The sequence below is a fragment of the Desulfocurvus vexinensis DSM 17965 genome (assembly GCF_000519125.1).
In the GTDB taxonomy this organism is placed as follows: Bacteria; Desulfobacterota; Desulfovibrionia; order Desulfovibrionales; family Desulfovibrionaceae; genus Desulfocurvus; species Desulfocurvus vexinensis.
The window spans coordinates 1-55,943 of record NZ_JAEX01000010.1; the positions used below are offsets into that span (position 1 = coordinate 1).

Annotated in this window: 49 protein-coding genes and 1 tRNA gene; 19 read left to right on the plus strand and 31 right to left on the minus strand. The window is 70.4% G+C overall.

Annotated elements, in window-relative coordinates; genetic code table 11:
* Positions 1 to 92: 92 nt before the first annotated feature.
* The 5 genes from G495_RS0108575 to G495_RS0108595 form a co-directional block, all read right to left on the minus strand.
* Entirely contained in the window at positions 93 to 1,430 is a 1,338-nt protein-coding gene (locus G495_RS0108575) for a deoxyribodipyrimidine photo-lyase (protein ID WP_028587473.1), read from the minus strand.
* Positions 1,431 to 1,475: 45 nt separating this feature from the next.
* A complete protein-coding gene (locus G495_RS18365; RefSeq protein ID WP_084458048.1) occupies positions 1,476 to 3,122 on the minus strand; it encodes an SDR family oxidoreductase in 1,647 nt (548 codons plus the stop codon).
* Positions 3,115 to 4,071, minus strand: coding sequence for a YbgA family protein (locus tag G495_RS0108585; RefSeq protein WP_028587474.1), 957 nt, complete (start codon positions 4,069 to 4,071; stop codon positions 3,115 to 3,117). The genes G495_RS18365 and G495_RS0108585 overlap by 8 nt, the downstream gene beginning before the upstream one ends.
* Before the next feature lie 182 nt (positions 4,072 to 4,253).
* Complete coding sequence (locus G495_RS0108590) at positions 4,254 to 4,658, minus strand: OsmC family protein (protein ID WP_035251498.1); 405 nt, start codon at positions 4,656 to 4,658, stop codon at positions 4,254 to 4,256.
* A gap of 14 nt (positions 4,659 to 4,672) precedes the next feature.
* A complete protein-coding gene (locus tag G495_RS0108595; protein WP_028587476.1) occupies positions 4,673 to 5,440 on the minus strand; it encodes a class I fructose-bisphosphate aldolase in 768 nt (255 codons plus the stop codon).
* Positions 5,441 to 5,617: 177 nt separating this feature from the next.
* Here G495_RS0108595 and G495_RS0108600 point away from each other — a divergent pair, with 177 nt between their 5' ends.
* A complete protein-coding gene (locus G495_RS0108600; protein WP_028587477.1) occupies positions 5,618 to 6,814 on the plus strand; it encodes a THUMP domain-containing class I SAM-dependent RNA methyltransferase in 1,197 nt (398 codons plus the stop codon).
* Positions 6,815 to 7,194: 380 nt separating this feature from the next.
* Here G495_RS0108600 and G495_RS0108605 read toward each other — a convergent pair whose 3' ends face one another.
* Entirely contained in the window at positions 7,195 to 8,277 is a 1,083-nt protein-coding gene (locus tag G495_RS0108605) for a TOBE domain-containing protein (RefSeq protein ID WP_051445211.1), read from the minus strand.
* 156 nt (positions 8,278 to 8,433) lie between these two features.
* On the opposite strand from G495_RS0108605, the gene modA reads away from it, so the two are divergent.
* The 3 genes from modA to G495_RS18370 are packed head-to-tail and all read left to right on the plus strand — an operon-like array spanning position 8,434 to position 10,557.
* Positions 8,434 to 9,165, plus strand: a complete 732-nt coding sequence (gene modA / locus G495_RS0108610) for a molybdate ABC transporter substrate-binding protein (protein ID WP_028587479.1) — start codon at positions 8,434 to 8,436, stop codon at positions 9,163 to 9,165.
* The gene (gene modB, locus G495_RS0108615; RefSeq protein ID WP_028587480.1) at positions 9,166 to 9,816 is read left to right on the plus strand and encodes a molybdate ABC transporter permease subunit; all 651 of its coding nucleotides are present in this window, start codon (positions 9,166 to 9,168) and stop codon (positions 9,814 to 9,816) included. It abuts the gene before it with no gap.
* The gene (locus G495_RS18370; RefSeq protein ID WP_084458052.1) at positions 9,817 to 10,557 is read left to right on the plus strand and encodes an ATP-binding cassette domain-containing protein; all 741 of its coding nucleotides are present in this window, start codon (positions 9,817 to 9,819) and stop codon (positions 10,555 to 10,557) included. It begins immediately after the preceding gene.
* A 292-nt stretch (positions 10,558 to 10,849) separates the two neighbouring features.
* Here the strand turns inward: G495_RS18370 and G495_RS0108625 are convergent, their stop codons facing one another.
* Complete coding sequence (locus G495_RS0108625; protein ID WP_028587481.1) at positions 10,850 to 11,647, minus strand: MogA/MoaB family molybdenum cofactor biosynthesis protein; 798 nt, start codon at positions 11,645 to 11,647, stop codon at positions 10,850 to 10,852.
* A 21-nt stretch (positions 11,648 to 11,668) separates the two neighbouring features.
* A complete protein-coding gene (locus G495_RS0108630) occupies positions 11,669 to 12,358 on the minus strand; it encodes a DUF1614 domain-containing protein (RefSeq protein ID WP_245588398.1) in 690 nt (229 codons plus the stop codon).
* 155 nt (positions 12,359 to 12,513) lie between these two features.
* Here G495_RS0108630 and rfbA point away from each other — a divergent pair, with 155 nt between their 5' ends.
* Positions 12,514 to 13,386, plus strand: a complete 873-nt coding sequence (gene rfbA / locus G495_RS0108635; protein ID WP_028587483.1) for a glucose-1-phosphate thymidylyltransferase RfbA — start codon at positions 12,514 to 12,516, stop codon at positions 13,384 to 13,386.
* Between the two features lie 198 nt (positions 13,387 to 13,584).
* Here the strand turns inward: rfbA and G495_RS18375 are convergent, their stop codons facing one another.
* Both G495_RS18375 and G495_RS0108645 read right to left on the minus strand, forming a co-directional pair.
* Positions 13,585 to 14,421, minus strand: coding sequence for a DNA polymerase III subunit delta' (locus G495_RS18375; RefSeq protein ID WP_051445212.1), 837 nt, complete (start codon positions 14,419 to 14,421; stop codon positions 13,585 to 13,587).
* Positions 14,422 to 14,638: 217 nt separating this feature from the next.
* Entirely contained in the window at positions 14,639 to 15,079 is a 441-nt protein-coding gene (locus G495_RS0108645; RefSeq protein WP_028587484.1) for a universal stress protein, read from the minus strand.
* A 310-nt stretch (positions 15,080 to 15,389) separates the two neighbouring features.
* On the opposite strand from G495_RS0108645, the gene G495_RS0108650 reads away from it, so the two are divergent.
* Positions 15,390 to 15,878 (plus strand): hypothetical protein, encoded by a 489-nt coding sequence (locus tag G495_RS0108650; RefSeq protein ID WP_028587485.1) that lies wholly within the window; start codon positions 15,390 to 15,392, stop codon positions 15,876 to 15,878.
* Here the strand turns inward: G495_RS0108650 and thpR are convergent.
* Genes thpR through G495_RS20355 form a run of 3 tightly spaced genes read right to left on the minus strand, consistent with a single transcriptional unit; the run spans position 15,866 to position 19,556 of the window.
* Positions 15,866 to 16,504: an RNA 2',3'-cyclic phosphodiesterase gene (thpR, locus tag G495_RS18380; protein WP_245588399.1), complete on the minus strand. Its 639-nt coding sequence runs from the start codon at positions 16,502 to 16,504 to the stop codon at positions 15,866 to 15,868. The genes G495_RS0108650 and thpR overlap by 13 nt on opposite strands.
* 4 nt (positions 16,505 to 16,508) lie before the next feature.
* Complete coding sequence (locus G495_RS18385; protein WP_084458053.1) at positions 16,509 to 17,063, minus strand: CinA family protein; 555 nt, start codon at positions 17,061 to 17,063, stop codon at positions 16,509 to 16,511.
* Positions 17,064 to 17,123: 60 nt separating this feature from the next.
* Entirely contained in the window at positions 17,124 to 19,556 is a 2,433-nt protein-coding gene (locus G495_RS20355) for a PAS domain S-box protein (RefSeq protein WP_051445213.1), read from the minus strand.
* A 419-nt stretch (positions 19,557 to 19,975) separates the two neighbouring features.
* Between G495_RS20355 and G495_RS18395 the strand changes: the two genes are divergently transcribed.
* Both G495_RS18395 and G495_RS0108680 read left to right on the plus strand, forming a co-directional pair.
* Complete coding sequence (locus G495_RS18395; protein WP_051445214.1) at positions 19,976 to 20,860, plus strand: metallophosphoesterase; 885 nt, start codon at positions 19,976 to 19,978, stop codon at positions 20,858 to 20,860.
* Positions 20,861 to 21,040: 180 nt separating this feature from the next.
* On the plus strand, positions 21,041 to 22,726 hold the full coding sequence (locus G495_RS0108680; RefSeq protein WP_028587486.1) for a hydantoinase/oxoprolinase family protein: 1,686 nt from the start codon (positions 21,041 to 21,043) through the stop codon (positions 22,724 to 22,726).
* Between the two features lie 141 nt (positions 22,727 to 22,867).
* On the opposite strand, the gene G495_RS0108685 is transcribed toward G495_RS0108680, so the two are convergent.
* Both G495_RS0108685 and G495_RS0108690 read right to left on the minus strand, forming a co-directional pair.
* Positions 22,868 to 24,670, minus strand: coding sequence for a chloride channel protein (locus G495_RS0108685; protein ID WP_028587487.1), 1,803 nt, complete (start codon positions 24,668 to 24,670; stop codon positions 22,868 to 22,870).
* A 7-nt stretch (positions 24,671 to 24,677) separates the two neighbouring features.
* Positions 24,678 to 25,619, minus strand: coding sequence for a bifunctional riboflavin kinase/FAD synthetase (locus G495_RS0108690; protein ID WP_028587488.1), 942 nt, complete (start codon positions 25,617 to 25,619; stop codon positions 24,678 to 24,680).
* Positions 25,620 to 25,810: 191 nt separating this feature from the next.
* Here G495_RS0108690 and G495_RS0108695 point away from each other — a divergent pair.
* Positions 25,811 to 25,897 (plus strand) — tRNA-Leu (locus tag G495_RS0108695).
* 139 nt (positions 25,898 to 26,036) lie between these two features.
* On the opposite strand, the gene G495_RS0108700 is transcribed toward G495_RS0108695, so the two are convergent.
* The 3 genes from G495_RS0108700 to G495_RS0108710 are packed head-to-tail and all read right to left on the minus strand — an operon-like array spanning position 26,037 to position 27,941.
* On the minus strand, positions 26,037 to 26,270 hold the full coding sequence (locus G495_RS0108700) for a thioredoxin family protein (protein WP_028587489.1): 234 nt from the start codon (positions 26,268 to 26,270) through the stop codon (positions 26,037 to 26,039).
* A gap of 10 nt (positions 26,271 to 26,280) precedes the next feature.
* Entirely contained in the window at positions 26,281 to 27,582 is a 1,302-nt protein-coding gene (locus G495_RS0108705; protein WP_028587490.1) for a permease, read from the minus strand.
* A gap of 56 nt (positions 27,583 to 27,638) precedes the next feature.
* A complete protein-coding gene (locus G495_RS0108710) occupies positions 27,639 to 27,941 on the minus strand; it encodes an ArsR/SmtB family transcription factor (RefSeq protein WP_028587491.1) in 303 nt (100 codons plus the stop codon).
* Positions 27,942 to 28,071: 130 nt separating this feature from the next.
* On the opposite strand from G495_RS0108710, the gene G495_RS0108715 reads away from it, so the two are divergent.
* From G495_RS0108715 to G495_RS0108725, 3 genes are read left to right on the plus strand one after another with little or no spacing between them, the layout of a single operon-like run.
* The gene (locus tag G495_RS0108715) at positions 28,072 to 28,416 is read left to right on the plus strand and encodes an ArsR/SmtB family transcription factor (protein ID WP_028587492.1); all 345 of its coding nucleotides are present in this window, start codon (positions 28,072 to 28,074) and stop codon (positions 28,414 to 28,416) included.
* Positions 28,417 to 28,440: 24 nt separating this feature from the next.
* The gene (arsB, locus tag G495_RS0108720) at positions 28,441 to 29,538 is read left to right on the plus strand and encodes an ACR3 family arsenite efflux transporter (protein WP_028587493.1); all 1,098 of its coding nucleotides are present in this window, start codon (positions 28,441 to 28,443) and stop codon (positions 29,536 to 29,538) included.
* A gap of 17 nt (positions 29,539 to 29,555) precedes the next feature.
* Positions 29,556 to 29,984 carry an arsenate reductase ArsC gene (locus G495_RS0108725; RefSeq protein WP_028587494.1) on the plus strand — a complete coding sequence of 143 codons (429 nt, stop codon included), beginning with the start codon at positions 29,556 to 29,558 and terminating at the stop codon, positions 29,982 to 29,984.
* A gap of 102 nt (positions 29,985 to 30,086) precedes the next feature.
* Here the strand turns inward: G495_RS0108725 and G495_RS18400 are convergent, their stop codons facing one another.
* The 7 genes from G495_RS18400 to flgB are packed head-to-tail and all read right to left on the minus strand — an operon-like array spanning position 30,087 to position 36,094.
* On the minus strand, positions 30,087 to 31,415 hold the full coding sequence (locus G495_RS18400) for a FliI/YscN family ATPase (protein WP_156939652.1): 1,329 nt from the start codon (positions 31,413 to 31,415) through the stop codon (positions 30,087 to 30,089).
* Positions 31,416 to 31,435: 20 nt separating this feature from the next.
* Positions 31,436 to 32,242 (minus strand): FliH/SctL family protein, encoded by an 807-nt coding sequence (locus G495_RS18405; RefSeq protein ID WP_084458057.1) that lies wholly within the window; start codon positions 32,240 to 32,242, stop codon positions 31,436 to 31,438.
* Positions 32,229 to 33,227, minus strand: coding sequence for a flagellar motor switch protein FliG (gene fliG, locus G495_RS0108740; protein ID WP_028587495.1), 999 nt, complete (start codon positions 33,225 to 33,227; stop codon positions 32,229 to 32,231). The genes G495_RS18405 and fliG overlap by 14 nt, the downstream gene beginning before the upstream one ends.
* The gene (gene fliF / locus G495_RS0108745) at positions 33,227 to 34,843 is read right to left on the minus strand and encodes a flagellar basal-body MS-ring/collar protein FliF (RefSeq protein WP_028587496.1); all 1,617 of its coding nucleotides are present in this window, start codon (positions 34,841 to 34,843) and stop codon (positions 33,227 to 33,229) included. The genes fliG and fliF overlap by 1 nt, the downstream gene beginning before the upstream one ends.
* 42 nt (positions 34,844 to 34,885) lie before the next feature.
* Positions 34,886 to 35,224 carry a flagellar hook-basal body complex protein FliE gene (gene fliE, locus G495_RS0108750; protein ID WP_028587497.1) on the minus strand — a complete coding sequence of 113 codons (339 nt, stop codon included), beginning with the start codon at positions 35,222 to 35,224 and terminating at the stop codon, positions 34,886 to 34,888.
* A gap of 21 nt (positions 35,225 to 35,245) precedes the next feature.
* Positions 35,246 to 35,683: a flagellar basal body rod protein FlgC gene (flgC, locus tag G495_RS0108755; protein ID WP_028587498.1), complete on the minus strand. Its 438-nt coding sequence runs from the start codon at positions 35,681 to 35,683 to the stop codon at positions 35,246 to 35,248.
* Entirely contained in the window at positions 35,684 to 36,094 is a 411-nt protein-coding gene (flgB, locus tag G495_RS0108760) for a flagellar basal body rod protein FlgB (RefSeq protein ID WP_028587499.1), read from the minus strand.
* A 510-nt stretch (positions 36,095 to 36,604) separates the two neighbouring features.
* Between flgB and G495_RS0108765 the strand changes: the two genes are divergently transcribed.
* The 5 genes from G495_RS0108765 to hflX all read left to right on the plus strand — a co-directional run bounded on the left by G495_RS0108765 (position 36,605) and on the right by hflX (position 41,601).
* The gene (locus G495_RS0108765) at positions 36,605 to 37,168 is read left to right on the plus strand and encodes a tetratricopeptide repeat protein (RefSeq protein ID WP_028587500.1); all 564 of its coding nucleotides are present in this window, start codon (positions 36,605 to 36,607) and stop codon (positions 37,166 to 37,168) included.
* Positions 37,169 to 37,383: 215 nt separating this feature from the next.
* Positions 37,384 to 37,983 (plus strand): IMP cyclohydrolase, encoded by a 600-nt coding sequence (locus tag G495_RS0108770; RefSeq protein ID WP_028587501.1) that lies wholly within the window; start codon positions 37,384 to 37,386, stop codon positions 37,981 to 37,983.
* A 108-nt stretch (positions 37,984 to 38,091) separates the two neighbouring features.
* Entirely contained in the window at positions 38,092 to 39,171 is a 1,080-nt protein-coding gene (gene tcmP, locus G495_RS21040; RefSeq protein WP_169734371.1) for a three-Cys-motif partner protein TcmP, read from the plus strand.
* Positions 39,171 to 39,902 (plus strand): DUF5131 family protein, encoded by a 732-nt coding sequence (locus tag G495_RS21045; protein ID WP_084458061.1) that lies wholly within the window; start codon positions 39,171 to 39,173, stop codon positions 39,900 to 39,902. Before tcmP ends, G495_RS21045 begins: the two co-directional genes overlap by 1 nt.
* The gene (gene hflX, locus G495_RS18410) at positions 39,859 to 41,601 is read left to right on the plus strand and encodes a GTPase HflX (RefSeq protein ID WP_084458063.1); all 1,743 of its coding nucleotides are present in this window, start codon (positions 39,859 to 39,861) and stop codon (positions 41,599 to 41,601) included. The genes G495_RS21045 and hflX overlap by 44 nt, the downstream gene beginning before the upstream one ends.
* 229 nt (positions 41,602 to 41,830) lie before the next feature.
* On the opposite strand, the gene G495_RS0108780 is transcribed toward hflX, so the two are convergent.
* On the minus strand, positions 41,831 to 44,242 hold the full coding sequence (locus G495_RS0108780) for a Lon protease family protein (protein WP_028587502.1): 2,412 nt from the start codon (positions 44,240 to 44,242) through the stop codon (positions 41,831 to 41,833).
* 193 nt (positions 44,243 to 44,435) lie between these two features.
* Here G495_RS0108780 and G495_RS0108785 point away from each other — a divergent pair, with 193 nt between their 5' ends.
* The gene (locus tag G495_RS0108785) at positions 44,436 to 46,892 is read left to right on the plus strand and encodes a glycosyltransferase (protein ID WP_028587503.1); all 2,457 of its coding nucleotides are present in this window, start codon (positions 44,436 to 44,438) and stop codon (positions 46,890 to 46,892) included.
* A gap of 142 nt (positions 46,893 to 47,034) precedes the next feature.
* Positions 47,035 to 48,867, plus strand: a complete 1,833-nt coding sequence (locus G495_RS0108790; RefSeq protein ID WP_028587504.1) for a bifunctional lysophospholipid acyltransferase family protein/GNAT family N-acetyltransferase — start codon at positions 47,035 to 47,037, stop codon at positions 48,865 to 48,867.
* A gap of 147 nt (positions 48,868 to 49,014) precedes the next feature.
* Here the strand turns inward: G495_RS0108790 and G495_RS0108795 are convergent, their stop codons facing one another.
* The 5 genes from G495_RS0108795 to G495_RS0108815 form a co-directional block, all read right to left on the minus strand.
* Positions 49,015 to 50,175 (minus strand): HD domain-containing phosphohydrolase, encoded by a 1,161-nt coding sequence (locus G495_RS0108795; RefSeq protein WP_028587505.1) that lies wholly within the window; start codon positions 50,173 to 50,175, stop codon positions 49,015 to 49,017.
* A gap of 20 nt (positions 50,176 to 50,195) precedes the next feature.
* Positions 50,196 to 51,818, minus strand: a complete 1,623-nt coding sequence (locus G495_RS0108800) for a flagellar assembly protein A (RefSeq protein ID WP_028587506.1) — start codon at positions 51,816 to 51,818, stop codon at positions 50,196 to 50,198.
* 102 nt (positions 51,819 to 51,920) lie between these two features.
* Positions 51,921 to 53,285, minus strand: a complete 1,365-nt coding sequence (locus tag G495_RS0108805) for a sigma-54-dependent transcriptional regulator (RefSeq protein ID WP_028587507.1) — start codon at positions 53,283 to 53,285, stop codon at positions 51,921 to 51,923.
* Complete coding sequence (locus tag G495_RS0108810) at positions 53,275 to 54,732, minus strand: ATP-binding protein (RefSeq protein WP_028587508.1); 1,458 nt, start codon at positions 54,730 to 54,732, stop codon at positions 53,275 to 53,277. The genes G495_RS0108805 and G495_RS0108810 overlap by 11 nt, the downstream gene beginning before the upstream one ends.
* Positions 54,733 to 54,756: 24 nt before the next feature.
* Positions 54,757 to 55,929: a pyridoxal phosphate-dependent aminotransferase gene (locus G495_RS0108815; protein WP_028587509.1), complete on the minus strand. Its 1,173-nt coding sequence runs from the start codon at positions 55,927 to 55,929 to the stop codon at positions 54,757 to 54,759.
* Positions 55,930 to 55,943: the final 14 nt, after the last annotated feature.

Consider the following 55,943-nt stretch of genomic DNA (forward strand, 5'->3'; position numbering starts at 1 on the left):
GGGGGTGTGGGTCCGGGAGAGGGGGGAGCGGGGGAATTTTGGCGCCAGAAAAATTCCCCCGCTCCCCCCTCTCCCGGTTTGCCCCTCGCCCTTCAGCCCCCCCAGCGCCGGATGTACGCGGTCACGTCGAATTTGCGGCGGCAGCCGGAGTCGGTCATGGCGCGGATGGTGCCGGTGACGGGCCGTCGGCCCCAGGGCCGGTCGTGCAGTCCGGCCACGGACCACAGGATGCCCGTGTAGCCGTTGGGGTCGCGGCCATCGAGCTGGTGGCGGTCGTTGAGGGCGATGGCCGTGGCCAGGGCGCTTTCGGGGGTGGGCGACCATTCCAGGATCTTCTTGGCCCAGTACATGCGCAGGTAGCCGTGCATGGCGCCGCTGGCGCGCATCTGGTTCTGGGCGGCGTTCCACAGGGGGTCGTGGGTGGCGGCGGCCTCGAAGGCCTCGGGGCTGTAGAGGTAAGGGCGCGGGTCGGCGCGGTGTTCGTCCAGGGTCCGGCGGGCCCAGTCGGGCGCGGCGTCCAGGGTGTCGTAGTCCGGGCTGTGCAGGCAGAAGTTGTCGGCCAGCTCGCGGCGCACCACCAGTTCCTCCAGGAAGGCGGCCTGGTTCTCGCCGCTGCCCGTGGCGGCCACGTCCAGGGCCGCGCGCTGGGGCGCGAGCTGCCCGAAGTGCAGGTAGGGCGACAGCCCGGAGGTGGCGCCCGCGTTGGGGTCGTTGCGCTGGGCAGCGTAGCGCGCCAGGGTGTCGGCGGTGAACGCCCCCAGGGCCGCGCGGGCGGCGGCCTCGCCGGGCGGCGTGGCCACCGGGGGCACGCCGGGGTCCGCGCGCAGGGTGCGCCGCGCCCCGGCCCAGTCCGGCGCGGGCAGCTCCGGCGCGGGGGCCTGCTGCGGCGTCAGCGGGGGGAATTCTTCCAGGAATTCCGGGAGCAGTTTGTGGATGCGTGGCCGAATCGTCCGCGCTGCGTATTCCTTTTTGTATGACGCAATACGACACGGAACGACGTTGTGTCCGTCAACTTCCAGCAGGGGCGCGTCCAGGGCCTGGGCCGCGCGGGCCTGCCAGTCGCGCTTGGCGCGCAGGGGGTCGAAGTCCGTGACCACCACGCCCGCGCGCAGCCGGGCCGCCAGGCGCGGCACCTCGCGCCCCGGGTCGCCGTGCAGCAGCACCAGCGGGATGCCCCGCCCGGCCAGGGTCCGGGCCGTCTGCTCCAGGCCCCGGAGCATGAAATCGTACTGGCGCAGGGCCGCCCCGGCAAAGGCGGGCGCGAGGCAGAAGGCCGCCACCAGGGGCCGCGCCGCCCCGGCCAGCTCGCGGGCGTAGAGCAGGCCCCAGTTGTCGCTGGCGCGCTGTTCGCGGCTCATCCAATAGAGCACCGGGCCGCCGCCGTCCGGGGCGGCGCGCAGGGTGTGCACGCGCCGGGGGTTCACGGGCATGGGTCGCCTCCTTGCCGGGCCCGAGGCCCGGGGCGGTTGCGCAGGTCAGGCCCCAGGGCCGGGGGTGCCCGGGGCGGGCGGGTCCTGGGGCTCGGGGGGGATCCGGCAGGCGCCCTGGTCCGGGCCCGGGCACGCGCCGCCCTGTCCGGGCAGGTGGCAGACCGGGGCCCGCCCCGGCACGGCCCGGGGCCCGTCGAGCACGGCGCAGGTGGTGCGGGCCGCCAGGGCCCGGGCCATGCCCTTGAACACCACGGCGTGGAACGGATACACGGCCCACCAGTACAGCAGCCCGCCCACCCCGCGCGGCAGGAAGCGCGCGGTCATGGTCAGGTCCGTGTCGCCGCAGGGCAACTGGTCCAGGGTGAACTCCAGGAGCGCCTCGCCGGGCAGCTTCATCTCCGCCAGCAGCACCAGCCGCTCGGGGGCCTGCATGTCGAGCACGCGCCAGAAGTCCAGGGCGTCGCCCACGCTGATGCGCGTGGGGTGCCTGCGCCCGCGCCGCAGGCCCACCCCGCCCACGAGCTTGTCCAGCAGCCCGCGCAGCTGCCACAACAGATCGTACCCGTACCAGCCCGTGGCGCCGCCGATGGCCGTCACGCGGTCCCACAGTTCCTCGGGGCAGCCCGCCAGGCGGATGCGGTAGGCGTCCTGGAACACGGTGCCCCCCGCGTAGGGCGCGTCGCCGCTGGCGGTCCACTCCGGCACATGCAGCGGCCCGGCGTCGGACCAGCTCGTGTCCACCATGCTGTGCTGGATGCGGTCCAGGGCCAGGCGGATGGCCGTGCGGCAGTCGGTCAGCTCGCGGGGCATGATCTCGCGGATGGTGTGCTCCTTGCACACCACGCGGTTGCGCAACCCAAGGACCAGGGGCCGCGCCAGGGCCGTGGGGATGGGCGACACCAGCCCCAGCCACAGCGACGACAGCCGGGGCGTGAGCAGCGGCACGGGGATGATCAGCCGCCGGGGCAGCCCGGCCTCCTGCTGGTACATGCGGAACAGCCGCTCGTAGGTCTCGATGTACGGCCCGCCGATGTCGAAGGTCCGGCCCGTGGTCTCGGGGTGCTCCAGGCAGCCCGCCAGGTAGAAAAGCACGTCGCGGATGGCGATGGGCTGCGATTCGGTGCGCACCCAGCGCGGGGTGAGCATCACGGGCAGCCGGTCCACGATGTAGCGCATGATCTCGAAGGACGCGCTGCCCGAGCCGATGATGATGCCCGCGCGCAGCACCGTGGCAGGCACCGGGCCGCCCGAGAGGATCGCGCCCACCTCGGCCCGCGAGCGCAGGTGCTTGCTCAGGTGCGGGTCGTCAGGCACCAGCCCGCCCAGGTAGACGAGCCGCTCCACCCCGGCGGCGGCGGCGGCCAGGGCGGTGCACCGGGCGGCCCGGCGGTCCTTCTCGGCGTAGTCCCCGGCCTCGGTTTCCATGGAGTGCACCAGGTAGTAGACCACCCGGCAGCCCGCCAGGGCCCGCTCCAGGGAGGCCTGGTCCAGGGCGTCGGCCTCGGCCAGCTCGCAGCGCGGGTGCCCGGCGAAGGCCCGGCAGCGCAGCTTGTGGGCCGAGCGGCCCACGGCGCGCACCCGCCAGCCCGCCTCCAGCAGCACGGGCACCAGCCGCCCGCCCACGTAGCCCGTGGCGCCCAGCACGCAGACGGTGGTCCGCCCGCGCGCCCCGGAGTCCTGCGGCTCAGACATGGTTCCTCAGCATCAGCTCGGCGGGGTACGGGTGCAGGTAGACCTGCGCGGCCAGATAGGTCTGCCCGTACTTGCGCACATAGTGGTTGAGCAACGTCACCGGCACCACCAGCGGCACCAGCCCCGCGCGGTACTGCCCGATGAGCTCCGTCAGCTCCTGGCGCTCGTCGGCGCTGAGCACGCGCTTGAAGTAGCCCTGCACATGGGAGAGCACGTTGGTGTGCTTGCGCGTGGTCGGCAGGAAGGACAGGGCCTTGCGCAGCAGGGGGAAATAGCGCCCGGCCAGGGCTTCGGCCCCGGGCCCGCCCGCCCCGGCCACCAGCCGCCCCAGCTCGCGGTACAGCTCCACGCTGTGGGCCATGAGCAGCAGCTTGTGGCGGGTGTGGAAGTCCACCAGCGCCCCGGGCGTGGCGCCCCCGGCCATGGCCTGGCGCCAGCGCATCAGGGTGAACACGCGGGTGATGAAATTCTCGCGGATGGCCGGGTCGCGCAGGCGCCCGTCGTCCTCGAAGGGCAGGTCGGGAAAGCGGGCCATGACCATGCCCGCCCACAGGCCCGCGCCGTCGTGGCGCGGGGGGCCGCCGTCCTCGCGGTAGACCTTGACCCGGCTCATGCCGCTGGAGGGCGACCCGTAGCGGAACACATAGCCGCACAACCCCTCGCCCGCCAGGGCCTCCAGGCGCTCCTGGCCCCAGGCGCGCATCTGCGCGGTGAAATCCGTGCCCGAGGCGCGGCCCACCAGCCGGGGCGCCGCCGGATCGCCCACCAGGCGCACGGCCTCGCGCGGCACGGGCATGCCGCATTCCACCTCCGGGCACACCGGCACCCAGTCCACGAATTGCCCCAGCCCGTCGCGCAGGGTGCGGTCGAGCTTGTGCGTGCCGTCGTAGCGCACGGCGTCGCCCAAAAGGCACCGCGCGATGCCCAGGCGGATGCGTCCTTCGTCCATGCCATTCCCTCCCGCGCCCGGAGCGGGCGCCTGGCCCAAGCCTAGCACAGGACGCCGCCGCCGCGCCACCACCGTGTGCCCCACGCTTGCGCGGCCAAAAACGCGCGAACCCCGCGCGGGCCGGGAGTACCAGCCGCGCGCGGGGTTGCGCCGCCCCGCAGGGCGGCACGGTGCCGCAGGCCCTACCCGGCCACGCGCACCGAGAACGCGGGCGGGTCCAGGATATGCTTCTTCACCGTGCACAGCTCCACGGCGCGCACCAGCGCGTCGCGGTACTTGTCGGGAAAGCCCGCAGGCAGGGTCAGGGCGAAGTCCATGGCCCGCACGTGGAAGCCCTTGTCGGCGAAGGTGCAGCTCACCGTCAGCCCCAGGCCCTCGGTGGACAGGGAGCGGCTCTGGCAGAAGCGCAGGGCGTAAAGCCCCGCGCAGGTGGCCAGCGAAGCCAGGAACAGGTCGAAGGGCGAAGGCGCCGCGCCCTGCCCGCCGTCCTCCACGGACTGATCCGTGGCGATGGCCCGGCCCTGCATGTGCGCCGTCACGGCCAGCCCGCCGGTGTACTCGATGTCGATGCTGCGCGTCGTGCCCATGGGTGCCTCCGGGGTCAGGGGTTGGGGTCGCCGTGGACCAGGGCGCACATCTCGGCCAGGGCGACCAGCGGCTCCTTGTGCTGGAAGATGCTGCGCCCGAGCACCGCCCCGGCGGCCCCGGCCCCCAGGCCGTCGGCCACCGCGCGCTTGAAGCCCTCCCAGTTGGACTGCCCGGGCCCGCCCGCCAGCAGCACCGGCACCGGGCAGGCCGCCACGGCCTGGGAAAACCGCTGCGCATCGCCCGAATACGGCGCGCAGACGATGTCCGCCCCCAGCTCGCCGCCCAGGCGGATGCAATGCCCGATGAGCGAGGGGTCCAGCTCGTTGACGATCTGCCCGCCGCGCGCGTAGATCACGGCCATGACCGGGATGCCCAGCCCGTGGGCCTCGTCGGTGACCATGCCGAAGTCCGTGAGCATCCGGTCTTCCAGGTCGTTGCCGATGTTCACGTGCACCGACACCGCGTCGGCCCCCAGGCGCAACGCCTCGGACAGCGAGCAGACCAGGCTCTGGTTGTACGTCGGCACCCCGTGCCTGGTGCCCGCCGAAAGCTGGATCACCACGCGCTTGCCCAGGTCGATGGACGACACGCTGGCCCGGGCCAGGCCCTTGTTGAGCACCACCCCCTGCACGGGCAGCTGCGCGATGCCCGCCAGCAGCGCGGGAAACTCCGCGAGCCCGCTGATCATGCCCTCGCTGGCCCCGTGGTCCAGGGCCAGGATCAGGGATTTCGCGCTCCTGGGGTCGAACAGGCGGCCAAGCCGCCGCATGGTTCCGATCATGGCCGGTCCTTGCTGGTTGTATGTCGTGGCGAAACGCCGGATGGCGCAGGCGTACCCGCCATGATGCCCGGAAACGCCCCGCCAGGCAAGCCGCGCAACCCGCCCTTGCCCCCCGCGCCCGGGCGGGCTATGCACCGCCCAGGGCGCCAGCCCCGCAACCCGCACCCCGGAGCCCCCGTGTTCGATTTCCACCGCAAAAGTTTCGTCTTCGTCACCTGCGCCAGCGGCGTGGAACCCATGCTGGAGCGCGAAATCCGCGCCCTGGGCCTGCGCCCCGAGGCCACGCGCCCCCTGGGCGTGGCCCTGCGCGCCAGCCTGGACGACTGCCTGCGCCTGAACCTGCACCTGCGCACCGCCCACCGCGTACTGTGGGAAGTGCTGCGCACCAAGGCCGAAAACGCCGACCAACTCTACGCCGCCCTGGCCGAAGTGCCCTGGGAGCAGGCCATCCCCGCCGACGGGCACCTCACCGTGGTCTCCAGCGTGGACAACCCCTCCATCCGCGACGCGCGCTTCGCCAACCTGCGCGTCAAGGACGCCGTGGTGGACCGCATGGTCGCCGCCGTGGGCCGACGCCCCGACTCCGGGCCCGAGCGCACCGGCAGCGTGCTTTCCCTGCACTGGCAAGGCCGCTCCGTGTCCCTGAGCCTGGACACCAGCGGCGAGCCCCTCTCCAACCGCGGCTACCGCACCATGCCCCACAGCGCGCCCATGCGCGAAACCCTGGCCGCCGCCTGCCTGCTGGCCGCAGGCTTCAACGGCCTGGGCAACATGGTCAACCCCATGTGCGGCAGCGGCACCCTGGCCCTGGAAGCCGCCCTGATGGCCACGGGCACCGCCCCGGGCCTGCTGCGCGAGCACTTCGCCTTCCAGCACCTGCCCGCCTTCGACCCCGCGCGCTGGCAGGCCCTGCGCGACGAGGCCCGCTCCCGCGCCCGGCCCACCACCCGGGGCCGCATCATCGCCACCGACCACGACCCCCAGGCCATCGCCGCCGCCCGGCACAACGCCGCCGCCGCAGGCCTGGACAGCCTCGTGGAACTGGACACCTGCGACTTCCAGGACACCACCGTGCCCGAACCCCAGCGCCGCGCCGTGAACCTCATCGCCGTGAACCCCGAATACGGCCTGCGCCTGGGCGACGAGGCCGCCCTGGAACCCGTGCACGCCGCCCTGGGCGACTTCCTCAAGCAGCGCTGCCAGGGCTACGTCGGCGCGGTGTTCACCGGCAACCCCCGCCTGGCCGCGAAAATCGGCCTGCGCACCCGCGCCCGCCTGCCGCTCATGAACGGCCCCATCGAATGCCGCCTGCTGCTCTACGACCTCTACGCGGGCAGCCGCAAAACCAAGGACGACACCCCCGGCGAGGACTGACGCGCCGCCGAGGCGCCGCCCCCATCCTTGAGGGGAAAAGCCAGGGGGCGCTGCCCCCTGGACCCCCGCAAGGGGCCAAGGGCCCCTTGACCCCGTACGCCCGGGGCCGCCACGCGGCGAAGCGCCGCATGACGGCCCCGGGGAAGCGCGCTTCAGGTTTTTTGATGCCTCTTTCCCCGTCCTGCCTTGCTCCCAAGGCCGTGTGCCCCTTCACGCGATAGAACCTGAACGCCGGACGCGTCCCGCCCCGGGCCTGCGCGGCGTTTCGCCGTGCGGGCCCGGGGCGGCGGGCGGGGTCAAGGGGGCGTTGCCCCCTTGCAGGGGGGGCGGGGGGACAGCGTCCCCCCGGGCCTGCGGCCCTGCCGGGGTCCGGGGCGGCGCTACAGGGCGCCGAGCACCACGGCCATGGCCTTGAAGCGGAACTGGACCAGATCGCCGGGGGCCAGGGGCGCCTCGCGCAGGGCGGCGGTGCCGACCAGGGCGCACAGGCGCGCGCCGTCGGCGGCCTCGCCGGTGACCTCGGCCACGACCTCCGTGGCGCGCACGGCGCTGACCACTGCGGCCAGGGCGTTGCGCGCGCAGCTCCGGGCCCCGTCGGCCTGCACCACCTCCACCAGCGGGGCCTTGACGGTGGCCATGACCGGCACCCCGGGCTCCAGGCCCAGGTTGCGCGCGCTTTCGGCGGTGATGATGGAATACAGGGGCGTGCCCGAGTAGGTGCGCAGGGCGATTTCGGCCATGACGGCGTCGCGGGTGACGCGCTCCACGCGGCAGGGGAAGCTGTTGCGCGCGCTGGTGCGCAGGGGCTGGTCGTCGGGGGCCAGGCGGCGCACGATGTGCCGCGCGTCCTCGCTGGAGTAGGCCTGATAGACGGCGGTCAGGTCTGCCGACGACTGGCCGAGCACGTCGCGGACCACGGCCAGGGGCACCCCGCTGCGCAACAGCTCCACGGCACGCGAGGCGCGCAGCACGCGCGGGGCGCACAGCTCGCGGGGCAGGCCGCAGGCCTCGGCCCGGGCGTAGAACACCCGGCGCACGTAGCCGGGGTCCACGGCAAAGGCGCTCCCGGCCAGGCCCGCGCCCATGGGCCCGTCGCGGAAGGCGGCCAGCTCGCGGCACAGCAGGCGCGGCAGGGGCACCACGCGCCGGGCGCCGCCCGCGCCCAGGGTGGCGCTGGCCCCGTCAAGGTCCAGGTCGGCGCGGTCGTCCAGGCCGGTGGCCTCGCCCAGGCGGGCCCCGGTGTAGCGCAGCACCAGGAAGAGCAGCAGCAGGCGCAGGCGCGCCCGGCGGGCCTGCGCGCCGCGCCCGGCCTCGGCCCAGGCGCGGAAGGCGGCCTCCAGGCGCGCCAGTTGCCCGGCGTCCAGGTGGCGCACCCCGGGGGGCACGGTGAATATCCGGCTGGGGTCCAGGCGCCCGGGGGCTCGTTCCGCCCCGTTTCCGGCCCGTGCCGTTTCCTCCGTCATCGCCGTTTCCTCCCTGCGGGGCCGGGGCCGGTCACGCGTTTTCCCGCAAGCGTGACCGCGTTGCCCGGTCCGGGCGCCAGCCGTATAGGTGCAGCATCATTTCCCTCCCGGAGCATGGTGGAAATCCGGGACAACCGCAACCATCGGAGTGTCACCATGAAACGTCTCGCGTCCCTGCTTGCCGCCCTGCTGCTGGTCCTGGCGGCGGCCCCGGCCCCGGCGGCGGACCTCTTGCTGGCCCAGGCCGCCAACTTCACCCCGGCCATGGAGGAGATCATCCCCGCCTTCGAGAAGGCCACCGGCCTCAAGGCCGAGGCCACCTACACGTCCACGGGCAAGCTGTACGGCCAGATCGTCAGCGGCGCGCCCTTCGACATCCTGCTGGCCGCCAACGAGGACACCCCGGCCAAGCTGCTGGCCGAAGGCCGCGCCGAGGCGCCCTTTGTCTACGCCACGGGCCGCGTGGTGCTCTGGACGCTCAAGAAGGAGCTGTGCGCCATGTCCTGGCCCGAGGCCGTGCGCGCCAGCGCCAAGGTGGCCATCGCCAACGTGGAGACCGCGCCCTACGGCACGGCGTCCATGAAGGCCATGCAGGCCGTGGGCCTGTGGGACGAGGTGCAGCCTGTGCTGGTCTTCGGGCAGAACATCAGCCAGCCTTTCCAGTTCGCTGCTTCCGGCGCGGCGGACGCGGGCTTCTGCGCCCTGTCGTCCACCTTCACCCCCGAGGGCGCAAAGGGCTGCTTCCTGGAAGTGCCCGAGGCCCCGAAGGTCGTCCAGGCCGCCTGCGTGCTGACCAGCGCGCCCAACCCCGAGGCCGCGCGCCGGTTCGTCGAGTTCCTGGGCACGCCCGAGGTCGCGGCCATCAAGGCCAAGTACGGATACGAATAGATGCTTGAGCCGCTCGTCCTCTCGGCCAAGCTGGCCCTGATCACGACGCTGCTCATCCCGTTGGCGGCGGCGCCGTTGGCCTACGTCCTGGCCTTCCGGCGCTTCCCCGGCAAGAGCCTGCTGGACGCCCTGGTGTCCCTGCCCATGGTGCTGCCGCCAACGGTCCTGGGGTTCGCCCTGCTGCTGGCCATGCGCCCGCAGGGCGCCCTGGGCGGCACCTGGGAGTCGCTCACCGGGCAGCGGCTGGTGTTCAGCTTCACAGGCATCGTGCTGGCCTCGCTGGTCTACAACCTGCCCTTTGCCGTGCAGCCGCTGCGCACGGCCTTCGAAAAGCTCGACCCCCGGCTGCTGGAGGCCAGCGCAGTGCTCGGCCTGTCGCCGCTGCGCACGTTCTTCCGGGTGGTGCTGCCGTGCAGCCTGCCCGGGCTGGCCGCGGCATCGGTGCTGGTGTTCGCCCACAGCCTGGGCGAGTTCGGGGTCATCCTCATGGTCGGCGGCAGCATCCCCGGCAGCACCAAGGTGGCGGCCATCGCCATCTACGAGGCCGTGGAAGCCATGCGCTACAACGACGCGCTCATGATCTGCCTGGCGCTGGTACCCGTGAGCTTCGCGGCGCTGGTGGCCATCAACAGCATGAACGGGAGGCGCTAGATGCCCCTGGCCATGACCGTGCGCAAGCGCCTGCCGCACTTCACCCTCGAAGCGGAGCTGCGCTGCGAGCCGGGCACGCTGACCGCCCTGGTGGGCCCCTCGGGCGCGGGCAAGACGACGCTCATGCGCATCGCCGCCGGGCTGGAACGGCCCGACGAGGGCCGCGTGGCCCTGGGGTCTACCGTGTGGGTGGATACCCGGGCCGGGGTCTTCGTGCCCCCGCGCCAGCGGGGCCTGGGCTTCGTGTTCCAGGACTACCCGCTGTTCCCGCACCTGACCGTGCGGGCCAACGTGGCCATCGCCGCGCGGCGCAAGGAGCGGGTGGACGAGCTGCTTACGCTCTTCGGCATCGCCCGGCTGGCGGGCAAGCGGCCCGGGGCCATCTCGGGCGGCGAGCGCCAGCGGGCCGCCTTCTGCCAGGCCCTGGCCCGCGACCCCGTGCTGCTGCTGCTCGACGAGCCCTTCTCGGCCCTGGACGCCGCCACCCGGCGCGCCCTGCGCACGGAGCTGGCCGGGCTCAAGGCCACGCTGGGCGTGCCCATCCTGCACGTGACCCACGACCTGGGCGAAGCCCGGGAGCTGGGCGACGCCATCGTCGCCGTGGAGGAGGGCCGGCTGTGCCCCGAATGGCTCGAGCGCAACGCGGGCGGCGCGGCGGCGGCCTGCCGGGGCGCTGCCCCGGACCCCGGCAGGGGGACGCCGTCCCCCTGCACCCCCTGCAAGGGGGCAACGCCCCCTTGACCCCGCCCGCCCGGGGCCGCCACGCGGCGAAGCGCCGCATGGCAGCCCCGGGGAAGCACGGGCCAGGGTCTTGCAGGCAGCCCGGGTGCCTCTTTCCCCCGTCCTGTCTTGCTCCCAAGGCCGTGTCACCCTTCACGCGATAGAACCTGAACGCCGGACGCGTCCCGCCCCGGGCCTGCGCGGCGCTTCGCCGTGCGGGCCCGGGGCGGCGGGCGGGGTCAAGGGGCCCCCGGCCCCTTGCGGGGGTCCAGGGGGCGGAGCCCCCTGGCTGCGCCGCGCGGCGCGGGGCGCCTCAGGCCTGGGCGCAGTCCTCGGGGTCGCCCTGGAGCTTCTTCAGGGTATGGGTGATGGTGGGCAGCAGGGGGTCGAGGTTTTCGGCCACGGCCTTGGGCGAGCCGGGCATGTTGACCACCAGGGCGCGGCCCAGGGTTCCGGCCACGGCGCGCGAGATGGCGCCGTGGGGCGTGGCGGCCAGGGAGGCGGCGGTCATGGCGCGCTCGAAGCCGGGCAGGCGGCGGTCGATGACGGCGAGGGTCGCCTCGGGGGTGGTGTCGCGCGGGCCTACGCCCGTGCCGCCGCTGGTGAGCACGAGGTCGAAGCCCTGGGTCAGGCACAGCTCGGTAAGCAGGGCGCGCAGGCGTGCGGGGTCGTCGGGGATGATCCAGGTCCGGGCGTGGGCCAGGGCCAGGGCCGCGCCTGCGCGTTCCAGGATGATGGGCGCGCATTTGTCCTCGCGCAGGCCTGCGGCGCCCTTGTCGGAGAGGATGACCACGGCCAGGGCCAGCCCGGGGCGCGCGGCGGTGCAGGGATGCTCGCCGGGGGCCAGGGTCAGGGCGGCGGTGGCGCGCAGGGCCAGGGCCGGGGCCGGGGCCTGTTCCGGGCCGGGCACGGTCAGGCGCGCCTCGACCACCAGGGCCGCCCCTGCGAGCGCGGGGGTCAGGCGGGTGCCCACGGGCAGGGCGCAGGCGGCGGGGTCGCAGTGCAGGCCGGGCAGCCCGGCGGCGGCGGGGGCGGCCAGCACGGCCTGCCCGGGGGCGAGGTCGAGGGCTGCAGGCGCGGTCAGGACGGTGGCGGGGAAGGTCTCGTTCATGGGGGTGCCTCCGGGTGCGGCTCAGGCCAGCAGCACGGCCACGATGCCGGTGATGAAGATGCCGTCGAAGGTGCCCGCGCCGCCGATGGACAGCACGGGGGCGTCCAGGGCGCGGCGGGTGCGCGGGGTGGCCAGGTGCAGCAGGTCTGCGCCCACCAGGGTGCCCAGGGTGCCCGCCACGTAGGCCACGGGGGCGGTCAGCTCCGGCGGGGCCAGCAGCAGCGCGGCCAGGGCCGTGGCCAGGGGCGGCAGCAGCACGGGGACGGCGATGCCGCGCCCGGGCAGGGGCCGGGCCAGGGCGTAGCACAGCCCCGTCACCGCGCCCGTGGCCAGCAGCAGCCCTGCCGGGGCGCCCATGCGGCTGACCAGGGACAGGCACAGCAGGCAGGGGATCACGCAGCCGCCCAGGTTCACGGCGATGGTCTGGGGCACCAGTTCGGTTTCGGCGGCCATGCGCAGCTGGCCGAAGCTGGTGAAGCCGCGCAGCACCGGGCGCCGGACCAGCAGCCCCGTGCGGACCACGGGGATGTTCACCCCGCTGCCCAGCAGGGTGGCGAAGAGCAGCGCGAAGCCCTGGGCCGGGCTCAGGCCCAGCTTGGCAAAGGCCAGGGTCACCAGGCCGACCTGGACCAGGATGAACAGCAGCGCCAGGGCGGCCATGAAGCCCACGAGGGCAACGAGCATCAGGGGGAACTGCAACTGCGGGCGCACGGGGCCTCCGTTGGCCTTGGCCGGGGGTTTTCCATTGCCGGGAAATGGGATAGCTTGCGCAAAGAACGCGGCGTCCCGCGCGGGCGGTGCCTGCGGGCCGCCTGGAAACACCTATCCCAAGACGGTGGCGAAGTAAAACCACGCACGAGGTCTCCATGAAAGGCATCATCCTCGCGGGCGGCTCGGGCACGCGGCTGTATCCGCTGACCCTCACGGTGAGCAAGCAGCTTTTGCCCATCTACGACAAGCCCATGATCTACTACCCGCTGTCGGTGCTCATGCTGGCGGGCATCCGCGAGATCCTGATCATCTCCACGCCCCAGGACCTGCCGCGCTTCCGCGAGCTGCTGGGCGACGGCTCCCAGCTGGGGCTGACCCTGGAATACAAGGAGCAGCCCAGCCCCGACGGCCTGGCCCAGGCCTTCCTGCTGGGGGCGGAGTTCATTGGCGACGACACGGTCTGCCTGGTGCTTGGCGACAACATCTTCTACGGCCACGGGCTGTCCGTGACCCTGCAGGCCTGCGCCCGGCTGGAGAAGGGCGGCATCATCTTCGGCTACAAGGTGCGCGACCCCGAGCGCTACGGCGTGGTGGAGTTCGACGCGCTGCACAACGTGGTCAGCATCGAGGAGAAGCCCGCGCGGCCCAGGTCGCGCTACGCGGTGACGGGGCTGTACTTCTACGACAACGACGTGGTGGAGATCGCCCGCAAGCTGACGCCCTCGGCGCGCGGGGAGCTGGAGATCACCGACGTGAACAACGCCTACCTGCGCCGGGGCGACCTCAAGGCCGAGTTCTTCGGGCGCGGCCTGGCCTGGCTGGACACGGGCACCCACGAGTCGCTGCTCCAGGCGGGCAATTTCGTGCAGGCCGTGCAGGAGCGCCAGGGCGTGATCATCGCCTGCGTGGAGGAGATCGCCTGGCGCATGGGCTACATCCGCCTGCCCCAGCTCGAAGCCCTGGCCCAACCCCTGGCCAAGACCCACTACGGGCGCTACCTGCTGGAGATCGTGGCCGACAACAGCTAGGGCCCCCCGGCGGACGCGCCGCGCGCCGCCGCAGGGCCCGGGCCCGGGTGGCGGAGGCAGGGCAGCCAGCCCGGATTTTCCCGGCGCCTGCTGAATGTTCCGGGGCTGCCCCCAGCGGGGCGGCCCCGTTTTCTTGCGCATCGGGAAGTGCGGCGCCCTGGGCGCGGAGGCCATCCGCTGGGCGCGCGGGCCGGGCGACTACGCCCGGGCGCGCAGGGCCTTGTGGACGTGGGTCGCCAGCCAGTCCAGCACCAGGGCCGGGTTCACGGGCGTGGGCAGGGACAGAGCGTCCTGGGCGTGGGCCAGGGCGAGATCGACGTGGCGCAGGCGCGCGGGCGTCAGCCTGGCGAAGCCCTGGGCTGCGGGGCTGGCCGTGCGCCCGCACAGGGCCCGGGCGATCTCGCGTTGCAGGGCCAGCACCAGGGCCATGGCCAGGTGCTTGTCCACCGCGCCCTTGACCCCCGTACGCCGGAACCAGCCCTGGCCCGTGCGCCAGAATTCCATGAGCGCGCCCAGCCATTCGGCGATGGCCGGGTCGGCTTCGGGCTCCCCGGGCCAGGCCAGGGTCAGGGTCCAGCTGCGCGAGACCAGGGTCGGCAGCAGCCATTCGCGCTGGGGCGCCAGCAGGGCGAACACCGTGGACCGGCTGGGCTCCTCCAGGGACTTGAGCAGGGCGTTGGCCGCCTGGGGCGTCAGCTCCTGGGCCTCGTGGAAGACGACCACGCGCACGCCGTCGCCGCGCGGGGCCTGGCCCAGCAGGGGCCGCAGCTCGCGCACGTCCTCGATCTTGATCTTGTCCTGCCCGCCGTCGAAGAACACCAGGTCCGGGTGCACCCGCTCCTGGACCTGCACGCAGGAGCGGCACGCCCCGCAGGGCGCCCCGGGCCCGGCGCAGTTGAGCCGCGCGGCCCAGAACAGGCCCAGGGCCTCGCGCTCGGGCGCGTCGCCGCCTTCGAGCAGCAGCACCTGGGGCGGGGCGGCGGCGAGGCGGTGCAGCAGGCTGGCGATGCGGGCTTGGCGTTGGGGGACGTGCATGGGGGCTCCTGGCGGCTGGCGCAGGGCCGATGGTCGCCCATTGGCGGGCCGGGCGCAACCTTTTTCGGCCAGGGGCCGGGAGCCGCCCGGACCGCTGGCGCGGCCCGGGCGGCAAAAGCGGGAAGCGGGGCCCGGGCGGAGGCGGCCCCGGCCCCAGGCCGGGCTTTCGGGCCGGGCGGCCCGGCCTGGGGTCCGAGCGGAAGGCCCGGCCCAAGGCCTACTCGGGCCGGACGGTGAACACGGGGATGGGCGCGCTCTTGACGACCTTCTCGGCCACGGAGCCGAACAGGATGCGGTCGATGCCCTTGCGGCCATGGGTGCCCATGACGATCATGTCCGCGCCGTTCTCCTGGGCCACGGTGAGGATCTCCTCGGCGGCGTAGCCGGTGGTGACCTTGCCTGCGGCCGTCAGGCCCTTGAAATGCTCCTCGATGAACTTCTCCATGGTCTGCTCGGCGCCGTCAACGATGCCGCCCACGAAACTCTCGATGCTGGACGGCGGGACGTGGAAGCCCACGTACTGGGTCAGCGAGGGGGCGACGTAGAGCACCACGACCTCCGCGCCCAGGCTGCGGGCGAGGGTGGCGGCGTATGCGGCGACGATGCGGCTGGAATCGGAGAAGTCCACCGCGCACAGGATCTTCTTGATGTCCGGCATGGTTTCCTCCGTGAGTCTTCCCGGGGGCTGCCCGGGCGTTGGTTCCGCTGTGGCCGGAAGGCCAAAACTGGAACGTTGTGAGGGAATTACATCTATCCTGTAGCCCCTGGGAAGGCATTAGACAAGGGTTTTTTTCTCACGTATTGTCAGGCCCTGGCGCCCGGCCCCGGGGGCGGCCCCGGAGGCGGGCAGCAGGCAAATCCTGCCGCCGCCCCGAAGGGCAGTTCTTTTTATTCCAGCAGGTTGCAGTCGCAAAGGGTTTGGCAGGCTTTTTGCTCCGCTCCGGGAAACTGCAGGATAGGAGTGCAACATGAAGATCCATCCTGATCAAGTCAGGGCCACCGAACAGGAACAGGCCAGGGCCAGGCGCGCCGCCGAGGCGGACGCCGGGTTCGGGGACCTGCTCGCCAGGGAGGTCGGCAAGGCCGAGGAGCAGACTGCGGCGCAGGCCGTGGCCCCGCCTCCGGGGGCGGGTCTGTCCTCCATGGTCCTCGCGGCCCAGGCGGCCGCCGGAACGGGCGAGAACTCTGAGTCGGGGCAAAGCGTCATGGACAGCCTGGAAACCCTCTTGGATGAATGGGAAGAGTACGCGACCCAGCTTCAGGAACCCTCGGCCAGCCTGAACCTGCGCCAGGCCAACGGGGTGCTGGAGAACATCGAGCAGGGCGTGGCTGCGCTCAAGGGCCGCTACCCTGGCCTGGCCTCCAACGACCCCGGCCTGCAGGCCGTGGTGGACGAGATGGAGATCCTGGCCGTGACCGAGCGCATCAAGTTCAACCGCGGGGACTACCTGGCGTAGCCTCCCAAACCGGCGCCGCCCCCTGCGGGGGCGCCGGCGCCGTCGGGCGGACGCCACAGGGACGTGGCCCCGAACCCGGCGAGCGCGGTGTATTTTGGCCCGTCCGGACCAGGGACGCTCCGCCACAGCGTGAATGACTCCACGCCGTGGGCGGGCCAGGGCACCCGCGCCACCTTTTCCATCAGCTCCGCCCACGCGTCGCCCGCGTCGGCCTTGACCCGCAGCAGGGTCAGGTGCGGCCTGAAGGGGCGCTCCCGGGGCCCCAGGCCCAGGGGCTCCAGGGCGGCGTCGATGGCCGCCGCCAGGGCCGCCAGCTCCGCCCCGCCCTCCTCCACCCCGACCCAGACCACACGCACCGGCCCGGCCCCCTCGGCAGGGAAGCGCCCCGCGCCCCCGGCGCGCAGGGTGAAGGGCGCAAAGGCCACCGCCGCCAGGGCCTGGCGCAGGGCGCCCAGCCGCCCCTGGTCCACCGCGCCCAGAAAGCGCAGGGTCAGGTGCCAGTTGCCCGGCCTGGTCCACGCAGTGCGCGAGCGCAGCCCGGGCCGCAGCTCGGCCTCCAGCCGCGCCAGGGCGTCCTGCCAGGCCGGGGGCAGCCCCAGGCCGAGGAACAACCGCAGCCCAGGCACGGCCTCAGCCCCGCCCGGGGCCCGCGCCCGGAGCCGGGGGCCGCGCCCCGGCGCATGGCCCTTCCGCCGCCCCCGGGCCCAGCCGTTCCAGCAGCCCGGCCACGGCGGCGGCCACGGCGGCGGCCTTCACCGCGTGGCGCGAGCCGTCGAACCGATGCAGCCGGGTGCTCAGGGCGCCGTCCACCAGAAAAGCCATCCAGACCATGCCCACGGGCTTGTCCGCGCTGCCGCCCCCGGGCCCGGCGATGCCCGAAACGGCCACGGCGCACTGCGCGCCCAGGGCCCGGGCCGCGCCCAGGGCCATGGCCCGGACCACGGGCTCGCTCACGGCGCCGTGGACGGCCAGCAGCTCCGGGGGCACGCCCAGAAGACCGGCCTTGACCTCGTTGGCGTAGGCCACCACCGCGCCCCGGAACCACAGCGAGCTGCCGGGCACATCGGTCAGGGTGCTGGCGATGAGCCCGCCGGTGCAGGACTCGGCGGTGGCCAGGAACAGGCCTGCGGCGTTCAGGGTGGCGCCCAGGCGGGCGATGGCGTCGTGGACGGCGGACGGTTGCATGGGGCCCTCCTTGCGGGGCCCAGGGTAGCAGCCGGGCCGGGGCCCAGCAAGCCGGGGCCCTCAGCGCACGGCGCGGGCGATGGCGGCGCGCAGCTCCTGCGGCGCCACGGGCTTGGACACATACTCGTCCATGCCCGCGTCCAGGAAGACCTCGCGGTCGCCCTTCATGGCGTGGGCGGTCATGGCGATGACCGGCAGGGCCGGATCGACTCCCGGCACCTCGCCCGCGCGGATGCTGCGCGTGGCCTGCACCCCGTCCAGCCCGGGCATCTGCACGTCCATGAGCACCAGGTCGAAGCCGCCGCCCGCCAGGGCGCGCAGGGCCTCGTGGCCATCGGCCACGGCCACGGCGCTGTGCCCCAGCTCGCGCACCAGCCGTTCGGCGTAGATGCGGTTGACGACGTTGTCCTCGGCCACGAGCACGCGCAGGGCGCGCGGGGCGTCGGCCACGGCGGGCCGGGCCTCGGGCTGCGGCGCGGCGGCCCCGCCCGGGCGCAGGGGCACGGTGAACCAGACCGCCGTGCCCTGGCCGGGCTCGGAGTCCACGTCGATGACCCCGCCCATGAGCCGCACCAGGCGCCGCACGATGCCCAGGCCCAGGCCCGTGCCGGAGTAGCGGCGGGTGAAGGAGCCGTCGGCCTGGGTGAAGGGCTCGAACATCATGTCCAGCAGCTCGGCGGGAATGCCGACCCCGGTGTCGCGCACGCGAAACAGCAGACGCCGGGCGGTGCCCGGGGGCGTGTCCAGCAGCCAGGCCGACACGCGCACGCTCCCGGCGGGAGTGAACTTCAGGGCGTTGCCCACCAGGTTGGACAGCACCTGGCGGATGCGGCCGCCGTCGCCCAGCAGGTCGTCCATGCCCGGCCCGGCCACGTCGAACTCCAGGGCCAGGCCCTTGGCCTCGGCCTGGCGGCGGTAGGTGGCCTCCACCGCGCGCAGCACGTTGCGCAGGGAGAAGCGGCTGGCCTCCAGGGCCATGCGCCCGGCCTCGATGCGCGAGATGTCCAGCAGGTCGTTGAGAATGGCCAGCAGGTTGCGGCCCGACTCGCGGATCATCTCCAGGTTCTCGCGCTGCTCGCCGGTCAGCGTCGTGAGCAGGGTCAGCTCGGCCATGCCCAGGATGCCGTTGAGCGGCGTGCGCACCTCGTGGCTCATGTTGGCCAGAAACTCGTTCTTGATCCGGCTGGCGCGCTCGGCAGACTCCTTGGCCTGGAGCAGGGCCTCCTCGGTGCGCTTGCGCGCGGTGATGTCCACGGCGGAGACGATGGCCGTGCCCGATTCGGGCAGCATACCCACCTGGATGAGCACCGTCACCGGGTGCCCGTCGCGGTGGATCACGTCCAGCTCGTATTCGTCCGGGGCCGTCCCGCCGCGCATGCGCACCGCGCGGTTCGCCAGGACCATGTCGCGCGAGTCCGGGGCCACGAAGTCGATGAACTGCCTGCCCGCGACCTCCTCCCCCGTCCAGCCGACAATGGCGCTGAACTTGCGGTTGATGCGCCCGATGGTCCCGTCGCGGGCGATGGACAGCATGCCCGAGGCCGAGTGCTCGAAGATGACCCTGTACAGGGCGGCGCGCTCGTCGGCCAGCAGCTCCATGCGCTTGCGCTCGGTGATGTCGCGGGCCAGGCCCTGGGTGCCCGCGAAGCTCTCCGGGCCCGGGCCCGGGCCCGGGGCGACATAGATGCCCTCGGCCTGGAAGGAGAACACGGGTGTTTCCGCGCGGATCTCCACGTCCACCGGGCTGCCGGCCCGGGTGAGCAGGCGCAGCTCCAGGTTAGCGGTACGCCGCGTCCCGGTGCGGCGTTCGTCGATCCTGTTGCGGGCCTGCTCGCGGTCGTCGGGATGCACCAGCTCCAGCAGGGGCGTGCCCGTGAGCTCGGCGGGCTCGTAGCCGTAGCGGCGCACGGCGCCGTTGACGAAGACGATGCGCCCCTGCTCGTCCAGGCGGTAGACGATGTCGGGCAGGCTCTCGACGATGGACTCGTACTTGCTTTCGGACTGGCGCAGGGCCTCCTCGGCCAGACGGCGGTCGGTCAGGTCGTGGGAGACCACGGAGACGTGGGTCACCGCGCCGGACTCGTCGCGGTAGGGCGCGAAGATGACCTCCCAGAACCCCCGGCCCAGGTTGGGAAAATCGAACCAGGCCTCGTAGCTCACGGTCCGCCCCGCGAAGGCGGCGTCCAGGCTGGGCTGGATGTGCCGGGCGAAGACCTCCGCCCCCCACAGCTCGGCCACGGAGCGCCCGGCCAGATCGGCGGGGCGCAGGCCCATGGCGGCCAGATAGCAGGCGTTGGCCGCCTCGTAGCGGTAGCCCCGGGCCACCAGGGTCATGAAATCGCGCGAGGAGTCGGCGATGAACTGGTAGTGGCGGACGGCCACGGCCTGCTCCCTGGCGGCGGCCAGCAGGCGCTCGAGCAGTTCCTCGCGGGCGGAGGCCTCTGGCTGGCCTTGGGCGGGCGTGGTCGGGGTGTCTTCCGGGGGCTGGGTCATGGGGGGCCTGCTGCTGGGTCCGTCGGCTGTGGAATCGGGGCTGGCCCATGCTAGCAGAAACGGGCGGACCCGGTAAAGGGTTGCCGGTCTTGCGGGCGCGTCCAGGGTGTGGCATGTTTGAAAATATTTCTTTGCATGCCCATTGACGGCGCCTGAAATCGGGCCCATATCTCGCTTGCCGCCGTTGGTGTGGAGTTTTGCACATGGACGCCAAATTGGTGTTGCAGACCTTGCCGCGCGAGGGGCTTCGCCACCCGGTCCCGGCCCGTTCCAGGGCCAGCCGGGCCTTGCGGCACGCGGCCTGCCCGCAGGGCTTCGCCACCAGCCCCCTTTCCCCGCGCCCGGAGTGCTCCGGGCCCCGCAGCGCCTAACTGGCTGTTCACAATCCTTTTCGCAGACCGCGCAAAGAAGCAAAAGCAATGTCCCTGAACGACATCGAACTCGAACCCGTTTCCTCGCGCATGTCGCGCCGGACCTTTCTGCGCTTCGCGGGCTGCGCCTGCGTGGCCGGGGTGGGCGTGCAGTACGCCTCCCTGGTCGCCCCCAGCCGCATCGTGACCAACTCCACGGCGGTGGTCATCCCGGGGCTGCCCCGCTCGCTGGAGGGGCTGCGCGTGGGCGTGATGTCCGATTTCCATGTAGGCGACTATGTGTCGCCCGAGTTCGTGGCAGGCGCCGTGGCAATCATGAACTCCCTGCGCCCGGACATGGTGCTGCTGCCCGGCGACTTTTTCCAGGACACCCCGGAGCAGGCCGAGGCCTGCGCCGACGCCCTGTCGGACCTCATCGCCAACCTGGGCGTGTTCGCCTGCCCGGGCAACCACGACCACCATCTGGACCTGCGCAAGACCTCCGTGCCCCTGGGCCGCGCGGGGGTGGACCTGCTGGTCAACGAGTCGCGCAGCATCGCCTACGGCGCGGCCTCCCTGCGCCTGGTGGGGCTGGACTCGGTGACCGAGGGCCTGGCCGACCACTACCGCGCCCTGCGCTCCGTGCCCGAGGACGAGATGGCCTTCGTGCTGGTCCACGAGCCGGACCACGCCGACTTCCTGGCCCAGAGCTCGGGCCACCACCTGCCCCTGCAGATCTCCGGGCACAGCCACGGCGGACAGGTTCGCCTGCCCTTCCTGGGCGCGCCCATCCTGCCATCCCTGGCCCACCACTACCCCCGGGGCCTGCGGCGCGTGGAGGGCACCCACCGCCAGGTGTTCACCTCCACCGGCGTGGGCGTGAGCGTGCCCGTGCGCGTGAACTGCCCGCCCGAAGTCGCCCTGCTGACCCTGCACGGCGCCCCCGAGGCCTGATTCCGGCCCCGGGCCGCCCCTGAGCCCCGGCCCTGCCCCCTGCCCGGCCCGTTCGCCGCCCTGCACCGACCGCTGGCCGGAAAGGGGTTTGACTTGCGCCGCGTCTTGGTATGCACTGGCGCGGACGGCCTGGGCTTTTGCCCGCGCCGCCGCATGCTGCACGAGCGCAAGAGAGGGGCCATGCTGCTGGGAATCGACGTCGGCGGGACGCATACGGACGCCGTGGTGCTGGACAAGGGCCGGGTGGTGGCCGAGGCCAAGGTGCCCACGGACCACGACAACCTGCTGCTCTCGGTGCGCGCGGCCCTGGCGGCGGTGCTGCGCGGGGTGGACCCCGGGGCCGTGCGCCGGATGAACCTGTCCACCACCCTGTCCACCAACGCCATCGTCGAGGGCAAGACCGAGGAAGTCGGCGTGCTGGTGGCGGGCGGGCCGGGCATCGACCCCGAGAACCACCGCGTGGGCGGGCATTTCCATGTGCTTGGCGGCTCCGTGGACCATCGCGGCACCGAGGTCGCGCCCCTGGATGAGGCCGGGCTGGCCCGCGCCGTGGCGGCCATGCAGGCGGCGGGGGTGCGCGTCTTCGCGGCGGTGGGCAAGTTCTCCACGCGCAACCCGGCCCACGAGCAGGCCATGGCCCGGACCCTGGCCGCAGGCGGCGGGGCCGACCATGTGACCCTCGGGCACAGCCTGTCCGGGGTGCTCAACTTCCCCCGGCGCATCGCCACGGCCTATTTCAACAGCGCCGTCTGGCGGCTGTACAACGACTTCGCCTGGGCCGTGCAGGAGAGCGTGGCCGACTTCGGGCTGCGGGCGGAGATCAACGTGCTCAAGGCCGACGGCGGCACCATGCCCCTGGAGCTGTCGCGCGCCTGCCCGGTGCAGTCCATCCTTTCGGGCCCGGCGGCCAGCGTCATGGGCATGATCGCCCTGTGCGACATCCGCGACGACTGCGTGATCCTCGACGTGGGCGGCACGACCACGGACATCGCCGTGTTCGCCGACGGCTCGCCGGTCATCGAGGAGCACGGCATGAGCGTGGGCTCCTATCCGACCCTGGTGGGCGCCCTCAAGGTGCGCTCCATCGGCGTGGGCGGCGACTCGGCCCTGCGCGTGGGCCCGGCGGGGATCACCGTGGGCCCCGACCGGCGCGGCCCGGCCCTGGCCACCTGCGGCCAGGGCGCCGCCGGGCGGCCCTGCGCCCCGGCGCTCACCGACGCCCTGAACGTGACCGGCGCCTGCGCCTTCGGCGATGTGGAGGCCTCGCGCCGGGGGCTGGAGGAACTGGGCGCGCCCTGGGGCCTGTCCGCCAGCGAGCTGGCCCGCCGGGCCGTGGACGCGGCGGTGGCCGCCATCCTGACCGCAGCCCGCGACCTGGTGGACGAGATCAACGACAAGCCGGTCTACACCATCCGCGAGCTTTTGGGCGGGCGGCAGGTGCGCCCGGTGCGCCACTACGTCATGGGCGGCCCGGCCCAGGCCCTGGCGCCGCTGCTGGCCCGGGCCTCGGGGCTGGACGTGCGCCTGCCCGCCCACCACGCCGTGGCCAACGCCATCGGCGCGGCGCTCACGCGCACCACCCTTGATGCCGAGCTGTTCGCCGACACGCACAAGGGCCGCATGCTCATCCCCGCCCTGGGGGTGGACCGCGCCGTGCCGCGCACCTACACCCGCGAGCAGGCCGAGGCCGACGCGCGCCAGGCCCTGGCCGCACACATCCGCACCCTGGGCGCGGACCTGGACGGCGCCGAACCCGAGATCATCGAATCGGGCGCGTTCAACATGGTGGAAGGCTCGCGCACCCTGGGCCGGACCATCCGCGTCAAATGCCAGGTGCGCCCGGGCATCACCCGCCGGGCGCGCTAGCAGCCCGCCCCCAGGCGGCCACCGGTCGCGTTGCCCGAAAAAGCCACGCCCGGCGCGCATTGCTGCTGCGCGCCGGGCGTGTTTTTTCCGCGCCGTGTGGCTCGCCGTTTCAGCGGCCTGACGCAAGGGTTTTCCCCGCCGTCAGCCGGAGGCCGGGGCCTCACCGCGCAGCCGGGCCACGGCGGCGTGGTAGGCCTGGAACACGTCCTCGCGGTTGATGAGCCCCAGGATGCGCGTGGCGTCGGTGGGATCGACCACGGGAATCTGGCCGTAGCCCGTGTCCACGAAGCGCAGCAGCGCGGAGTAGAGGTCATCGGCGGGCAGCAGGGTGGCCGGGGGCCCGGCGATGTCGCGGGCCACCACCAGGTCGAACAGCGCCGTCTCGAAGATCACCCGGCGGATGTCCTTGACCCCGAGGATGCCGGTCACGGCGTCGTCCGCCCCGCGCACGGGAAAGTACAGCTCGTTGGAGTTGGCCATGATGTCGGTGATGGCCTTGAGGGTCGTGCCCTCCTCCAGGGTTGTCACCCGGCCCGGGGCGAAGTGGTCCTGCACGCGCAGGGACTCCAGGACGTTGATGGTCATGTCGCCCAGGTGCGCCGGGGACTCGAACTTGTTCTCCACCTGGTGCTCGTACAGCGCGGTGCCCTTGCCCAGCAGGATGCACACCGCGCTGGCCAGCATCAGCGGCGCCAGCAGCCCGTAGCCCTGGGTCAGCTCGCAGACCATGATCAGCGGCCCGATGGGCGCGTTGGCCACCCCGGCGAAGAAGGCCGCCATGCCCACCAGCACGTAGCCCCCGGGCTGGGTCACCGTGTCGGGGAAGAAGCGGTGGGCCAGGGCGCCGACCACCCCGCCGGACATGCCGCCCACGAACAGCGCCGGGGCGAACATGCCCCCGGACATACCCGAGCCGATGGTCACCGAGGTGGCCACGATCTTGCCCAGCAGGATGCCCGCCATGACGCCCACGGCCAGCTCGCCCTTGATGGCCAGCTCCAGCCAGCCGTAGCCGCCCGCCAGCAGCTGGGGGAAGGCCATGCCCATGATGCCCATCAGCGCCCCGCCCAGGCCCATGGCCAGGATGACCCCCGAGCGCGCGGCCAGCCGCTCGAAGACCCGGAACTTCACGAACTCGAAGGTGCGGATGTGCAGCCAGCCCGTGAAGGAGCAGAAGAAGGCCAGGGCGATGTAGAAGGGCAGCTCGGCCACGTTGTCGAAGCGGAACTCGGGGATGCCGAAGATGGGATCGGTGCCGAAGAAGAAGGTGAACAGCGAGTAGGCCACCACCGAGGAGACCACCGAGGGCAGCACGGCCTCGGCCTCGAAATCCTCGCGGTAGATGACCTCCACGGCGGTGAGCGCGCCGCCCAGGGGCGCGCGGAAGATGGCCCCCAGGCCCCCGGCGGCCCCGGCCAGCAGCAGGATGCGCCGCTCCTTGGCCGACAGATGCAGGCTGGTTGCCAGCCACGAGCCCACGGCGGCGCCCACCTGGGAGATGGGCCCCTCGCGGCCCGCGCTGCCGCCGGTGATGATGGTCAGGATGGCCGTGGTGCCCTTGATGAGCGCGGCCAGGGGCCGGATGCGGCCTTCCTTGTTGTGGAAGGAGTCGATCATGGCGTCGGTGCCGTCGGTGCCGCCGCCGATGGTCTCGGGGATGAAGCGCGTGACCAGCCAGCCGGTGCCCAGGCCCACGGCGGTGGTCAAAAGCGGGATGATCCAGGGCCGCAGGGGCCCGGCGGGGGCGTGGAAGAGGTCCTCCCCGGCGGGGGCGGGCAGGGTCAGCCCGGCCAGGCGGTGCAGGATCAGGTGCTGCCCGTACTCCACGGCGGTGAAGAAGGCCACGGCGCACAGCCCCGACACCAGCCCCACGCCCACGGCCAGTCCCAGCCAGCGCATGGAGGCGCTGCGGATGATGGCGTGCAGGTGGTCGTGCAGGCGCATGGCGGCCTCAGGGCTGGGCCTGGGAGCTGGCCAGGATGGTCCGGGCCAGCTCGCAGTCGCGGGTGATCTGGGTGACAAGCTCCTGCGGGCCGTTGAACTTGCGCTCGGAGCGCAGCCGCTGCACGAACTGCACGCGCAGGTCGTCGCCGTAGATGTCCCTGTCGAAGTCCAGGATGTGGACCTCCACCGACAGGGCATGCTCGCCGAAGGTCGGGTTGGTGCCGATGTTGACCACGGCGGGCCTGGTCACCAGCTTGTGGGTCGCCCAGCAGGCGTAGACCCCGCCCGCCGGGTACAGCTCGTCCACCAGCCGCAGGTTGGCCGTGGGGAAGCCCAGCAGCCGCCCGCCGCGCCCCTGGCCGTGCTCCACCGTGCCGCGCACGGTGTAGAAGCGCCCCAGCAGCGGCTGGGCCTCCCACACGCGCCCGGCGCGGACCATGTCGCGGATGCGTGTGGAGCTGACCACGGCTCCGCCGTACATGTAGGGGTTCACGCGCTCGACCTGGAAGCCGTGCTGCGCGCCCAGGGCGGCCAGCAGCTCGTAGTTGCCCCGGCGGCCCTTGCCGAAGGCGTAGTCGTAGCCGATGACCATGTATTTCATGTTCAGCCCGTCCACCAGGTAGCGGCGCACGAACTCCTCGGGCTCCAGGGCGGCCATCTCGCGGGTGAAGCGCAGCAGCACGCAGATGTCCACGCCCTGGCGCTCGATGAGCTCGACCTTCTGCTCGGTGAGGGTGATGAAGGGCGGGGTGCTGCCGCCGGTGAGCACGCGCAGGGGGTGCGGGTCGAAGGTCACGGCCACGGACTCGTGGCCGTTGGCCTCGGCGCGGATGCGCGTGCGGGCCAGGAGCTTCTGGTGGCCCTTGTGGACCCCGTCGAAGTTGCCGATGGTCAGGCAGGAGCCGCGCAGGGTGTCGCGGAGTTCTTCCAGGTCGCGGACGACGATCATCTGTGGTTCCTTGGGTGGCCCGTGTCGGATGAGGCGAGGCCGTAGTGCTACCCCAAAAGGGCCCATGGTTCAAGCCGGGCGGCGCCCCCGGGAAAACGCCGCGTTAACATACTGGAATAGCATGGAATAAAAAATCACGAAAAAAGGCTTGCAAGGCCTCGAACCTTGGGTTTATAAGCGGCCTTCCTGATGCCGAAGTGGTGGAATTGGTAGACACGCTAGGTTCAGGGTCTAGTGGGGGTTTCCCCGTGGGAGTTCGACTCTCCCCTTCGGCACCATCAAGGTGATTAGGGCTCCGGCTGCACAGCCGGGGCCCTTTTCGCGTTTGTGGGGGGGGCAGGAGGGCCAGAGGCAGGGCGCGCGGCCAGCCGCTCCCCGTGGAGGGCCGCCGCGCGCCTGGCGGCGGCGGGAGCTTCCCTATTTCAAGAATTTGGCGATTTCTTCCGGGGCAAGGACCTTGCCCACGGCCTTGACCTCGCCGTCCACCACCAGGGCCGGGGTCAGCATGATGCCGTACTCGGAGATGCGCAGCATGTCCGTGATCTTCTCCACGTTGCAGGGCACGCCCGCCAGGGCCACGGCCTGCTCGGCGTTCTTTTTGAGCTGCTCGCACTTGGGGCACCCGGGGCCCAGCACCTTGATCTCGCGCATCGTATTCTCCTTAAGGGAAAAGGGTTCCGTAGAACATGCCGCTGGCCGTGGCCATGACCACCACCAGGGCGACGAACACCACCGTCTTTTGCGTGCCCATGACGCTGCGGATGACCAGCATGTTGGGCAGGCTGAGGGCCGGGCCCGCCAGGAGCAGGGCCAGGGCCGGGCCGTTGCCCATACCGTTGCCCATGAGCCCCTGGAGGATGGGCACCTCGGTCAGGGTGGCGAAGTACATGAAGGCCCCGGCGAATGCGGCGAAGAAGTTGGCTGCCAGGGAGTTGCCGCCCACGGCCTGGGCCACCCACTGCGAGGGCAGCAGCCCCTCGCCGCCGGGCCGCCCCAGCAGCAGCCCGGCCACCAGCACGCCGAAGAGCAGCAGCGGCAGGATCTGCCTGGCAAAGCCCCAGCTCGACCCGAACCACTGGCCCAGCTCGTCCTGGCGGGTGCTGGTCAGCAGGGTCAGCCCGGCCACACCGGCCACGAAGGCCACGGACGGCTCGTGGGGCAGGGCCAGCCCCAGGGCGGCGCAGACCCCGGCCACGGCCAGCACCTTCCACAGCGCCAGCCCGAACCAGGCCACCAGGCAGGCCCCGAAGCCCGCCGCGAAAAGCGCGGTGATGGGCCACTTGGCGGCGTGGATGGCGTGCCACAGGCCCTGGGGCTGCTCGGTGGCGCCCCAGTTGGCGAAGACCAGCACGCCGACCATGGTGGCGAAATACGTGGCGGTCTGCCACAGGGGGCGCGGCACCTCGGCCTCGGGCATGGCGGCCATGAGCAGGGCCTTCTGCTTTTCCTCGTTGCGGTAGATGAAGTGCATGGCCAGCCCGATGACCACGCTGAAGGCGATGGCGCCGATGGCCCGGGCGGCGCCCATCTGCGGGCCCAGGACGCGCGCGGTGAGCACGATGGCCAGGACGTTGATGGCCGGGCCGGAGTAGAGGAAGGCCGTGGCCGGGCCCAGGCCCGCGCCCATGCGGTAGATGCCCGCGAACAGCGGCAGGATGGTGCAGGAGCACACGGCCAGGATGGTGCCCGAGGTGGAGGCCACGGCGTAGGCCACGGCCTTGTTGGCCTTGGGGCCCAGGTATTTCATGACCGAGGCCTGGCTGACGAAGACCGCGATGGCCCCGGCGATGAAGAAGGCCGGGACCAGGCACAGCAGCACATGCTCGCGGGCGTACCATTTCACCAGCTCCAGGGCCTCGACCACGGCGTTGTCGAAGCGCGGCTGGCCCACGGGCAGGTAGAAGCAGGCCAGGAACACGGCGATGATGGTCAGCAGGGCTTTCCACTCGGATTTCCAGAACATGGGCGGACTCCTGAAAACAATTGGCGAAACGGCCAAATGAAGGTTCCAAAAAAACATCACTGGCCCAGCACGGACTCCACGCAGGTAAAGAAGTTGACCACGCAGGGCACGCGCAGGGTGTAGAAGACCTGCTTGCCGCGCTTGTTGTCGCTGACGATGCCCGCGTTCTTGAGCACCAGCAGGTGCTTGGACACGGTGGACACGTCCAGCCCGACCAGCTGCGTCAGCTCGTTCACGCACCGCTCCTGCCGGGCCAGGGCCTCGACCATGAACAGCCGGGCCGGATGGCCCAGGGCCTTGAGCACGGCAGCGCGCCGGGCGTAGAGGGTCTTGTCGAAGGGCGTATCGAGGGGCTGCATCGTTTTCTCTTTTTGCCAAATGTGCACAGGAGCAATACGCCCGGCCCCGGGGGCTGTCAATGCCCTGCGGAGCCTGCCGCCCCCCTCGGCCCGGCCTTGACAAATCCGCTCATGCGGATATGATGCATGCATGGATGATTTCGCTGCCACCCTCAAGGCCCTGTCGGACGGAACCCGCCTGCGCATCCTCAACCTGCTCGGCACGGGCGAGTTGTGCGTGTGCGACCTCATGGCCGTACTGGACATGCCCCAGTCCTCGGTGTCGCGGCACCTGGCCTACCTGCGGGGCGCGGGCTGGGTCGCGGGGCGGCGCAGCGGCAAGTGGATGTACTACCGCCTGCGCGACGAGCCGGGCGCGGGCCCGGGCGAGCTGCAGGGCACCCTGCTCGGCGCCCTGCGCGCGCAGCCCCGCGCTGCGGACGATCTGGCGCGGCTGGACGCGCACCTGCGCGACAAACAGGGCAGGCCCTGCTAGGGCCCGGCCCAAACGGAGCACCCCATGGCCGACACTGGCGAAAAACGCCTGTCCTTCCTGGACCGCTTCCTGACCCTGTGGATCTTCCTGGCCATGTTCGTCGGCGTGATGACCGGCTCGCTGCTGCCCGGCGTCAAGGACGTGGTCAACTCCTTCCAGGTGGGCACCACCAACATCCCCATCGCCGTGGGGCTGATCCTGATGATGTACCCGCCCCTGGCCAAGGTGCGCTACGAGGAGCTGGGCCAGGTGTTCCGCAACGGCAGGGTGCTGGCTCTGTCGCTGGTCCAGAACTGGATCATCGGCCCGCTGCTCATGTTCGGGCTGGCCCTGGCCTTTCTTTCCGGGCACCACGAGTACATGGTCGGGCTGATCCTCATCGGCCTGGCGCGCTGCATCGCCATGGTCATCGTCTGGAACGACCTGGCCCGGGGCGACACGGAGTACTGCGCGGGGCTGGTGGCCTTCAACTCCGTGTTCCAGGTGCTGTTCTTCCCGCTGTACGCGTGGTTCTTCATCTCGGTGCTGCCGGGGGTCTTCGGGCTGGAGGGCGCGGTGGTGGACATCACCATGGGCCAGATCGCCGAGAGCGTGTTCATCTATCTGGGCATCCCCTTCCTGGGCGGGATGCTTTCGCGCTTCCTGGGGCTGCGGCTCAAGGGCCGCCAGTGGTACGAGGAGCGCTTCATCCCGGCCATCAGCCCCCTGGCCCTGGTCTTCCTGCTGTTCACCATCCTGGTGATGTTCTCCCTCAAGGGCGACTACATCGTGCAGCTGCCGCTGGACGTGCTGCGCGTGGCCGTGCCCCTGTGCATCTATTTCCTGGTGATGTTCCTGGTGTCGTTCTGGCTGTCGTTCAAGGCCCGGGCGACCTACGAGCAGGCCACCACCCTGTCGTTCACCGCCGCGTCCAACAACTTCGAGCTGGCCATTGCCGTGGCCATCGCCGTGTTCGGCATCGACTCCGGCCAGGCCTTTGCGGCGGTCATCGGGCCGCTGGTGGAGGTGCCGGTGCTCATCGGGCTGGTGGGCGTGGCCCTGCGGCTGCGGGCCAGGTATTTCCCCCACGCCGTGAACACCCCGGGCGGGGTGTGCCACGTCAGCTGCAAGCCGGGCGCCTAGCGTCCACGGAGGGCACCATGCTGCGCATCCTGTTCCTGTGTACGGGCAATTCCTGCCGCAGCCAGATGGCCGAGGGCTGGGCCCGGCACCTGCGGGCCGGGGAGATCGAGGCCCACTCCGCCGGTATCGAGCGCCACGGGCTGAACCCCCTGGCCGTGCAGGCCATGGCCGAGGCGGGGGTGGACATCTCGGGCCAGACCTCCAAGACCGTGGACGAGCTGCCCGCTGTGGAGTTCGACGCCATAGTCACCCTGTGCGGCCACGCCAACGAGACCTGCCCGTATTTCCCGGGCCGGGCCCGGCGGGTGCATGTGGGCTTCGACGACCCCCCGGCCCTGGCGCGCGGCGCGGCCAGCCCCGAGGAGGCCATGGCCCCCTACCGCCGCGTACGCGACGAGATCCGCGCCTTCGTGGCCGGGCTGCCCGCCAGCCTGGACCAGCCCTGACCCCGCCCGCGCAGCCCCCGCACGCACAAACGCGACGGGGGGCCAGCCTGGGCTGGCCCCCCGTCGCGTTTGTGCGCCCCCCCGCGCTGAACAGCCCCTCGGCTAGCGCCCCCGGCCCGGGCCCGGCGGAGGCGGGGGCGGCGGCTGCATGACCTCGGCCAGGGTGGCCCAGCTGTCGGCCAGGGAGCAGCCCTGGCCCACGGCCTGCTGGAGATAGCCCCGGGCGGGCCCGTGCATGCGGATGGCGGCGTCGATGTCGGCGTTGGAGCCCTGGGCGTAGGCGCCGATGTTGACCATGTCCTCCACGCGGGCATAGGTGGCCAGGTGGCGGATGAAGCCGCGCCCCAGCTCCTGCTGGGCTTCGGGGGCCACGTCGGCGCGCAGGCGGCTGATGCTTTTGAGCACGTCGATGGCCGGGTAGTGGCCCTGGTCGGCCAGCTCGCGGGTCAGCACGATGTGCCCGTCGAGGATGGAGCGCGCGGCGTCGGCCACGGGCTCGTTGAAGTCGTCGCCGTCCACCAGCACGGTGTAGATGCCGGTGATGGTGCCCGCCGTGGAGCGCCCGGCGCGCTCCAGGAGCTTGGGCAGCTGGGCGAAGACCGAGGGCGTGTAGCCGCGCGTGGCCGGGGGCTCGCCAGCGGCAAGGCCCACCTCGCGGGCGGCCATGGCGAAGCGGGTCACGGAATCCATCATCAGCAGAACGTCGGCGCCCTGGTCGCGGAAATATTCGGCCACGGCGCTGGCCGCGTGGGCCGCGCGCATGCGCACCAGGGGGCTGTGGTCCGAGGTGGCGACCACGAGCACCGAGCGCGCCAGGCCCTCGGGGCCGAGGTCCTTTTCGATGAATTCGAGCACCTCGCGGCCGCGCTCGCCCACCAGGGCGATGACGTTCACGTCGGCGGAGGTGTAGCGGGCCATCATGCCCATGAGGGTGGACTTGCCCACGCCCGACCCGGCCATGATGCCCACGCGCTGGCCCTTGCCCAGGGTCAGCAGGCCGTTGATGGCCCGCACGCCCACGTCCAGGGGCTCGACGATGCGCGGGCGGCGCAGGGGGTTCAGGGGCTCGGCGTAGAGCGGATAGTAGTCCGTGGCGGCCACGGGCCCGGCGTCGTCCAGGGGTGCGCCGAAGGCGTCCACGGTGCGGCCCAGCAGGGCGGGCCCCACGGGGAACAGCGGCGGGCTGGCGGTGTTCTTGATGAGCGAGCCGGGGCGCACGCCGCGCATCTCGCCGTAGGGCATGAGCAGGCAGGCCCCGTCGCGGAAGCCCACGACCTCGGCGTAGAGCCCGCTGTCCTCGCGGCCCTCGGGCAGCAGTTCGCAGACCGAGCCCAGGGGCGCCTTGATGCCCTCGCCCTCGGCGATGAGCCCGACGACCTTGCAGACCTTGCCGAAGGTCTTGCAGGGGTCCAGGCCCCGCAGGATGTTCATGCACCCGCGCGGGTTGAGGCTCACGCGCCGTCTCCGTCGCCGCTGGCGGCCCGGGCGGCGCGCTCCGCGGCCTCGTCCACCTCCGGGCCGATGCCCGAGGCCAGCAGATGGTCGAGGATGGGCTCCACCAGGGCCATGCGGCTGGCCAGGGAATTGTCCACCATGCCCCGGTCGGATTCCAGGACCACCCCGCCCTGCTCCAGGGTCGCGTCGGGGCGCACGGCCCAGCGTTCCAGGCCCGGATGGCGGGCCTTGGCGCGCTCGAGCAGGTCCTGGGCCAGGGCCTGGTCCTGCGGGTGCACGCGCACGGTGAGCCCGCGGCGCGAGTCGATGGCGTCCAGGGCCTGGTCGAGCAGGGCGCCGAGAATTTCGCCGCGCCGCGCGTCCAGCTCCACGCGCAGCAGGCGGTGGACCACCAGGCGCAGCAGTTCCAGCACGTCCTGGCGGTACTGGGCCCACAGCTCGCGGCCCACGCCCTGCACGGCCTCCAGGGTCCGGGCCAGGGCGTCGGCCTGGGCTTGGGCGGCCTCTTCGGCCTGCTCCCGGGCCTGCTGGCGGCCTTCGGCCAGGCCCTCGGCCTGGGCCTGCCCGCGCAGGGTCCGGGCCTCGGCCACGGCGGCGGTGATGATCTCGCGGGCCGTGGCCTCGGCGCGCTCGCGCACCCGGCGGCGGTATTCCTCCACGTCCTTGTCCGTCCAGCCCTGGCGGCGCTCGCCTTGCAGCTCGGCCACGCTCATCTCGCCCAGGCCCTGGGCCTGGACACCGAGAATCACGCGGCCTGTGGCGCGCACGGGGCCCGTTTCCCGCTGGTCCCTAGACAAAGACATCCCCGCCTCCGCGTCCGATCATGATCCGGCCCTCGGCTTCCAGGCGGCGCACGATCTTGACGATATTCTGCTGGGCGGACTCCACCTCGGACAGCCGCACCGGGCCCATGATTTCCAGGTCCTCGCGGATCATGGCCGAGGCGCGCTCCGAGAGGTTCTTGAAGAACTTCTCCTGCAGGTCCTCGGTGCCGCCCTTGAGGGCCTTGGTCAGGTCCTCGTTGGAGACCTCCTTGAGCAGCTCGCGGATGGAGCGGTCGTCCAGGGCCTTGATGTCCTCGAACACGAACATGAGGTTGCGGATGTCCTCGGCCATCTGCGAGGATTCCTCCTCGATCTCGGAGAGGACCTCCTCCTCGGTGGCGCGGTCCACGGCGTTGAGGATCTCGGCCACGGCCTGCACGCCGCCGACCTTCTTGCCCTCCTTGCCGCCCATGGCGATGAGCTGGCTTTGCAGCACCTTGTCCACCTCCATGAGCATCTCCTCGGCCACGGCCTCCAGGCGCGCCAGGCGCATGAGGATCTCGGGGCGCACCCCGGCGGGCAGCTGCTGAAGCAGCTCGGCGGCCTGCTCGGGATGCAGGTGGCCCAGGATGAGCGCCAGGGTCTGCGGGTGCTCGTTGCGCAAAATCTGCGACAGGATGCGCGGGCTGACGTTCTCCAGCTCGCGGAAGGGCGCGGGCCCGGCGTCCAGGTCCAAAAGGTCCAGGATGTACTTGGCGGTCTCGGAGTCGAGGTTCTTCATGAGCAGCTTCTTGACCTGCTCGGGGCCGCCCATGAGCATCTCCGCATTGACCAGCAGCTGGTGGTGGAACTCGCGCAGCACCTCCTCCACCTGCTCCTTGGGGATGGTCTCCATTTCGACCATGGCCTTGGAGATCATGGCTATCTCGGAGCGCTCGAGGCGCTTGAACACGTCCGCGGTGAACTTCTCGCCCATGGCGAGCAGCAGAATCGCCGTCTTGTGCGGGCCTGCGAGGGGGGGCATTACGCTGTCGCCTCCTGCTTGAGCCAGGTCTTGATGATGGCCATGGCGCCGTCCATGTTCTGCTCACACAACTGCATGGCGTGGGCACGGATGTCGTCGATCTTGCGCAGGGCGTCCAGGGCGTCCTCTTCGTCGCCGTCGGTGATGGCGATGCGCCCCTGGCCCTCGGGCAGCCCGGCCAGGCCTTCCACGCCCTCGACCTCGGTCTTGGGCCGGATCAGGGCCATGACCACGGGCCGCACCACCAGCACCAGGAACAGGAAGATCAACAGCCCGTTGAGGAACGGCTTGCCCAGGCGGTGCACGTATTCCAGGATCAGCTCGCTCAGGTTGGGGGCGATCTCCTGGTCCGGCCCGCCAAAGGACATGCTGGTGACCTCAATGGAGTCGCCCCGCCGCTCGTCGAAGCCCACGGCGCCGGCCACAAGCTGCTGGATGCGCTGGAGTTCCTCGGCGCTGCGCGGGGTGAAGACCTGGGTGGCGTCGCCCTGCCCGTCCGCCGGTGCCTGCTCACTATACGTGCCATCGACGATGACCGCCACTGTCAGGCGGTCCAGTTCGCCCATGGGCACCACGATGTGCTTCTCGACCTTGTTGATTTCGTAGTTGAGCGTGCGCTGCTCGCGGGTGGAATCGAGCTGCGACAGGGCCCCGCCAGGGCCGTCGCCCCGGAAGTTGGGCTCGGGGGTGCCGCCCTCGATGTTGGCCTGGCTGGTCTGGGTCTCCTCGCTGCGCTGGTCCGAGCGGGCCACCTGGCTGTCGGGGTCGTACTCCTCGCTGCGGATGGTCTTCTGGCTGAAGTCCAGCTCGGCGTTGACCTTGGCGATGACGCGCCCCGGGCCGTAGAGCGGGGAGAGCATCTGCTCGATGCGCAGCTCCAGGTTCTGCTCCAGGGTCAGCTTCTTCTCCATCTGCGTGGTGCTCAGGCCGCCCTGCTCTTCCAGGGCCTTGGGCGAGTAGAGAATGCCGCCCCCGGTGTCGGCCACGGTGATGCTGTCGGGCGACATGCCTTCCACGGCCAGGGCCACCAGGTTGACGATACCCTTGATCTTGGTCGGGTCGAGCTTCTCGCCCTGCTTGAGCTTGAGCACCACCGAGGCCGAGGGCTTGGCCTGCTCCTCGATGAACAGGCTCTTGTGCGGGATGACCAGGTGCACCCGGGCGCGCTCCACCTGCGGGAACTCGGAAATGGTGCGCGCCAGCTCGCCTTGCAGGGCGCGCTGGTAGTTGATGTGCTGTACGAAGTCCGTCTGGCCGACCTTGACCTCGTCGAAAATCTCGAAGCCCAGGCCCTGGCCGTGCAGCTTGCCCTCGCCCGCGATCTTCAGGCGCAGGTCGTAGACCTTGTCGGCAGGCACGAGGATGGTCCCGCCGTTGTCTTCCAGGGTGTAGGGCACCTTCTCCTGCTGAAGCATGCCGACCACGGTGGCGGCGTCTTCGGGGAACAGGCGCGAATAGAGCACCTTCATGTCCGGCCTGTTCAGCCAGTAGATGAGCAGGAAGAACGTCAGGATCACGGCGGCGGACAGCCCGCCGATGAGAATGCGCTGGGAGACGTTGGTCTTGCCCCAAAAATTCCTGGCCTTGCCGAGGATGTCCGTCATGGCGGGCGACATGGTGCTCTCTCCGGGAGGTGCGGGGTGTTGGCGGCGTCAGTCCTAGAACTGCATCCGCGACAGTTCCTTGTAGGCTTCCAGGACCTTGTTGCGCACGGCCGAGGTCATGCGCATGGCCAGCCCGGCCTTTTGCAGGCTGATCATCAGCTCGTGGACGTTCTGGCGCTCGCCCGAGGCGAACTCCTCGACCATGGCCGACTTCTCGCTTTGCAGGTCGTTCACCTTGGCCAGGGACTCGCGCATGGTCTCGGTAAACGCGGCCTTCTGGCTTTTGCGGGCCTGGTCGGTAATGAAGGTCGCCTGCCCGGAGCCCGTGCGGCGCAGGCCGCCGGTCATCTGGGCGTTCTGGTAGGCGTTCATGGCGACGTTGCGGATGGCCATGGCGGTTCTCCTTGGGCGCGGCTAGCGCCCGATCTCCAGGGCCTTGTTCCACATGCTCTTCACGGACTGCATGGAACTGACGTTGGCCTCGTAGGAGCGGGTGGCGGTGAGCATGTTGGTCATCTCCTCCACCACGTTGATGTCGGGGTAGGTCACGTAGCCCTCCTGGTCCGCATCGGGGTGGCCGGGCTCGAAGACGCGCTTGCCGGGCCGCTCGTCGCGGGCGATGCCCAGCACGCGCACGCCCTTGAGCTCGCGGGTCTGGGCATCCTGCATGGCCTTGGCGAAGGGCGAGTCCACGTCGGTGGTCGCCTTGACCACGGTGCGCCGCCGGTAGGCGCCGCCCTCGGGGGTGCGCGTGGTCTTGGCGTTGGCCAGGTTCATGGAGATGATGTTCAGGTGCGTCCGCTCGGCGGACAGGCCCGATGCGCCGATGTCGAGTGCGGTCAGAAAGTCCATTTACTTGGCTCCTTCCGTGATCACGGTGGCCAGGCCCTCGAACTGCTTCTGCAGCGCGGTGCCCAGCGCGTTGTACATCAGGGTGTTCTTGGCCATCACCGCCATCTCCTTGTCCAGGTCCACGTTGTCTTCGCCGTGGATGATGCGGTGCTTGAAGCCCTTGACCAGGTCACCCTTGAAGCCCTCGGAGTCGAAGACCGTGGGCATGTGGTTTTCGTCGGTGCGGGTGATCTTGCCGCGCGCGTCGCGGTTCAGCGCGGCCTGGAGGTCGGCCTCGAACTCCAGGCGCCGGCTCTTGTAGTTGGGCGTCGTGATGTTCGCCAGGTTGCTCATGACGACATTTTGACGCTGAAGCCGCAGGTCCAGGACCTTGCCCGTCAGGTGGATATTGCTGTCGAATATGCCTTTCATGCCCGTCCTCCCTGGGTTTTGGGCCCCTGCCGCGCCGCCGGACGCCCCAGGGCGGGGCCGGGCCGGGCGGCTGGCACCTGCGGTTGAGCAACCCTTGTGCCAACCGGGCACTTTTTTCCGCACCCCGGCCCGGGTGCGCCCGGCATGGCCCGCCGCGCAAGGCAAACCGCCGCCGGGGGCCGGGCGCGCCGGGCCGCCCTCCGGCGCCGGGCCGGGTGTCGGCATTTTGCCCCGCCCGCCCCCGCTCCGCGCGGCCCGCCCAGGCCGGCGCCGCCCCGCCCGGGCAGGCCGGGCCACCCCTCGCGCGCGTTCCATGCAAAGGCGGCCCCGGAGCGCCCCGGAAGACCGCCCCGGTCGCACCCGGACGCACGTTCTGGCACGATGCTTGCTTGGCTGTGTGTGCCCGGAGGCGGGGAGCCTGCGGGCTGGGAATGCAACGTTGGCCCGGCCATTGCATGGGCATAGCCGCCGGCACGTTTTACCGGAATTTCCCACTGTGGAGGGGAAGTCATGAGCAACCATCTGGACTACGAAATCAACAAGGAACTCGGAGAGTGCTACCTCTTCATGGGTGACCTGGAGAAGGCCGAGCAGTACTACTCCAAGGCCGCCAGTTCCAACGGCGTGCACCCCGACCCCTACCTGGGGCTGGCGACCATCGCCGTGCAGAAGGGCGAGCTGGACAAGGCCCACGTGCTCTACTCCAAGGCCGCTTCCATCGAGCCGGGCGACAAGGCCCTGGCGGGCATGGCCCTGGTGGAGATGGAAACGGGCCGCCAGGACCGCGCCTTCGACAACTTTTCCAAGGCCCTGGACCTGAACCCCGAGAACATGGTGGCCATCTACATGCTGGTCCAGCTCGGGCACGTCCTTGGCCGCCTCGAAGAGGTCGTGCCGCACATGGAGGCCTACCTCGGCATCGACCCCCTGAAGCACGACGTGCGCTACTCCCTGGCGGGCTGCCTGGTCTGCCTGGACAGGCCCGCGCAGGCCGAGGAGCACCTCGTGCGCATCCTGGAGAACGACCCGGACCACGAATCCGCCCGCGAGCTCCTGGACCAGATCCGGTCATGACGCAGCGCGCCCGGACCGGACCAGGGCTCCCTCCCCCCGGGCCGGCTGCGCAGGCGATGACACGATAATCTCCCCTCCCCAGCCTGGTTCCCCAGCCCCGACGAGAGCTGCCGGGGCTGGGGCGCCAGGTCCCGCAGCGGAGGCCGGAGCGCGCATCCCGCCTTGCCAGGGCACGGCTTTTTTGGCACACATCGGCTGAAAAGAGAGGTGTGTGCATGGACCTGTTGCCCATCCGGCGCGCCATCCTGAGCGTGACCGACAAATCCGGACTCGTGGAATTCGCTTCGTTCCTCGCCCAGGGGGGCGTGGCGCTGTTCTCCACCGGCGGCACCCGCCGCAAGCTGCTGGACGCGGGCCTGAACGTGGCCTCCGTGTCCGAGGTCACGGGCTTTCCCGAGATCCTCGGGGGCCGCGTCAAGACCCTGCATCCGCACATCCACGCGGGCATCCTGGCCGACAAGGACGACCCCGAACACATGCAGACCCTGGCCGGGCTGCATCTGGCGCCCTTCGACCTGGTGTGCGTGAACCTCTACGACTTCGCCCACGCCGCCTCCAGGGGCCTGGGCCTCAAGGACGCCGTGGAGCAGATCGACATCGGCGGGCCGTGCATGCTGCGGGCCTCGGCCAAGAACTTCCACAGCGTGCTGGTGGTGCCCGGCGCGGAGCACTACGCGCGCGTGACGGACTCCCTGCGGGCCAACGCCATGGCCGCGCCGCTGCCTCTGCGCCGCGACCTGGCCTGCGAGACCTTCGCCCGGACCAGCGAATACGACGCCATGATCGCAGGCTACCTCGGCAGCCGCGACGCGTAAGCCCCCGTCAAACAACGGTGATCAAGGCAAGACGATATGTCTTGCCTTTTATTTTTTGGGTCTCTAGTCTCCTGTCAAGCCATACCCAACAGGAGAAGGACTCAAGAAATGCCCAAAACAGACCACCATGAGAAACCCTTTGACCATGCGACGCTTACCAAGCTACTCCTTTTCCAGGAATACTTGACCTCTTGGCTCCCCGTCTTCCTCAACCTGCAAGGCATTGATAATATTAATATATTTGATTTTTTCTGTGGACCAGGGACGGACCTAAATGGCCTCCCGGGAAGCCCGCTGAGGGCAATTCATGTCATCAACCAGTACTCACCCAAGATCAAACCCGGCACACAAATAGCGCTCTTCTTTTGCGACCAGGACGCCGAAAAAATCGCAGCGCTTGACTGCAAGTTATCCAACATAACTCGCCCGCGCAACCTCACTATAGATACACGCCAATGCAATTTTGAATTGTCATTTCAGCAGCTTTACGAAAAGATGCGCGCAAAAGGTGCTGCGAATTTCATTTTCCTTGATCCAACAGGGTGGGCGCTCACTCCGGAAACATTCAAAATGATCACTGATCTTGAAAGAACAGACTTCCTCCTCTTTACTCCTTCTCAATTTGCTGGAAGGTTTGGTGAAGAAGGATTTAGAAAATATCTTCCTGGGTTTGACAAAACAAACATAAAAGACACACTTGATATTCATAGGGCAATATGCGCATACTACAGGCAAAAATTCATCCCACAAAATAAAAAATACTATCTTGCACCTTTTTCCATAAAGAAAAACAAGAATGTATACGGGCTAATTTTTGGCAGCAAAAGCATAACGGGGCTCCACAAATTCCTAGAAAGCTGCTGGAAAATAAATCCAGAAAATGGAGAATCAAATTTTGAGTTCCGAGGGGATATCCCGAGCACTGGACAAGGCCTTCTGATCGAATCCCTTGGCACTCCGAAACGGTCCCGTGACTTTGAAGACTATGTGCGGAAAATAGTCCTCTCAAGAAAAGTAAAAACGAACAAGGAACTTCTAATTGAATCGCTTTTGAAAGGTTTCTTGGGCCGTCACGCCAAAGCCGTCTTATATGAACTGAAAAGAGAAAATAAAATTTTGCGTGTCCCCTCTATGTCTTTCAAATCAATATACAGTGATGGAACATTGGAAGCTCTCGAGGTGGTTTAATGGCGATATCAAAAATCGAATGGACCGATGCAACATGGAATCCCCTGACAGGGTGCACAAAAATAAGCCCGGGCTGCATGAACTGCTATGCGGAGAGAATGGCCAAACGCCTCCAAGCAATGGGATCAAAGCAATACAAAAATGGTTTTAACCTCACAATACATGAAGACGCTCTCTCTCTTCCATTTAAATGGAAAAAACCGAAGACCGTATTTGTCAACTCGATGAGTGACCTGTTTCATGAATCTGTTCCCTTTCAGTTTATAGAAAAAGTTTTTGGAGTAATGCACCTGGCAAAACACCACACCTTCCAGCTGTTGACGAAGAGGTCGTCCAGACTCGCTGAGGTATCAACTAACTTGAGATGGACGAAGAACATATGGATGGGCGTCAGCATTGAAAACGATGACTATGTATACAGAGCCGACAATTTAAGGCAGACAGGTGCAGCTGTTAAATTTCTCTCCCTTGAACCGCTGATTGGGCCCATATATAATCTGGACTTGTCCGGCATAGACTGGGTTATTGTCGGAGGGGAGTCGGGCCCTTCTGCAAGACCGATGAAGGAGCGCTGGGTCACAGAAATCAGAGATTTATGCATAAATTCAAATGTTTCTTTCTTCTTCAAGCAATGGGGAGGCGTAAACAAAAAGAAAACCGGAAGAGAGCTCAACGGTCGCATTTGGGATGAAATGCCCACGAATTCAATCTCCGCACCTTTCGCAATATAGCCATGGAGACACCGCCATCTCCCAGAAAGTCCAAGGCAACACCCAGGGCCTGAAGCCCAGCCAGATCAAGAGCCTGTCGCGCCTGGCCGACCGGCGCTATCCCGCCGTGGGCGGCATGAGCGCCGACCAGGCCCGCGAACTGGCCATGCTCAGCGCCGCCACGGGCCGCCAGATCGGCCTGCTGGTGGACCGCCAGGGGCGGCCCGAGATGGTCCTGGTGGGCGACGCCCAGGGCATCTACATCCCCGAGCTGCCCCGGGCGCGGCGCTTCGCCGGGCGCCTGCGCGGGCTGCGCCTGATGCACACCCACCTGGGCGACGAGCCCCTGTCGCAGGAAGACCTCATGGACATGGTCTTTCTGCGCCTGGACGGCGTGCTGGCCCTGAACGTGGACCCCTTCGGCGGGCCCGGCAACGTGACCTACGCCCACCTCAACCCGCCCGGGCCCGGGGCCAAGCCCTACACGGTCCACGGCCCGGTGCCCTTCCACCGTCTGGACGTGGACTTCGTGGCCCAGGTGGAAGCCATCGAGGACGAGCTGGCCCGCGAGGGCGGCGCCCTGTCCGCCGACGGCACGGCTGCGGGCGACGACGCCCGGGCCATCCTGGTCTCCGTATCCACCGAGCCCCGGGCGGTGCAGGAAGTCCACCTCCAGGAGCTGACCGCCCTGGCCGCCACCGCCGGGCTGGCCACGGTGGGCACCGTGGTCCAGCGCGCGCGCGAGGCCAACCCCAGGACCATCATGGGCAAGGGCAAGCTGGCGGACCTGGAAGTCCTGGCCCTGCAGGCCAACGCGGGGCTCATCGTCTTCGACCAGGAGCTGACCCCGGCCCAGATGCGCAACCTGGCCGAGATCACCGAGCGCAAGATCCTGGACCGCACCCAGCTCATCCTGGACATCTTCGCCCAGCACGCCGCCACGCGCTCGGGCCGCCTGCAGGTGGAAATGGCCCAGCTCCAGTACACCCTGCCCCGGCTCACGGGCAAAAACCGGGCCCTGTCGCGGCTCATGGGCGGCATCGGCGGGCGCGGCCCCGGCGAAACCAAGCTGGAGATCGACCGCCGCCGGGTGCGCGAGCGCATCACGCGCATCAAGAAGGACCTGGCCGACCTGCGCCGCCGCCGGGGCGCCACCCGCGCCCGCCGCGCCCAGGCCGGGCTGCCCGTGGTGGCCCTGGTGGGCTACACCAACGCGGGCAAGTCCACCCTGCTCAACACCCTGACCCGCTCCGACGTGCTGGCCCAGGACAAGCTCTTCGCCACCCTGGACCCCACCTCCCGGCGCCTGCGCTTTCCCCAGGACCACGAGCTGATCCTCACCGACACCGTGGGCTTCATCCGCCACCTGCCCGCCGAGCTGCGCGAGGCCTTCCGGGCGACCCTGGAGGAGCTGGAATCCGCCGACCTGCTCATCCACGTGGCCGACGCAGCCCACCCCGAGCTGGACGCGCACATCCGCGCCGTGGAGGACATCCTGCGCGAGATGGACCTGCACGAGGTGCCGCGCCTGCTGGCGCTGAACAAATGGGAAACCCTGGACCCCGAACAGGCCCAGGCCCTGCAAAACGCCCATCCCCTGGGCATCCCCGTCACCGCGCGCGAGCGCGCCAGCCTGCGGCCCCTGGTGGAGGCCATCGTGGCCCGAGCCTTCCCGGGCTGGAGCGACGTGACCTGCGACCCCGACGGCCTGCCCGAGTAGCCCGCCCCGTGCCCGCCCGCCAGGGCCGGACTGCTTATCAGCCATTGCCAGTGCTTGTTCCCGGGATTTTTGCCCTCGCCCCGGCCCGGAACCCCACTGCCTGTCAGGCCTTGCCCTGCCTTGCTTGCCGCCCGGCCTTTGAAAACACAACGCCGCCGGAGCCGCGCACGTCCCTGCGCAGCCCCGGCGGCTTGTTTTCCTGGCCGCAGCCCTTGCCCTGTCTGGGCTGCTAGTCTTTGCCGAAGGCTTTGGCCAGCCGGGCCAGCTCGGCCAGGCGCTCGTCCACCCGGCGGTAGAGGCTGCCCTCGGGGAAGGCCCCGCCCCGGGTGCGGCGCCCGGCGGGCAGCCCCGTGAGCAGCTCCATGGCCTGCTCGATGCTCGTCACCGGATGGATGTGGAAGCGGCCCTGCTCCACGGCCTGGGCCACCTCGTCGCACAGCATGAGGTGGGTCACGTTGTCGCGGGGGATGACCACGCCCTGGCTCCCGGTCAGCCCGCGCTGGGAGCAAACCTTGAAGAAGCCCTCGATCTTGGGCGTGACCCCGCCCACGGCCATGATCTCGCCCGACTGGCTCACGGCGCCGGTAAAGGCCAGGGAGAGGTCGATGGGCACCCCGCCCAGGGCCGAGAGCAGCGCCGCCAGCTCCGCACCCGAGGCCGAATCGCCCTCGATGCCCGCGTAGGACTGCTCGAAGCACAGGCTGCCCGTGAGCACCAGCGGCTTGTCCTGGGCGAAGAGCCCCAGCAGGTAGCTCTTGAGGATCATCATCGCCTTGGTGTGGATGGGCCCGCCCAGCTCGGCCTCGCGCTCCAGGTCGATGATCCCGCCGTGGCCCACGCCCACGGTGCAGGCGATCTGGTGCGGCAGGCCGAACTCGTGGTCGCCGTACATGGTCACGGACAGGCCGTTGGCCCGGCCCACGGCGGCGCCCGAGGTGGAGACCTTGATCAGCTCGCGGTCGTAGTCGGCCAGGAACTCCTCCTCGTAGAGGTTGGCGCGGAACTTGCGGTTGGCCAGGGCCGCAGCGATGTCGCCGCCCTCCACGCGCCTTCTGCGCGCCCGGCGGGCCAGGGCCGCCGCCTCGATCATCACCTCGCGGGCCGTGGGCAGTTGCAGGGAGAGCTTCTGCTGGTCCTCGGCCATGTGCGAGGCGTGGTCGATCATCGCCGCCAGGGCCGTGCGGTCGAAGGGCGGCAGGCGCGTCTCGTCGATGATCCGCGCCAGGCTGTGCAGGTAGTGGCGCACGGACGACGGGTCGCGCGGCACGGTGTCCTGCATGTGGGCCTTGAGCTTGAAGAGCTTGGGGAAGCGGTCGTCCATGGCCAGCAGGGCCTCGTAGGCCTCGTCGGTGCCGACCAGGATCACGCGCACCTCCAGGGGCACGGGCTCGGGCTGGATGGTCTTGGCCCGGGCGTGGTCCTCGGTGCCGCCGTGGTCCTCGATGCGCGATTTGCCCGAGCGCAGGGCGCGCAGCAGGCCCTCCCAGGCGTCGGGGTTCTGGGAGAGGTCCTCAATGCGCAGCACCAGGAAGCCGCCGTTGGCGCGGTGCAGCGCCCCGGCCTTGACGAGGGTGAAGTCGGTGTACAGGGCGCCCATCTCGGCCTCGCGCTCGATGGAGCCCAGCAGGTTGGCCGGGGTGGGGTGGTCCTCGAAGACGATGGGCGCGCCCTTGGTGGCGCAGTTGTCCACGAAGCGGTTCACGTCGTAGCGGGTGAAGAAGTCCTCGGCGGCGGCGGCCTCCAGCCCGGCCAGGGGCCCGCTGGCGGACGGGGCCGCGGCGTCCTGGGGCAGGAACTGGTCCATGCTGTCGAGCACGTCGTCCCAGATGGCCTTGAGGTGCGCGGCCAGGTCCTTGTTGCGCGCGTGCTTCCGGCGCAGGGGGCGCAGGTGGCGCTCCAAGGCGTCCTTGACCACGGCGCGCTCCAGGGTGCGCTGGTCCTGGCGGAAGTCGCTCTCCTCCTTGCCGATGCGCCGCAGCGAACGGCCCATCTCGCTCATGATGGCGTCGCCGCGCTTCTTCAGGGTCTTGCGCAGTTCGGGGTCCAGGCGGTCGTAGTCCTGCTCGGAGACGACCTTGCCCTCCACCAGCGGATACAGGGTCATGCCGCCCTGGTCGTCCACGTCCAGGTCGAAACCCTCGCTGGCGGCGATCTTCTCCATCTCGCGCAGCAGGGCTTCGCGCCGGTCCTGGAAGCTGCGCACCAGGGTCTCGCGCTTGTTGATGAAGGCGTCCTTTTCCAGGGCCTCGGGAATTTCCTTGCGCAGGGCCGCCAGGGCCTTGGCCAGCTCCTTCTTCAGGGCCTTGCCGCCCCCGGCGGGCATGCGCAGCAGCCGGGGCCGGTCGGGATCCAGGAAGTTGTGGACATAGAGCAGGTCGCCGGGCTCGGGCATCTTGGCCGCGCGCGGGCGCAGGAAGTCCATGGCCAGATAGGTGCGGCCCAGGTTGGCCTCGCCGGCCACGAAGACGTTGAAGCCCGGGTCGTCCACGGTCAGGCCCATTTCCAGGGCTTGCAGGGCCCGGGGCTGGGGCGGGCGGGCCTTGCTGGACAGCGGAATCTTCGTGCTGTCGGCGTAGGGGATGCGCTCGGGCGGGAACCGGGTCCGCAAGCGGGACGCGGACAGGGGCTTGGCTTTGGGCATGGATGGTCCTTGTTGGGGGGTGTCGAGCCCTTCTTGTACTGCCTCGGGCCGCGCTTGTCACCACCGGCGGGCGGGCCCGGCCCGGCGCACAGTCGCCACGCGCCCGTCACACGGCGGCCACGGGACGGGCGTATCCCCTTGGCCAACGCGCCCGCCCGCCGGGGCGCGAACCCCCGTCCGGAGGACCCCCGCCATGGACAGGCCGTCCCTGCGTGCCGACCTGCACGTCCACTCCAAGCACTCCAAGCGGCCCTCGGAGTGGATCCTCCAGAAAATCGGCACCGCCGAAAGCTACACCGAGCCCCTGCGGCTGTACGAGACCGCCCGCCGCCGGGGCATGGACCTGGTGACCATCACCGACCACAACACCCTGGCCGGCAGCCTGGACATCGCCCACCTGCCCCACACCTTCGTCAGCGAAGAGATCACCACCTACCTGCCCGACAACGGCTGCAAGCTGCACGTGCTGGCCTGGGACCTCACCGAGGCCCAGCACGACGACATCACCCGCGTGCGCGACAACGTGTACGAGCTGGTGGACTACCTGCTGGCCCAGGCCGTGCCCCACGCCCTGGCCCACCCCATGTTCGACATGAACCTGCGCCTGACGCCGGACAGCTTCGAGAAGCTGCTTTTGCTGTTTCGCAACTTCGAGCTCAACGGCTCGCGCGACCAGTCGCAAAACGAGGTGCTGCGCGCCATCCTGGCCGGGCTGACCCCGGACGACATGGACTACCTGGCCGAGCGCCACGGCCTGGCCCCGCGCATGGCCGAGCCCTGGCGCAAGAACCTGACCAGCGGCAGCGACGACCACTCCGGGCTGAACATCGCCCGCAGCCACACCCTGGTCCTGGGCGTGGACGACCCCGCCGACCCGGCGGCCTTCCTGGCGGGGCTGGAGGCCGGGGCGGCCCGGCCCGTGCAGATTGCGGCCACCCCGGCGACCATGGCCCACAACCTCTATTCCATCGCCTACCAATTCTACAAGGACCGCCTGGGCCTGGCGCGCTTCCTCTCGCGCGACCTGGTGCTGCGCCATGTGGACCAGGCCCTGACCCTGACCCCGCCCGGGCCCGGCAACGGGCTGGTGGCGCGGCTGCATAACCTGGTGGGCGGGCTGCGCGCGGCCTCGCTGCGCAAGTCGCGGCCCACGGCCCTGCCCAGCGTGGTCCAAAAGGAGGCCCTGGCGCTGATCAGCAACAACCCGACCCTGGTGGCCGGGCTGCAAGGCAGCCAGGACGAGCCCTGGAAGGCGGAAAAGGGCTGGTTCGAATTCGTGGACCGCGCCTCGGAAAAGGTGCTCACGCACTTCGCGGACACCATCCTGCGCAGCGTGGCCGACGGCAACCTCTTCGACGTGTTCAAGGCCATCGGCTCGGCGGGCTCGTCGTACATCCTGCTGGCGCCCTACGCCGTGGCCTACTCGCTGTTCACCAAGGACCGCCGCTTCTGCCGCACGGTGCAGGGGCGCTTCGCGGCGCGCAAGGGCCGCCCGGCCCCGCCCGCGCGCCTGGCCGTGGCCCATTTCACCGACTCCTTCGGCGAGCTCAACGGCACCTCGGCCAGCCTGGCCCGCCAGCTCGACTCCGCCCGGGCCCACGGCAAGGACCTGACCGTGGTCACCTGCGCCCCGCAGGCCGAGGGCGCGCAGGCCCCCGGGGTGCGCGCCTTCGCGCCCATCGGCGCCTTCGAGCTGCCCGAGTACCCGGGCCTGGTGCTCAACTACCCGCCGCTGCTCAAGATGCTCGACTGGTGCTACGAGCGCGGGATCACGCACATCCACGCCGCCACCCCCGGGCCCGTGGGCCTGGCCGGGCTGGCCGTGGCGCGCATCCTGGGTCTGCCGCTGCACGCCACCTACCACACCGACTTCCCGGCCTACGCGGGCGCCCTCACGGGCGATGCGGCCATGGAGGAAGGCGCCTGGCGCTACCTGTCGTGGTTCATGGGCCAGTGCGACATGGTGGACGCGCCCTCGGCTCCGGTGGCCGCCGGGCTGGCCGCCCACGGCGTGCCTGCGGCCCGGGTGCGCGTGGCGCCCCGGGGGGTGGACGTGGCCCTGTTCCGCCCCGAACGGCGCAACGGCTTTCTGCGCAAGGGCTTCGGCGTGGCCGACGAGGCCGTGAAGCTGCTCTTCGTGGGCCGCGTGAGCCGCGAGAAGAACCTGCCCATGCTGGCCGGGATCTTCCGCCAGCTGTGCGCCCAGCGCCCGGGGGCGCATCTGGTGGTGGTGGGCGGCGGACCGTACCTGGAGGAGATGCGCGCCGAGCTGGCGGGCTACCCCGCCACCTTCACCGGCCCGCTGTACGGGCAGGACCTGGCCGCGGCCTACGCCTCGTCCGACGTGTTCGTGTTCCCCTCGGTGCGCGACACCTGCGGCAACGCCGTGCTGGAGGCCCTGGCCTCGGGGCTGCCGGTGGTGGTCACCGACCAGGGCGGCCCCCAGGAGCACGTGCAGCCCGGGCGCACCGGGCTGGTGGTGCCTGGCGGCGACCCGCGCCACTTCCTGCGCGCCCTGGCCACCCTGCTGGACGACCCCGCGCGCCTGCCCGCCATGCGCCTGGCCGCGCGCGACTCCGTGCGCCACCGCTCCCTGGACAAGGCCTTCCTGGCCCAGTGGGCGGCCTACCGCGAAACCGCCCTGTCCTGAAGCCCCCGGCCGCAGCCTGCGGCGCACCCGTCGCCAAAATGCAACCGCGCCGCCGCCCGGCGGACACGCGCCCCGGGTAGGGTATTCCAACCCTTTTCCGGCGCGGCCCATCCGCGCCGCGCAGCCCGCACCCGGAGGTCGCATGCAGCACGCACAGGCCCAGCCCCCCTTCGTCCTGGATCTGCCCCTGAACCGGCCCCTGCGGGCCATGGTCGGCAAACCCCTGGAAAAAATGCTCTGCCTGCCGACCCTCAACTCGCTGTACGCGCGTATCGGCGGACGCGAGGCCGAGGGCTTCCCCGGGCGCGTGCTGGACCTGCTCGGCGTCGCCGTGGACGCGCCCGAGGCCGATCTGGCGCGCATCCCGGCCACGGGCCCGGCGGTGGTGGTGGCCAACCATCCCTTCGGGGCCATCGAGGGCGTGGTGCTGCTCCAGGCGCTGCTGCGCGTGCGCCCCGACGTGAAGATCATGGCCAATTCGCTGCTGGCCCTGGTGCCCGAGCTGCGCGGGCACCTGATTACCGTGGACCCCTTCGGCTCGCGCGACGCCGCGCGGCGCAACATCGCCCCGCTCAAGGAGGCCATCCGCTGGGCGCGCGGCGGCGGGCTGCTGGCCGTGTTCCCGGCGGGCGAGGTCTCCTCGCTGCAACTGCGCAAGCGCGCCGTGACCGACCCCGACTGGAGCCCCACCGTGGGCCGCATCATCCGCATTTCCGGCGCCCCGGCGGTGCCCGTGTACTTCGACGGGGCCAACGGCCCGCTGTTCCACCTCATGGGCCTGATCCACCCGCGCCTGCGCACGGTCATGCTGCCGCGCGAGCTGCTCAACAAACGCAGCCGCACCGTGCGCCTGGGCGTGGGCCGCCCGGTGCCCGCCCAGAAGATCGCCCGCTTCGCCTCCGACGAGCAGTTGACCCAGTACCTGCGCCTGCGCACCTATGTGCTCGGCCAGCGCTGCCGCCGCGACCAGGGCCCGGCGGGCGTCCTGCGCGCCCTGGCCCCGCGCCCGGCGGCCCCCAGGGCCCTGCCCGCCCCGGCCATGACGCCCGTGGCCCCGCCCTGCGACCGCGCGGCCCTGGCCCGCGAGATCGCCGCCCAGCCCGCGCCCAATGTGCTGCTGGAGCAGGGCGACTACGTCATCGTCTGCGCCCAGGGCCGCTACCTGCCCACGGTGCTGCCCGAGCTGGGCCGCCTGCGCGAAATCGCCTTCCGCGAGGTGGGCGAGGGCACGGGCCGCGCCCGCGACATCGACCGCTACGACGACTACTACCACCACCTCGTGCTCTGGAACCGCGCCGCCCAGGAGATCGTCGGCGCCTACCGCCTGGGCCGGGCCGATATCATCGCCGGGGGCTACGGGCCCGCCGGGCTGTACACCCACGCCCTGTTCGACTACGACCAGCGCTTCCTGGAGCGCATCAGCCCCGCCCTGGAACTGGGCCGGGCCTTCGTCACCGCCGAGTACCGCAAGAGCTACAACCCGCTGCTGCTGCTGTGGAAGGGCATCGCCGCGTTCGTCAGCCGCGAGCGGCGCTACCGGCTGCTCTTCGGGCCGGTGTCCATCTCCAATGACTACCACCCCTGCTCCAAGCTGCTGATGATGCGCTTTCTGCGCGCCAACCACGCCCCCGAGGGCGGGCTGCACAAGCTCATCCGGCCCCGGACGCCCCCGCGCCTGCGCGCCCGGCGCCCCGGCGGCCTGGGCTTTGCGACCATCAACACCGTCTGCCCCGACATCGAGGACCTGGCCTCGGCCATCAGCGACATCGAGGCCGACGGCAAGGGCATCCCCGTGCTGCTGCGCCAGTACCTGAAGCTCGGCGGCACGGTGCTGACCTTCAACCGCGACCCCGACTTCGGCGACGCCATCGACGGGCTGATGCTCGTGGACCTGGCACGCACTCCGGCCAAGACCCTGGAACGCTTCATGGGCCGTGACGAGGCGGCCATGTTCCTGGCAGCCCACGGCCAGTAAGGGCTGATAAGCATTTTGCACGCGCAAGGGCCCGGCCTCCCCTGGGAGGCCGGGCCCTGGTGCGTCCGCGCGCAGGCGCGCGCAGCATGATGAAAAACAACCGGGGCGCCAGGCCTTGCGTGCCCGCGCACAGGACGCGTGGGCCCCTCAGTTGCGCCGCACGCTCCCCTTGGCCCCGCCCCGGGGGCCGCCCTTGGCCGCAGGCGGCGCCAGCACCAGCAGCGGCTCGCGCAGGCCCAGGGCCTCGGGGAAGGCCGTGAGCCGCGCCAGGGAGGCGGCGCTGATCCGCTGGCCGCGCAGCAGCAGCTTGACGCCCCCCGCGTTGACCAGATCCTCGGCCATGACCATGCCCTCGCGCAGTTCGGCCAGCCCGACCTTGCGCACCGGCACGGGCTCGGGCTTGTAGACCACGCGCAGCATGGCCTCCACCACAGCCTGGTCGTAGGCCTTGGCCTTGCCGCGCATGGATTCCAGGACCTTCACGGGATCGACCCCCCGGGCCTCCATGCGGTCCAGATCCAGGGCGATCCGCAGGATGCGCGCCTCCAGGGGCTGGGCGTCGTGCAGGGGCGCGTTCTGGTAGCGGATGATGCGCGCCACGGGCACGAGCTGGTCCACGTTGACCAGCAGGTTGGCCGCGATGCTGGGGTGCATGCCGAAGATCTGCTGCTCCTCGGGGCTCAGGGGCTGGCCCTGGTTCATCTTGGCCACGATCTCCCCGGGCAGGGCCACGCAGCCGATGTGCGACAGGGTCACGGCCAGCTCCAGGCGCGACAGGGGCTGCACGCCCAGGGCCCGGCCCGTGGCCAGCACCCGCTCGCGGATGCGCCGGGAGTAGCTCAGGGCCTCGGGGTTGACCAGCTCCAGGATGTCCACCAGGATCTTGACCCCGCCCAGCAGGCGCAGCCGGGTGGCCTTGCGCTCGCGCACGTCGGCGGCGTGGGCGCGCAGGGCGTCGCCCAGCAGGGGCAAAAGCTCCGCCGGGGGGCAGGGCTTGGCCAGATAGCGCCAGACCCGGCCCCGGTTGACGGCGGCCACGGCGTCGGCCTGGGCCGTGCTGGCCGTAAGCACCACGCGGATGGTGCTGGGGGCGTGCTGCTGCAGCTCTTCCAGCAGGGCGAAGGCGTCGGCGCCGCCAAGGCCCAGCTCGACCACCACCACCCCCACGCCGTGCTTGCCCTGCAGCAGGCCGCGCGCCTGGGCGTAGTCCGGGCAATGGGCCAGGCGCACCCCGGCGGGCAGGCCAGGGGTCAGGGCGGCCAGGGCGGTCGCGTCGCGGTCGATGAACAGGATGGTCGTTTCGCTCATGGCACCCGTTTCCCCGGTCTCTACTCCATGACGATCGTGCGCGTATCGAGGTCGCGGCGGAAGCGCGCGGCCTCCAGGTCGGTGGTCACGGACAGGCGCTTGCCCATGATGATCACCTCCACGCCGCTGAAGACCCGCCGCAGGGCCCGCACATGCAGCGCGGCCAGCCGCTCACGCAGGACCTGGCGCTGCTCGAGGATGCGCACGTCCAGGGCGCGGACCTCGCCCTGAAGCTTGCCCCGCGCCTTGATCAGCTCGGCCAGGATGCGCCGGTCCTCCTCCGGGGCGGCCATGAGGGTGGCGATGGCGTCCTCGTCGCCCAGGGCGGCGTCCATGCGCTCCAGCTCCTCGGTCAGCCCGCCGCGCTGTTCGATAAGCTCCTTCTCCTCGCTGTTGGAGGGCCGGATTTCCACGATGGTCGCGCTGCGGGCCTCGTTGCCCAGGGTCTGGGCCACGATGTTGCCGCCGCTGACGACATGCCCGCCGCGGATCATGCCCCGGGGGCCGAGCACGGTCACGTCGCCCCCGGCAGTGATCTGGCAGTGCGAGATCTCCAGCTGCGCGACCACGTCGCCCCCGGCCTCGACGATGGCGTTCTGGAAAAACTTGGCGGCCACGTTGCCCTCCGCCCGGATGCGGTTGCGCCCGTTCATGAGCACTCCGCCGGAGACCACCAGCCCGCCCGCCGTGATGTCGGCCTCCTCGATGAGCCCGTCCACGATGACGTCGCCCTGGGCCTCGACGGTGCAGCCGCTGCGCACGGCGCCCTTGACGTGCACCCCGCCGTGCTGGGCGCGGATATTGCCCGTGCCCAGGTCCACGTCGCCGTTGATCTCCAGCAGCTCGGAGACTTCCAGGGTGTTGTTGCGGAAGTGGAACACGCCCTTGGCCGCGGCGCTGAACACAGTCACGCCCTCGGGGCCCGGGGCGGCGACCACGTTCTTGCCGATGCGCACCTTGGCCTCTTTGGGCTCGCGCGGGGTCACGGTCTCGCCGAAGATGTCGAAGCCCGGGGTGCCGGGCAGAGGCGGATGCAGCTCGGCCAGCGGGTCACCCGGGCTCACGAAGTGCAAGCCGCCGCGCTCGCGGTAGTCCATGGACCCGTCCTCGCGCAGGGTGCCGACGCGCTGCTCCTCGCGCAGCAGCAGGTCCAGGTGGCCGTCGATGCCCGGCTCGGGAAACAGCCCGCGCAAAAGGGCCACGAACACGTAGCTCCCCGTGCGGCGGGCCTGCTCCAGGGCCTCGGCCAGGGGCTGCGGGTCCAGCTCCAGCCCGGCCAGGGCCTTGGGCATGCCCTCCATCAGCCGTTCCACGCTGATCTCCTGGCCCATGCAGTCCAGCTGATCCACCTCCAGGGTCAGGAGCATCCGGTCTTCGGAGATGTTCCAGGTGGGGGCCAGGTAGACCCCGTCTTCGGCCAGGTAGGCCTTGCCCCAGACCCGGGCGCGCAGTTCGCGGGTGGCGGGGTCGAACTCGCAGCCCTCGTGGCGGGTGGACACGGGCGGATAGGCCATCTCGGCCAGGCCTTCGGCGGCGCGCAGGTCCTCCTCGGAGCCCAGGGTGCCGAAGACCGCGCCAGGGGGGATGGGCCGCGTGAGATCGCAGTCCGTGCGCAGCAGACGTTGCAGCAGGTCGTTGTCCATGGTCTCCGGAACTCGCGGCGTTGCCCCCGGCCCGGCGCCGGGGATATCTGCCAGCCTATCACGCGCCTCCGCCCGAGGCAACGGCCAGGAGCCGCATTCGGGCTACAGGTCGTACTTTTTGAGCTTGTACTGGAGCAGCGACTTGGAGAGGCCCAGGGCCTCGGCGGCCTTGACCTTGACGAAGTCGTTGCGCGCCAGGGCGCGGCGCAACAGGGCGGCCTCGATCTTTTCCAGGGTGTCGGCCAGGTTCAGGCGCGCGGGCAAGAGGTCCACGGCGGACTTGAACTGCGACTCCTCGTCGCGCACCTCGGGGGGCAGGTCGTCCACGCCGATGGTCGTGCCTGCGGCCAGCACGGTGCAGCGCTCGATGACGTTCTGGAGCTGGCGGACGTTGCCGGGCCAGTCGTAGCCGTTCAGGTAGTCCAGGGCCTCGGGGGAGAACCCGGTGATGCGGCTGTGGTTCTCGCGCACGTACTTGTCCAGGAAATGGGCGGCCAGCAGGGGGATGTCCTCGCGGCGCTCGCGCAGGGGCGGCATCTGGATGGCCACCACGTTCAGGCGGTAGAAAAGGTCTTCGCGGAAATCGCCCCGGTCCACGGCGGCGCGCAGGTCCACGTTGGTGGCGGCGACGATGCGGATGTCCACCTCCACCTCCTTGGTGCCGCCCACGCGCTCGAAGCGCCGCTCCTGGAGCACGCGCAGCAGCTTGACCTGGATGTCGGGGCCCAGCTCGCCGATCTCGTCCAAAAACAGCGTGCCCCCGGCGGCCAGCTCGAAGCGGCCCCGGCGGCTGGCCACGGCCCCGGTGAAGGAACCCTTCTCGTGGCCGAACAGCTCGGACTCCAGCACCCCCGGGCTCAGGGCCATGCAGTTCACCGAGACGAAGGGTGCGTCCTTGCGCGGCGAGGCAAAATGGATGGCCCGGGCCACCAGCTCCTTGCCCGTGCCCGACTCGCCCTGGATGAGCACCGTGGAGCGGCTGGGCGCGGCCTTGTCCACCATCTCCAGCACCGTCCGCATGGCCTTGGAGCGCCCGATGATATTGTGCAGGCCGTAGCGTTCCTCCAGGTTCTCGCTCAACAGACGGTACTGGCGGCGCATGCGCGCCATTTCCACGGCCTTGGACAGCGACAGCAGCAACTGCTCGTTGGAGAAGGGCTTGGTGATGTAGTCGAAGGCGCCCAGGCGCATGGCCTCCACGGCGGATTCGATGCTGCCGAAGGCGGTCATGATCAGCACCGGGATGTGCGGATAGTTGGCGTGGACGTGCTCCAGCACGTCCTGCCCCGTGAGCTTGGGCATCTTCATGTCCGTGATGACCACGTCCACCTCGGATTCCTCCAGGTAGGCCAGGCCAAGCTCGGGATCGTGCAGGGCGGTGACGGAGTACCCGGCGTCGGACAGCAGGGCGTCGAGGATGAGCAGGTAGTTGCGCTCGTCGTCCAGGACCAGGATGTTACTCGGCATGGGGCGTCTCCTCGTCGGCGGGGAAGGTGATGGTGACCTGCGCGCCGCCGTCCGGGGCGTTGGCGAAATCGAGCCCGGCCCCGTGGCTGGTCAGGATGTTGGCCACGATGGCCAGGCCCAGCCCGGTGCCGTTGTCCTTGGTGGTGAAGAACGGGTCGGCCAGCCGGGCGACCACCTCCTGGCCGAAGCCCGGGCCCGTGTCGATGAAGCGCAGGCGGGCGCCGCCGCCCTCGGCCCGGCCCTGGATGGTCAGGGTGCCTCCGCCGTCCATGGCCTGCATGGCGTTGACCATGATGTTGTACAGCGCGCGGTAGAGCAGGTCCTTGTCGCCCTTGACGTGCAGGTCCGCAGGATAGTCCTTGGCCAGGGTCACGCTTTTGCCGTTGAACTCGTGCTCCAGGAAGGTGCAGGCCTGGTCCAGCAGCAGGGCCAGGTCCACGTCCTCGCGGCGCGGCTTCTTGGGCCGGGCGTAGTCCAGGAAGTCGTTGACCGTCTGCGACAGGCGGCGGATCTCGTCGAACATGACCTGGAGCAGGGTCACGCGGGGGCTGTCCTCGGCGCGGGCCTTCTTGAGCAGCATCTCGGCGCTGGACTGGATGATGCCCAGGGGGTTGCGGATCTCGTGGGCGATGCCCGCCACCACGCGGCCCATGCTGGCCAGCTTCTCGGCCTGGAGCAGCTCGCGTTCCAGCTTCTGGGTACGCTGCATGCGCTGGCGGTTCATGGTGTCGGCCTTGCGGATGAACAGCAACAGCAGCAGGAACAGGAAGAACGACGAGGTGAAGGAGATGGCGATGATCAGCCACTGGAAGTTGATGGCCGCGCGGTAGTCGTCGGTGATGTCCTGGGAGAACTCCAGGATGCCCATGGGCTGGCCGCTGGGCCCGCCGGGGTACAGGCTGCGCTCGGTCTTCAGGGGATAGACCGTGCGCATGACCACGCTCGCGGGGTCCAGGTCGAAATGGATCATCGCCCGCCAGGGCGAGACGTTGGTGACGATCTCGAAGTTGTGCACCAGAACCTTGGCGGCCTGCTTCACCGCATCGCTGGCCAGGTCCTCGTCGCCGGCCTGCTCCGGGTCCGTGGAGTAGGACACGATGCCGTCCAGGTCGTAGATGCGCAGCTCCATCACATGCTGGCCGTGGATGGTCTCGCTGATGACCTTGTCGAGCTGGTGGTACTGCTCGTCGCGCTGCAGCTCGATGCGCCCGAAGGCCATGAGCGTGGGCACGGTGTAGCGCTGGTAGATCTGGTGGTTCAGGTTCTCGGCCAGCAGCAGGGCGAACTCGCGCTGCTTGGCCAGCAGCGTCTCGCGCGCCGAATTGGCCAGGATCACCGACATCAGGATGCTGGTGGCCATGATCAGCACCAGCGAGCCCCACGAAAGGAACCTGGCCAGCTTGAAGGGGCGGGCGGCGTCCGCAGTGGAGGGTGGTGTCTGATTCATGGGCGGGGGCGGCCTCCCGGGCGCCTAGGGCACGATGACCCCGGCGACCTTGTCCAGGGCCTCGGTCAGAGTCCTGTCGTCCAGGGCGTAGGAAAAACGCACGCAGCGGTCGTCGCCAAAGGCCGCGCCCGGCACGGCGGCCACCCCGGCCTCCTCGAGCAGCACGGTGCACATGGCCGTGGAGTCGGGCATGCGCTCGGTGTACAGCGCGCTCACGTCGGGGAACACGTAGAACGCCCCGTCGGGCCGCGGGCAGACCACCCCGGGCCAGGACGACACGATGCCGTGGGCCAGCTCGCGCCTGCGGGCGAAGGCCTCGCACATGGTGTCCATGAAATCCGTGGGCCCGGTCAGCGCGGCCACGGCGGCCTTCTGGGCGATGGAGCAGATGTTGGAGGTGCTCTGGCCCTGGATCTTGCTCATGGCCTTGACGAGGTCCGGATGGGCCAGGACGAAGCCCACGCGCCAGCCGGTCATGGCAAAGCTCTTGGACAAGCCGTTGACCACGGCCACATGCTCGGGGTGGCGCTCCCAGAAGGGCGCCAGGCTCACGGGCCGGGCCGGGGCGTAGACCAGCCGGTCGTAGATCTCGTCGGAGACGATGAACACGTCGCGGGCCACGGCCCACTCGGCCAGGGCCGTCAGCTCGGCGGCGCTGTAGTGCACGCCCGTGGGGTTGGAGGGCGAGTTGAGCAGCAGCATGCGCGTGCGCGGCGTCCTGGCGGCGTCCAGGTCGGCCGGGGTGATCTTGAAGCCCTGCTCCGCGCCCGAAGGCACCACCACCGGCTCGGCGTCGGCCAGCTGGACCATGGCCGGATAGCTCACCCAGTAGGGCCCGGGAATGAGCACCTGGTCGCCGGGGTTGAGCAGGGCCTGTATGACGTTGTACAGCGCCTGCTTGCCGCCGTTGGTGACCATGGTGGCTTCCATGGCGGCGCTGGTGCCGTAATGGCCGTTGAAATAGCCCGCCACGGCCTCGCGCAGCTCGGGGATGCCCGGCACCTGGGTATAGCGGGTGAAGCCCGCGTCCAGGGCGGCCTTGGCGGCCTCGCGGATGTGCGCGGGGGTACCGAAGTCCGGCTCGCCCACGGAAAGGCTGACGATGCTGCGGCCCTGGGCGCGCAGGTCCATGGCCTTGGCCGAAATGGCCAGGGTTGCCGAGGGCTTCACGTTCTGGAGTTTCTTGGCGATCTGCATGTCCGCTCTCGCAG

Coding starts and splice junctions, on each gene's coding strand:
- tcmP (WP_169734371.1), top strand. CDS start 38,092: ATGCCCAAAACAGACCACCATGAGAAACCCTTTGACCATGCGACGCTT.
- flgC (WP_028587498.1), bottom strand. CDS start 35,683: ATGGACTTTCTGACCGCACTCGACATCGGCGCATCGGGCCTGTCCGCC.
- G495_RS0108785 (WP_028587503.1), top strand. CDS start 44,436: ATGGACAGGCCGTCCCTGCGTGCCGACCTGCACGTCCACTCCAAGCAC.
- G495_RS0108780 (WP_028587502.1), bottom strand. CDS start 44,242: ATGCCCAAAGCCAAGCCCCTGTCCGCGTCCCGCTTGCGGACCCGGTTC.
- G495_RS0108770 (WP_028587501.1), top strand. CDS start 37,384: ATGGACCTGTTGCCCATCCGGCGCGCCATCCTGAGCGTGACCGACAAA.
- G495_RS0108585 (WP_028587474.1), bottom strand. CDS start 4,071: ATGGACGAAGGACGCATCCGCCTGGGCATCGCGCGGTGCCTTTTGGGC.
- G495_RS0108705 (WP_028587490.1), bottom strand. CDS start 27,582: ATGTTCTGGAAATCCGAGTGGAAAGCCCTGCTGACCATCATCGCCGTG.
- G495_RS0108805 (WP_028587507.1), bottom strand. CDS start 53,285: ATGCCGAGTAACATCCTGGTCCTGGACGACGAGCGCAACTACCTGCTC.
- G495_RS0108700 (WP_028587489.1), bottom strand. CDS start 26,270: ATGCGCGAGATCAAGGTGCTGGGCCCCGGGTGCCCCAAGTGCGAGCAG.
- G495_RS18365 (WP_084458048.1), bottom strand. CDS start 3,122: ATGTCTGAGCCGCAGGACTCCGGGGCGCGCGGGCGGACCACCGTCTGC.
- G495_RS0108690 (WP_028587488.1), bottom strand. CDS start 25,619: ATGATCGTCGTCCGCGACCTGGAAGAACTCCGCGACACCCTGCGCGGC.
- fliE (WP_028587497.1), bottom strand. CDS start 35,224: ATGGCCATCCGCAACGTCGCCATGAACGCCTACCAGAACGCCCAGATG.
- G495_RS0108575 (WP_028587473.1), bottom strand. CDS start 1,430: ATGCCCGTGAACCCCCGGCGCGTGCACACCCTGCGCGCCGCCCCGGAC.
- G495_RS0108650 (WP_028587485.1), top strand. CDS start 15,390: ATGAAGATCCATCCTGATCAAGTCAGGGCCACCGAACAGGAACAGGCC.
- modA (WP_028587479.1), top strand. CDS start 8,434: ATGAAACGTCTCGCGTCCCTGCTTGCCGCCCTGCTGCTGGTCCTGGCG.
- G495_RS0108810 (WP_028587508.1), bottom strand. CDS start 54,732: ATGAATCAGACACCACCCTCCACTGCGGACGCCGCCCGCCCCTTCAAG.
- G495_RS0108725 (WP_028587494.1), top strand. CDS start 29,556: ATGCTGCGCATCCTGTTCCTGTGTACGGGCAATTCCTGCCGCAGCCAG.
- G495_RS18375 (WP_051445212.1), bottom strand. CDS start 14,421: ATGCACGTCCCCCAACGCCAAGCCCGCATCGCCAGCCTGCTGCACCGC.
- G495_RS18395 (WP_051445214.1), top strand. CDS start 19,976: ATGTCCCTGAACGACATCGAACTCGAACCCGTTTCCTCGCGCATGTCG.
- G495_RS0108595 (WP_028587476.1), bottom strand. CDS start 5,440: ATGATCGGAACCATGCGGCGGCTTGGCCGCCTGTTCGACCCCAGGAGC.
- G495_RS0108710 (WP_028587491.1), bottom strand. CDS start 27,941: ATGCAGCCCCTCGATACGCCCTTCGACAAGACCCTCTACGCCCGGCGC.
- flgB (WP_028587499.1), bottom strand. CDS start 36,094: ATGAAAGGCATATTCGACAGCAATATCCACCTGACGGGCAAGGTCCTG.
- G495_RS0108625 (WP_028587481.1), bottom strand. CDS start 11,647: ATGAACGAGACCTTCCCCGCCACCGTCCTGACCGCGCCTGCAGCCCTC.
- fliG (WP_028587495.1), bottom strand. CDS start 33,227: ATGCCCCCCCTCGCAGGCCCGCACAAGACGGCGATTCTGCTGCTCGCC.
- G495_RS0108765 (WP_028587500.1), top strand. CDS start 36,605: ATGAGCAACCATCTGGACTACGAAATCAACAAGGAACTCGGAGAGTGC.
- arsB (WP_028587493.1), top strand. CDS start 28,441: ATGGCCGACACTGGCGAAAAACGCCTGTCCTTCCTGGACCGCTTCCTG.
- G495_RS0108590 (WP_035251498.1), bottom strand. CDS start 4,658: ATGGGCACGACGCGCAGCATCGACATCGAGTACACCGGCGGGCTGGCC.
- G495_RS0108800 (WP_028587506.1), bottom strand. CDS start 51,818: ATGGACAACGACCTGCTGCAACGTCTGCTGCGCACGGACTGCGATCTC.
- G495_RS0108605 (WP_051445211.1), bottom strand. CDS start 8,277: ATGACGGAGGAAACGGCACGGGCCGGAAACGGGGCGGAACGAGCCCCC.
- G495_RS18370 (WP_084458052.1), top strand. CDS start 9,817: ATGCCCCTGGCCATGACCGTGCGCAAGCGCCTGCCGCACTTCACCCTC.
- G495_RS0108685 (WP_028587487.1), bottom strand. CDS start 24,670: ATGCGCCTGCACGACCACCTGCACGCCATCATCCGCAGCGCCTCCATG.
- G495_RS18400 (WP_156939652.1), bottom strand. CDS start 31,415: ATGAACATCCTGCGGGGCCTGGACCCCTGCAAGACCTTCGGCAAGGTC.
- rfbA (WP_028587483.1), top strand. CDS start 12,514: ATGAAAGGCATCATCCTCGCGGGCGGCTCGGGCACGCGGCTGTATCCG.
- G495_RS0108715 (WP_028587492.1), top strand. CDS start 28,072: ATGGATGATTTCGCTGCCACCCTCAAGGCCCTGTCGGACGGAACCCGC.
- G495_RS18405 (WP_084458057.1), bottom strand. CDS start 32,242: ATGTCTTTGTCTAGGGACCAGCGGGAAACGGGCCCCGTGCGCGCCACA.
- modB (WP_028587480.1), top strand. CDS start 9,166: ATGCTTGAGCCGCTCGTCCTCTCGGCCAAGCTGGCCCTGATCACGACG.
- G495_RS18385 (WP_084458053.1), bottom strand. CDS start 17,063: ATGCAACCGTCCGCCGTCCACGACGCCATCGCCCGCCTGGGCGCCACC.
- G495_RS0108815 (WP_028587509.1), bottom strand. CDS start 55,929: ATGCAGATCGCCAAGAAACTCCAGAACGTGAAGCCCTCGGCAACCCTG.
- fliF (WP_028587496.1), bottom strand. CDS start 34,843: ATGTCGCCCGCCATGACGGACATCCTCGGCAAGGCCAGGAATTTTTGG.
- G495_RS21045 (WP_084458061.1), top strand. CDS start 39,171: ATGGCGATATCAAAAATCGAATGGACCGATGCAACATGGAATCCCCTG.
- G495_RS0108795 (WP_028587505.1), bottom strand. CDS start 50,175: ATGAGCGAAACGACCATCCTGTTCATCGACCGCGACGCGACCGCCCTG.
- G495_RS0108790 (WP_028587504.1), top strand. CDS start 47,035: ATGCAGCACGCACAGGCCCAGCCCCCCTTCGTCCTGGATCTGCCCCTG.
- G495_RS0108645 (WP_028587484.1), bottom strand. CDS start 15,079: ATGCCGGACATCAAGAAGATCCTGTGCGCGGTGGACTTCTCCGATTCC.
- G495_RS0108680 (WP_028587486.1), top strand. CDS start 21,041: ATGCTGCTGGGAATCGACGTCGGCGGGACGCATACGGACGCCGTGGTG.
- hflX (WP_084458063.1), top strand. CDS start 39,859: ATGAAATGCCCACGAATTCAATCTCCGCACCTTTCGCAATATAGCCAT.
- G495_RS20355 (WP_051445213.1), bottom strand. CDS start 19,556: ATGACCCAGCCCCCGGAAGACACCCCGACCACGCCCGCCCAAGGCCAG.